General features: G+C 63.2%; 50 protein-coding genes (2 of these 50 only partly in view). 27 read left to right on the top strand and 23 right to left on the bottom strand.

The genetic code is table 11. The features are described 5' to 3' along the window. Positions 1 to 1,299: the 5' portion of a carboxypeptidase M32 gene (locus tag R3E49_RS05870; protein WP_371294184.1), read on the bottom strand. The gene continues 201 nt to the left of window position 1, outside the view; the window shows 1,299 of its 1,500 coding nt (coding positions 1-1,299); it begins with the start codon at positions 1,297 to 1,299; its stop codon lies beyond the left edge, outside the window. Positions 1,300 to 1,392: 93 nt separating this feature from the next. Between R3E49_RS05870 and R3E49_RS05865 the strand changes: the two genes are divergently transcribed. Genes R3E49_RS05865 through R3E49_RS05830 form a run of 8 tightly spaced genes read left to right on the top strand, consistent with a single transcriptional unit; the run spans position 1,393 to position 12,319 of the window. Further along, positions 1,393 to 3,198: a long-chain-acyl-CoA synthetase gene (locus tag R3E49_RS05865; protein WP_371294183.1), complete on the top strand. Its 1,806-nt coding sequence runs from the start codon at positions 1,393 to 1,395 to the stop codon at positions 3,196 to 3,198. A 36-nt stretch (positions 3,199 to 3,234) separates the two neighbouring features. Further along, a complete protein-coding gene (locus R3E49_RS05860; protein WP_371294182.1) occupies positions 3,235 to 4,878 on the top strand; it encodes a peptide ABC transporter substrate-binding protein in 1,644 nt (547 codons plus the stop codon). A gap of 3 nt (positions 4,879 to 4,881) precedes the next feature. Then, positions 4,882 to 5,814, top strand: a complete 933-nt coding sequence (locus R3E49_RS05855; RefSeq protein WP_290738629.1) for an ABC transporter permease — start codon at positions 4,882 to 4,884, stop codon at positions 5,812 to 5,814. Next, on the top strand, positions 5,815 to 6,702 hold the full coding sequence (locus R3E49_RS05850; protein ID WP_290738631.1) for an ABC transporter permease: 888 nt from the start codon (positions 5,815 to 5,817) through the stop codon (positions 6,700 to 6,702). 6 nt (positions 6,703 to 6,708) lie between these two features. Continuing rightward, positions 6,709 to 8,295: an ABC transporter ATP-binding protein gene (locus R3E49_RS05845; RefSeq protein WP_371294181.1), complete on the top strand. Its 1,587-nt coding sequence runs from the start codon at positions 6,709 to 6,711 to the stop codon at positions 8,293 to 8,295. Positions 8,296 to 8,337: 42 nt separating this feature from the next. Next, the gene (locus R3E49_RS05840) at positions 8,338 to 9,708 is read left to right on the top strand and encodes an MFS transporter (protein ID WP_371294180.1); all 1,371 of its coding nucleotides are present in this window, start codon (positions 8,338 to 8,340) and stop codon (positions 9,706 to 9,708) included. 32 nt (positions 9,709 to 9,740) lie between these two features. Further along, positions 9,741 to 10,565 carry a DUF6502 family protein gene (locus tag R3E49_RS05835; protein WP_371294179.1) on the top strand — a complete coding sequence of 275 codons (825 nt, stop codon included), beginning with the start codon at positions 9,741 to 9,743 and terminating at the stop codon, positions 10,563 to 10,565. Further along, complete coding sequence (locus R3E49_RS05830) at positions 10,562 to 12,319, top strand: DUF5666 domain-containing protein (protein WP_371294178.1); 1,758 nt, start codon at positions 10,562 to 10,564, stop codon at positions 12,317 to 12,319. Before R3E49_RS05835 ends, R3E49_RS05830 begins: the two co-directional genes overlap by 4 nt. Before the next feature lie 49 nt (positions 12,320 to 12,368). Here the strand turns inward: R3E49_RS05830 and R3E49_RS05825 are convergent, their stop codons facing one another. The 11 genes from R3E49_RS05825 to msrB form a co-directional block, all read right to left on the bottom strand. Continuing rightward, complete coding sequence (locus R3E49_RS05825; RefSeq protein ID WP_371294177.1) at positions 12,369 to 12,806, bottom strand: SufE family protein; 438 nt, start codon at positions 12,804 to 12,806, stop codon at positions 12,369 to 12,371. A 12-nt stretch (positions 12,807 to 12,818) separates the two neighbouring features. After that, positions 12,819 to 13,361 (bottom strand): putative Fe-S cluster assembly protein SufT, encoded by a 543-nt coding sequence (gene sufT, locus R3E49_RS05820; RefSeq protein ID WP_371294176.1) that lies wholly within the window; start codon positions 13,359 to 13,361, stop codon positions 12,819 to 12,821. 14 nt (positions 13,362 to 13,375) lie between these two features. Further along, complete coding sequence (locus R3E49_RS05815; RefSeq protein WP_371294175.1) at positions 13,376 to 13,732, bottom strand: HesB/IscA family protein; 357 nt, start codon at positions 13,730 to 13,732, stop codon at positions 13,376 to 13,378. A 10-nt stretch (positions 13,733 to 13,742) separates the two neighbouring features. Next, the gene (locus tag R3E49_RS05810) at positions 13,743 to 14,990 is read right to left on the bottom strand and encodes an aminotransferase class V-fold PLP-dependent enzyme (protein WP_371294174.1); all 1,248 of its coding nucleotides are present in this window, start codon (positions 14,988 to 14,990) and stop codon (positions 13,743 to 13,745) included. Further along, positions 14,987 to 16,291, bottom strand: a complete 1,305-nt coding sequence (sufD, locus tag R3E49_RS05805) for a Fe-S cluster assembly protein SufD (RefSeq protein WP_371294173.1) — start codon at positions 16,289 to 16,291, stop codon at positions 14,987 to 14,989. Before sufD ends, R3E49_RS05810 begins: the two co-directional genes overlap by 4 nt. After that, positions 16,291 to 17,037: a Fe-S cluster assembly ATPase SufC gene (gene sufC / locus R3E49_RS05800; protein WP_371294172.1), complete on the bottom strand. Its 747-nt coding sequence runs from the start codon at positions 17,035 to 17,037 to the stop codon at positions 16,291 to 16,293. The genes sufD and sufC overlap by 1 nt, the downstream gene beginning before the upstream one ends. Before the next feature lie 50 nt (positions 17,038 to 17,087). Continuing rightward, entirely contained in the window at positions 17,088 to 18,527 is a 1,440-nt protein-coding gene (gene sufB, locus R3E49_RS05795; RefSeq protein ID WP_371294171.1) for a Fe-S cluster assembly protein SufB, read from the bottom strand. Between the two features lie 155 nt (positions 18,528 to 18,682). After that, complete coding sequence (locus R3E49_RS05790) at positions 18,683 to 20,104, bottom strand: sulfotransferase (RefSeq protein ID WP_371294170.1); 1,422 nt, start codon at positions 20,102 to 20,104, stop codon at positions 18,683 to 18,685. Positions 20,105 to 20,189: 85 nt separating this feature from the next. Then, positions 20,190 to 20,645 (bottom strand): acyl-CoA thioesterase, encoded by a 456-nt coding sequence (locus R3E49_RS05785; RefSeq protein ID WP_371294169.1) that lies wholly within the window; start codon positions 20,643 to 20,645, stop codon positions 20,190 to 20,192. Further along, complete coding sequence (locus R3E49_RS05780) at positions 20,642 to 21,331, bottom strand: type II secretion system protein GspG (RefSeq protein ID WP_371294168.1); 690 nt, start codon at positions 21,329 to 21,331, stop codon at positions 20,642 to 20,644. The genes R3E49_RS05785 and R3E49_RS05780 overlap by 4 nt, the downstream gene beginning before the upstream one ends. Beyond that, positions 21,328 to 21,792 (bottom strand): peptide-methionine (R)-S-oxide reductase MsrB, encoded by a 465-nt coding sequence (msrB, locus tag R3E49_RS05775; RefSeq protein WP_371294167.1) that lies wholly within the window; start codon positions 21,790 to 21,792, stop codon positions 21,328 to 21,330. The genes R3E49_RS05780 and msrB overlap by 4 nt, the downstream gene beginning before the upstream one ends. Positions 21,793 to 22,002: 210 nt before the next feature. Between msrB and R3E49_RS05770 the strand changes: the two genes are divergently transcribed. The 8 genes from R3E49_RS05770 (at position 22,003) to R3E49_RS05735 (ending at position 31,173) form a co-directional block, all read left to right on the top strand. Beyond that, positions 22,003 to 22,659 (top strand): RimK/LysX family protein, encoded by a 657-nt coding sequence (locus R3E49_RS05770; RefSeq protein ID WP_371294166.1) that lies wholly within the window; start codon positions 22,003 to 22,005, stop codon positions 22,657 to 22,659. Continuing rightward, the gene (locus R3E49_RS05765; protein WP_371294165.1) at positions 22,656 to 24,179 is read left to right on the top strand and encodes an inactive transglutaminase family protein; all 1,524 of its coding nucleotides are present in this window, start codon (positions 22,656 to 22,658) and stop codon (positions 24,177 to 24,179) included. The genes R3E49_RS05770 and R3E49_RS05765 overlap by 4 nt, the downstream gene beginning before the upstream one ends. Before the next feature lie 8 nt (positions 24,180 to 24,187). Further along, positions 24,188 to 25,147, top strand: a complete 960-nt coding sequence (locus R3E49_RS05760) for an alpha-L-glutamate ligase-like protein (protein WP_371294164.1) — start codon at positions 24,188 to 24,190, stop codon at positions 25,145 to 25,147. A gap of 25 nt (positions 25,148 to 25,172) precedes the next feature. Then, complete coding sequence (locus R3E49_RS05755) at positions 25,173 to 26,528, top strand: DEAD/DEAH box helicase (RefSeq protein WP_371294163.1); 1,356 nt, start codon at positions 25,173 to 25,175, stop codon at positions 26,526 to 26,528. A gap of 94 nt (positions 26,529 to 26,622) precedes the next feature. Next, positions 26,623 to 28,350 (top strand): alkaline phosphatase, encoded by a 1,728-nt coding sequence (locus R3E49_RS05750; protein ID WP_371294162.1) that lies wholly within the window; start codon positions 26,623 to 26,625, stop codon positions 28,348 to 28,350. A gap of 76 nt (positions 28,351 to 28,426) precedes the next feature. Next, positions 28,427 to 28,795 carry a hypothetical protein gene (locus tag R3E49_RS05745; RefSeq protein WP_371294161.1) on the top strand — a complete coding sequence of 123 codons (369 nt, stop codon included), beginning with the start codon at positions 28,427 to 28,429 and terminating at the stop codon, positions 28,793 to 28,795. Beyond that, a complete protein-coding gene (locus R3E49_RS05740; protein ID WP_371294160.1) occupies positions 28,788 to 29,393 on the top strand; it encodes a hypothetical protein in 606 nt (201 codons plus the stop codon). Before R3E49_RS05745 ends, R3E49_RS05740 begins: the two co-directional genes overlap by 8 nt. Before the next feature lie 106 nt (positions 29,394 to 29,499). Continuing rightward, a complete protein-coding gene (locus R3E49_RS05735) occupies positions 29,500 to 31,173 on the top strand; it encodes an AMP-binding protein (protein ID WP_371294159.1) in 1,674 nt (557 codons plus the stop codon). A 28-nt stretch (positions 31,174 to 31,201) separates the two neighbouring features. On the opposite strand, the gene R3E49_RS05730 is transcribed toward R3E49_RS05735, so the two are convergent. Both R3E49_RS05730 and folE read right to left on the bottom strand, forming a co-directional pair. Next, positions 31,202 to 32,515 (bottom strand): MFS transporter, encoded by a 1,314-nt coding sequence (locus R3E49_RS05730; protein ID WP_371294158.1) that lies wholly within the window; start codon positions 32,513 to 32,515, stop codon positions 31,202 to 31,204. Between the two features lie 136 nt (positions 32,516 to 32,651). After that, on the bottom strand, positions 32,652 to 33,329 hold the full coding sequence (gene folE, locus R3E49_RS05725; RefSeq protein ID WP_371294157.1) for a GTP cyclohydrolase I FolE: 678 nt from the start codon (positions 33,327 to 33,329) through the stop codon (positions 32,652 to 32,654). Between the two features lie 144 nt (positions 33,330 to 33,473). On the opposite strand from folE, the gene R3E49_RS05720 reads away from it, so the two are divergent. From R3E49_RS05720 to R3E49_RS05705, 4 genes are all read left to right on the top strand, one after another. Next, on the top strand, positions 33,474 to 34,493 hold the full coding sequence (locus R3E49_RS05720) for a type I glyceraldehyde-3-phosphate dehydrogenase (protein ID WP_371294156.1): 1,020 nt from the start codon (positions 33,474 to 33,476) through the stop codon (positions 34,491 to 34,493). Then, the gene (gap, locus tag R3E49_RS05715; RefSeq protein WP_371294155.1) at positions 34,490 to 35,491 is read left to right on the top strand and encodes a type I glyceraldehyde-3-phosphate dehydrogenase; all 1,002 of its coding nucleotides are present in this window, start codon (positions 34,490 to 34,492) and stop codon (positions 35,489 to 35,491) included. Before R3E49_RS05720 ends, gap begins: the two co-directional genes overlap by 4 nt. Beyond that, positions 35,485 to 38,139 carry a phosphoenolpyruvate carboxylase gene (ppc, locus tag R3E49_RS05710; RefSeq protein ID WP_371294154.1) on the top strand — a complete coding sequence of 885 codons (2,655 nt, stop codon included), beginning with the start codon at positions 35,485 to 35,487 and terminating at the stop codon, positions 38,137 to 38,139. The genes gap and ppc overlap by 7 nt, the downstream gene beginning before the upstream one ends. A gap of 86 nt (positions 38,140 to 38,225) precedes the next feature. Next, positions 38,226 to 38,801, top strand: a complete 576-nt coding sequence (locus R3E49_RS05705) for a YSC84-related protein (RefSeq protein WP_371294153.1) — start codon at positions 38,226 to 38,228, stop codon at positions 38,799 to 38,801. Here the strand turns inward: R3E49_RS05705 and R3E49_RS05700 are convergent. From R3E49_RS05700 to R3E49_RS05675, 6 genes are all read right to left on the bottom strand, one after another. After that, on the bottom strand, positions 38,794 to 39,498 hold the full coding sequence (locus R3E49_RS05700; RefSeq protein ID WP_371294152.1) for a lactate utilization protein C: 705 nt from the start codon (positions 39,496 to 39,498) through the stop codon (positions 38,794 to 38,796). The genes R3E49_RS05705 and R3E49_RS05700 overlap by 8 nt on opposite strands. After that, on the bottom strand, positions 39,491 to 40,921 hold the full coding sequence (locus R3E49_RS05695) for a lactate utilization protein B (protein ID WP_371294151.1): 1,431 nt from the start codon (positions 40,919 to 40,921) through the stop codon (positions 39,491 to 39,493). The genes R3E49_RS05700 and R3E49_RS05695 overlap by 8 nt, the downstream gene beginning before the upstream one ends. Beyond that, entirely contained in the window at positions 40,918 to 41,709 is a 792-nt protein-coding gene (locus R3E49_RS05690; protein WP_371294150.1) for a (Fe-S)-binding protein, read from the bottom strand. Before R3E49_RS05690 ends, R3E49_RS05695 begins: the two co-directional genes overlap by 4 nt. Before the next feature lie 106 nt (positions 41,710 to 41,815). Next, on the bottom strand, positions 41,816 to 43,675 hold the full coding sequence (locus R3E49_RS05685; protein ID WP_371294149.1) for a hypothetical protein: 1,860 nt from the start codon (positions 43,673 to 43,675) through the stop codon (positions 41,816 to 41,818). 81 nt (positions 43,676 to 43,756) lie between these two features. Further along, positions 43,757 to 44,989 (bottom strand): trans-acting enoyl reductase family protein, encoded by a 1,233-nt coding sequence (locus R3E49_RS05680; RefSeq protein WP_371294148.1) that lies wholly within the window; start codon positions 44,987 to 44,989, stop codon positions 43,757 to 43,759. Between the two features lie 22 nt (positions 44,990 to 45,011). Next, positions 45,012 to 46,559: a peptide MFS transporter gene (locus R3E49_RS05675; RefSeq protein WP_371294147.1), complete on the bottom strand. Its 1,548-nt coding sequence runs from the start codon at positions 46,557 to 46,559 to the stop codon at positions 45,012 to 45,014. 180 nt (positions 46,560 to 46,739) lie between these two features. On the opposite strand from R3E49_RS05675, the gene R3E49_RS05670 reads away from it, so the two are divergent. Further along, positions 46,740 to 48,398: a M28 family metallopeptidase gene (locus R3E49_RS05670; protein ID WP_371294146.1), complete on the top strand. Its 1,659-nt coding sequence runs from the start codon at positions 46,740 to 46,742 to the stop codon at positions 48,396 to 48,398. Position 48,399: 1 nt separating this feature from the next. Here the strand turns inward: R3E49_RS05670 and R3E49_RS05665 are convergent, their stop codons facing one another. The 3 genes from R3E49_RS05665 to R3E49_RS05655 all read right to left on the bottom strand — a co-directional run bounded on the left by R3E49_RS05665 (position 48,400) and on the right by R3E49_RS05655 (position 51,340). After that, entirely contained in the window at positions 48,400 to 49,476 is a 1,077-nt protein-coding gene (locus R3E49_RS05665; protein WP_371294145.1) for a cytochrome-c peroxidase, read from the bottom strand. Between the two features lie 94 nt (positions 49,477 to 49,570). Beyond that, a complete protein-coding gene (locus R3E49_RS05660) occupies positions 49,571 to 50,329 on the bottom strand; it encodes an SDR family oxidoreductase (RefSeq protein WP_371294144.1) in 759 nt (252 codons plus the stop codon). A gap of 30 nt (positions 50,330 to 50,359) precedes the next feature. Further along, complete coding sequence (locus tag R3E49_RS05655) at positions 50,360 to 51,340, bottom strand: tRNA dihydrouridine synthase (protein WP_371294143.1); 981 nt, start codon at positions 51,338 to 51,340, stop codon at positions 50,360 to 50,362. A 146-nt stretch (positions 51,341 to 51,486) separates the two neighbouring features. Between R3E49_RS05655 and R3E49_RS05650 the strand changes: the two genes are divergently transcribed. The 6 genes from R3E49_RS05650 to R3E49_RS05625 form a co-directional block, all read left to right on the top strand. Then, positions 51,487 to 51,762, top strand: coding sequence for an OadG family protein (locus R3E49_RS05650; RefSeq protein WP_371294142.1), 276 nt, complete (start codon positions 51,487 to 51,489; stop codon positions 51,760 to 51,762). 23 nt (positions 51,763 to 51,785) lie between these two features. Next, on the top strand, positions 51,786 to 53,624 hold the full coding sequence (gene oadA, locus R3E49_RS05645; protein ID WP_371294141.1) for a sodium-extruding oxaloacetate decarboxylase subunit alpha: 1,839 nt from the start codon (positions 51,786 to 51,788) through the stop codon (positions 53,622 to 53,624). A gap of 5 nt (positions 53,625 to 53,629) precedes the next feature. Further along, entirely contained in the window at positions 53,630 to 54,934 is a 1,305-nt protein-coding gene (locus tag R3E49_RS05640; protein ID WP_371294140.1) for a sodium ion-translocating decarboxylase subunit beta, read from the top strand. 106 nt (positions 54,935 to 55,040) lie between these two features. Continuing rightward, positions 55,041 to 55,988 carry an acetyl-CoA carboxylase carboxyl transferase subunit alpha gene (accA, locus tag R3E49_RS05635; RefSeq protein WP_371294139.1) on the top strand — a complete coding sequence of 316 codons (948 nt, stop codon included), beginning with the start codon at positions 55,041 to 55,043 and terminating at the stop codon, positions 55,986 to 55,988. Between the two features lie 20 nt (positions 55,989 to 56,008). Next, entirely contained in the window at positions 56,009 to 57,367 is a 1,359-nt protein-coding gene (gene tilS / locus R3E49_RS05630) for a tRNA lysidine(34) synthetase TilS (protein ID WP_371294138.1), read from the top strand. 122 nt (positions 57,368 to 57,489) lie between these two features. After that, a protein-coding gene (locus R3E49_RS05625) for a CTP synthase (protein WP_371294137.1) crosses the window boundary here: on the top strand, positions 57,490 to 57,671 show its start. 1,447 nt of this gene lie beyond the right edge of the window; 182 of the gene's 1,629 nt are visible here — the first part of the coding sequence; the start codon lies at positions 57,490 to 57,492; its stop codon lies off the right edge, out of view.

The following is a 57,671-nucleotide window of genomic DNA, read 5'->3' as shown; positions in this document are numbered from 1 at the left end:
TGCGGCAAACAGTTGTGCTGCACTCATCGCCCCCAGCGTGTAGGTAGGAAAATAGCCAAACAGGCCGGCCGGCCAGTGAACATCTTGCAGGCACCCATCCCTGTAGTTACCGGCGGTGGACAGTCCCAGGTAGGCCTGCATGCGTGTGTCCCATGCATCCGGTATGCCGGCGACATCCAGCGTGCCCTCAATCAGGTCGCGCTCGATCTCATAGCGCAGAATCACGTGCAGCGGGTAGCTCACTTCGTCCGCGTACACGCGGATGTAACCGCGGTTTACCCGTGTGAACAGCCGGTACAGATTGTCCTCCTGCCACGCTGTGCTACCTGTGCTGGCCGTCGAAAAACAGCGCTGCAGGTGGGGTGTGAGAAAGTGCAGGAATTCCCGGCTGCGACAAGCCTGCATCTCCATCAGCAGCGACTGACTTTCGTGCATGGCGGTGCTGAGGGCCTGCCCCACGGGTTGGGATCGCCATTGCGCCGGCAGCCCCTGTTCGTACAAAGCGTGCCCCGTCTCGTGGATGACGCCCATCAAGGCCTGGGTAAAGCCCTCGGTTTCGTAACGCGTGGTGATACGCACATCACTGGGCACGCCGCCACAGAAGGGGTGATGGCTGACATCGAGCCGCCCGTGTTCAAAGTCGAAGCCCAGCGTGCGCATCATCTCAAGGCCGAGCGCGCGCTGTTCCTCGACCGGGAAGGGGCCTTCTGGCGGCACAGCGGGATGCTGCGCCTGTTCTTCTATCACGGCGTCCAGCAGGCCGGGCAGGAAGGCTTTCAGTTCGGCAAACAGTGGGTCCAGCTGTGCGCAGGTCATACCGGGTTCGTAGCTGTCCAGCAGGCTGTCGTAGAGGGACATGCCGTTCACGGCTGAGCGCGCGGCGGCCTCCTCTCGGGCCAGCGCGACAACCTCTTCCAACAGCGGCGCCATGGCTTGCCAGTTATTTTCTGTTCGATGAACACGCCAGGCCTGCTCACAGCGGCTGTTGGCGAGTGCCCGCCGTTCCACGAGGCTTTCCGGGACACAGGTGGCATCGCGGTAGCTGCGGTGCATTTCCCGCAGGTTCGCGGCCTGCCAGGGTGCCAGTGTTTCGGTCTCGGCAGCTGCAAGCCATTCGCCCAATTGTGGGTCAGTGAGCATCTGGTGTGTGATGCCATCCAGCGTCGCCAGCGCCTGTCCGCGCGCGTCGCCGCCACCGGTCGGCATCATGGCGGCTTCATCCCACTGCGCAATCGCGCCCACGTGGTAAAGATCATTGAGTCGAGCAAAGTGTTTGTGCTGCATGTCGTAGGGTGTCATGACGGTAGTCCCGTGGTTGTCGCAGGCGGTTTTGGTTTCAATTTTTCCGGTTCAAGGTATCATACTGCGTGCGTAACAGCGTGGAGCCCTGTAGTGATAAAAAAAGACGTGTTGACCACTCTCGCCGAACTTCCCAATTTGATCAAGGTGAAGAAATTGTTGCGTCCCCGCCCCGGCGACACGCGCGATTGTCTGGGTGCCCGTGTTGCGGCCAATGCGGCGCGCATTCCGCGACGCTCGGCCTTTGTCTGTGAGGGCCAGGCGCTGGACTGGCAGCAATTCAACGCGGAAGCGAATCGCTATGCCGCGGTGTTTCGCGCCCAGGGCCTGAAGCGGGGCGATGCGGTGAGCGTGCTCATGGAGAATCGCATCGCGTTCATGGTGGTGGTTGTCGCGCTCAACAAACTGGGCGTCATTGCCTCCCTGATCAACACCAGCCTGACGGGGCGCCCACTGACCCATTGCGCGGAGATCACCAACGCCAGCAAGTTCCTGTTTGGGGAGGAGTGCATGGACGCGGTCAGCGATGTGCGCGATACGCTCTCGCTGGCTGATGGCGACTACCTGTTCGTGCCGGACGCGGGTTCACGCGCCGCGCCACCCTGGGCGCTGGACATGGCGGCTGCGGCTGCAGAGGCGGACGCGGAGAATCCGGTGGAAACGGCGGATATCGTGATTGACGACACCGCGTTCTACATTTTCACCTCCGGCACCACCGGCCTGCCCAAGGCTGCCGTGCTGTCCAACCGGCGCTATCTCCTGACCGCCAGCGTTGTCCAGGTGGGCGGCCTGCAGCTCACTGAAGATGACCGCTTGTACCTGTGTCTGCCGCTGTTTCACGGTACCGGGTTGATGGTGGGCGCGGGCGCTGCATTTCTGGCTGGGGCCAGCATGTTTGTCCGGCGCAAGTTCTCTGCCAGTCAGTTTCTGCCTGAGGTTCGTCAGTATCGCACTACGGCCTTCGTGTACATCGGTGAGTTGTGCCGCTACCTGCTTCACGTGCCGGCACAGGCGGATGATGCGGACAGCCCGCTGCGTGCCGTGGTGGGCAACGGCCTGCGGCCGGATATCTGGCACAACTTCAAGCGGCGCTTCGGGATTCAGCGGGTGGCTGAGTTCTACGGCTCCAGTGAAGGCAACGTGGGCTTTTTCAACCTGTTGAACAAGGATTGCACGGTCGGCACCTCGGCGTTGCCAACGGCGCTGATCAAATACGACGTGGACCGCGACGAGGTGGTGCGCAATGCCGCGGGTCGCTGCCAGCCGGTGGCCGCGGGTGAGCCGGGCCTGCTGTTGGGAAAAATCACCCCGCATACCCGGTTTGAGGGCTACACCAGTGCCGAGGCCACGGAAAAGAAGATACTGCGCGATGTGCTGCAACCGGGGGATGCCTGGTTCAACACAGGTGACCTCATGCGGACGGTGGATGTAGGTTTCGCCCTCGGCTTGCCGCACTACCAGTTCGTGGACCGTATCGGGGATACCTTCCGCTGGAAAGGGGAGAACGTCTCGACCAACGAGGTAGGGGAAATTCTCAATCTGCACCCCCAGGTCGCGTTGAGCAATGTGTATGGGGTTCAGGTCCCCGGCACTGACGGCCGCGCCGGCATGGCGTCGTTGCGCCTGGAGGAGGGTGTGGAGAACCTGGACCTGGACAGTTTCTCTACACATGTGCACGGGGAACTCCCGCACTTTGCGCGGCCGCTGTTCCTGCGCATTCAGCGTGAAATCGATACTACTGGCACCTTCAAACTGCTCAAGGGTGAATTGCGCAAGCAGGGTTATGACCCGGCGCTGGTCGCCGACACGCTGTGTGTGCTGAAACCGGGGTCATCGCGCTACGAGCCACTGGACGCCGCTTTCCACGCGCAGATCGTCCAGGGTACGGCCGGTTACTGATGGCGTTCACCGCGTAAACAGGCTATGTTCGCCTCTATGCAAACCTGTGCCCGTATCGTTACCTGCTGCCTGCTGGCCGCGCTTCTGCTTGCCTGCAGTGCCGGGGAGTCCAACGTGGCTCAGGGTAACCGCGACGGGATCCTCCACTTTGGTAATGGCTCTGAACCCCAGGGTCTGGATCCCCATGTGGTGACCGGCGTGCCCGAGAGCAAGATCATCGACGCGCTCTTTGAGGGGCTCACCCGAAAAAACCCCTGGACACTGGAACCCGAGCCCGGCGCGGCCGCGAGTTGGGAGTTCAGTGAGGATCGCCGGGTCATCACATTCCATATGCAGCCCGAGGGCCGCTGGTCAAACGGCGACCCGGTCACTGCGCACGATTTTGTCTGGTCCTGGCGGCGCGCGCTGGACCCGGCGATGGGCAACCTGTACGCCTACATGCTGTACCCGGTGAAAAATGCCGAGGCCTACGCGACCGGCAAGATTGACGACCCGGAGCTGCTCGGCGTACGCGCGCTGGATGACATGACCCTGGAGGTGACGCTCAACGCGCCAACGCCGTATTTTCTGCAGCTCATGGACCACTATTCGAGCTTTGCCGTGCACCGCGAGACGGTCGAACGCTTTGGCAAGGCGACAGACCGCTTTACCCGTTGGACCCGCGTCGGCAACATCGTGAGCAATGGCCCGTTCCAGCTCAAGGGCTGGGAGCTCAACCGGCGCATTGTTGTGGAGCGCAATCCGCAGTACTGGGACAATGACACGGTGCGGCTGAACGGCATTGTGTTCTACCCGACGGAGAACGCTGTCAGCGAGGAACGCATGTTCCGCGTCAACCAGTTGCACTACACGGGCGATGTGCCGCTGAACAAGATTCCCGCCTACCGCAGCCTGCCCAACACCCCGTTTGTCGAAGCGCCCTATCTGGGCACCTATTTTTACCTGCTGAATACCGAGCGACCGCCGCTGGATGACGTGCGGGTGCGCAAGGCCCTGTCGCTGGCGGTTGATCGCGAGGCGATAACCCGCAACGTGTTGTACGGCAGCAACAACCCGGCGTACGCCATCACGCCCCCGGGCACACTGGGCTACCAGCCACCGCAGTTGTTCACCTACGATCCGACGGAGGCGCGCCGTCTGCTCGCCGAAGCCGGGTACCCGGACGGTGACGGCTGGCCCGGTCTGGAGCTCATCTACAACACCAGCGAAAGTCACCGCAAGATCGCCGTAGCCCTGCAGCAGATGTGGAAGGATGTGCTCAACATCAAGGTCACGCTCTCCAACCAGGAGTGGAAGGTCTACCTCGATTCAGTGTCCGAAATGAATTTCCAGGTGGCGCGGCGCGGCTGGATTGGTGATTACGTGGATCCCAACAACTTTCTCGACCTGTACATCACCGAGGGTGGCAACAACAACACGGGCTTTGCGGACCCGGTCTACGACGACCTGATTCTGCAGCGCGCGCCGCGCGCCGCCACCCAGGAGGAGCGCTTCGCACTGTTCCATGAAGCGGAGACGCGCCTCATGGAGCAGATGCCGATCATTCCCATCTACACCTACGCCAGCAAACACCTGGTGCACCCGTCGGTAAAAGGGCTGCCTGCCAACCTGATGGATTTCATCAACGTAAAGTACATTTATCTCGAGGATGTACCGCTGACCGAGTTCAAACTGGAGTAGCCTATGTGGCGGTTTGTGGTGGGGCGCCTGTTGCAGGCAATACCCGTGATTCTTGCGGTAATCACCGTCACGTTTTTTCTGGTACGTATCGCACCCGGCGGCCCCTTCGACAGTGAAAAAGCGGTCATACCCGAAGTGAAGGCGGCGCTGGAGGCGCAGTACCGGCTCGACCTCCCTCTTGGCCAGCAGTATCTGGCCTACCTCGGGGATCTCGCCCAAGGTGAGCTGGGCCCCTCCTTCAAATACCCGGGGCGCAGTGTGAATGAACTGATTGCGGCGGGACTGCCGGCGACAGCCGAACTTGGCGCGTATGCCTTGCTGGTTGCAGTTGTGCTGGGTGGGCTGGCGGGTGTGGTTGCTTCGCTGAAGCCGAATAGCGCCCAGGACTACATACCCATGTCTGTCGCCATGATCGGCATCTGCATGCCGACGTTCCTGCTCGGGCCGCTGCTGGTGCTGTTATTTGGCATCCACCTGGAATGGTTGCCGGTGGCGGGTTGGGGTGATATCCCGGGCGACAAGATTCTGCCAAGTCTCACGCTGGGGGCCGCCTACGCGGCCTATATCGCGCGGCTGAGCCGCGCGGGCATGCTGGAGGTGATGTCACAGGACTATATTCGCACGGCACGCGCCAAGGGGTTGCCCGAGTGGCAGGTGGTGACACGTCATGCGCTGCGCGGTGGCCTGATTCCCGTCGTCGCCTTTCTCGGCCCCGCCTTCGCCGGCTTGCTGGCCGGATCGTTTGTGGTGGAGACCATATTCCAGATTCCCGGGCTGGGCCGCTTCTACGTGCAGGCCGCGTTCAACCGTGACTACACCATGATTCTTGGTACCACGGTGTTTCTGTCGACGCTGATCGTATTGTTTAATCTGCTGTCTGACATTCTCGCTGCGTGGCTGAACCCCCGCTTGCGTGCGCAGTACGGGGAGGCCTGAATGACGGCGGCGAACCTCACCAGCGTGGCACAGGCAGAGCAGGGCACGTCCCTGTGGAAGGATGCCTGGCGCAGGTTGCGCAAGAACCGGCTGGCATTATTCGGGCTTGCCGTGCTCACGGCATTCATCCTGATCGCGCTGTTAACACCGTGGCTGGCACCCTATGCCTACGATGCGCAGAACCTGGATCTCGGAGCCTCCCCGCCCTCGGCGGAGCACTGGCTGGGAACCGATATCTTCGGCCGTGACCTGCTGACCCAGATCATGTACGGCGGGCGTATTTCCCTGGCCGTGGGTTTCGTCGCCACCGCTGTCGCGCTGGTCATCGGCGTCACCTGGGGCGCGGTCGCCGGTTATGTGGGCGGGCGCGTGGATGCGGTCATGATGCGTCTGGTGGACATCCTGTACGCATTGCCTTTCATGATTTTCATCGTGTTGTTGATGGTGGTCTTCGGTCGCAACCTGCTCTTGCTGTTTCTGGCCATCGGTGCGGTGGAGTGGTTGACCATGGCGCGCATCATGCGCGGCCAGGTGCAGTCATTGCGGCAGCAGGAGTTTGTGGAGGCTGCGGTATCCCTGGGGCTGTCGCCCGCCACCATTGTGCGCCGCCACCTGGTACCGAATGCGCTGGGGCCGATTATCGTCTACACCACCCTGACGATACCCAGCGTCATGCTGCTGGAAGCCTTCCTCAGCTTTCTCGGGCTTGGTGTGCAACCGCCAGCGACTTCCTGGGGCCTGCTGATATCCTACGGCGCCGAGACCATGGAGGAGTACCCCTGGTTGCTGATTTTCCCGGGTGCCGCGCTGACGCTCACCCTGTTTGCTTTGAACTTCCTTGGCGACGGCCTGCGTGATGCGCTGGACGTGCGCGGCTCTGGAGACTGATCGCTTATGCCTTTGCTCAGTGTCCGCGACCTGCAGGTGGATTTCACGACCCGCAACGGGCGTATCACGGCGGTCAACCGCATTGGCTTTGATGTTGAGGCCGGCAAGATCACCGCCATTATTGGCGAGTCGGGTTCGGGCAAGTCCGTGGCCTGTTACAGCCTGCTGGGTCTTCTGCCAGTGCCCCCCGCCAGTATCGAAAGCGGCAGCGCCCTGTTTGACGGGCGCGATCTGCTGCAGTTGAGTGAGCGGGAATTGCGGCAGATCCGTGGCCGCGATATCGCGATGATCTTTCAGGACCCGATGACCTGCCTCAACCCCTACATGACCGTGGGCAACCAGTTGATGGAGCCGTTGCTGTATCACCGTAAGGTGACGCGGCAGCAGGCGCGCACGCGAGCGCTGGAACTGCTGGCGGAGGTGGGCCTGCGCGACCCCGAGTCGACGATAGACCAGTACCCCCACCAGTTCTCCGGGGGCATGCGCCAGCGGGTGATGATCGCCATGGCGCTGATCAATGAACCCAAACTGCTGATAGCCGACGAGCCCACCACCGCACTGGATGTCACCATACAGGCGCAGATCCTTGGGCTGATAGCCGAGTTGCAGCGCAAGCGCGACATCGGCGTTATCTTCATCAGCCACGACCTGTCGGTGGTCGCCGACATCGCCGATGAAATCGTGGTGATGGAAAAGGGCCACGTGGTGGAGCGGGGCGACCGCCAGGCGATTTTTGAGGCCGCTGAGCATCCCTACACACAGAAACTGCTGGCGGCGATTCCCGCGGGTAGCAAGGCACCCGGCGAGGTGCCCCGTGACGATCTGATCCAGGTGCGCAACCTGTGCACCTGGTTTTCCCAGTGGCGCGGGGCGGAGCCGTTACGTGCCGTCGATGATGTCAGCTTCACCATACAGCGCGGTGAGGTGCTGGGTCTGGTCGGGGAGTCGGGCAGCGGCAAGTCCACCATCGGCCGCTCGCTGCTGCGGCTGGTGCCGGTGACTCGCGGTGAAGTGCTGTTTGACGGCACCGATGTGACCAGCCTGCAGGGTACCGCCCTGAAACAGATGCGGCGGCGCATGCAGATGATATTCCAGGACCCGTATGCGTCTCTAAACCCGCGCATGTCGGTTTATGACACCCTGGCCGAACCCTTGCTCCTGCACGGTATTGAATCACGCAAGACGGTGGAGCAGGGTGTCCTGCGCCTGATGGATGATGTTGGCCTGGCGCGCGCTTTTGTGCGCAAGTACCCGCACGAGTTTTCTGGCGGACAGCGGCAGCGCATCGCGATCGGTCGAGCGCTGGCAACCCGCCCCGAGTTCGTGGTGGCCGATGAGCCGGTGTCTGCGCTGGATGTGACTATACAGGCGCAGATCCTTGAACTCATGCTGGAGCTGGGTCGTGAGTACGGCCTGACCATGCTGTTTGTTTCGCACGACCTTGCGGTGGTGCGCCACATCGCCGACCGCATACTCGTGCTGTACAAGGGGCGTGTGGTAGAGCAGGGTACCGGTGATGCCCTGTTCAATAGTCCGCGGGAGGAATACACCCGTCAGCTGCTGCAGGCGATTCCCGGGCGTGGACTGCTGTAAGCGTTACATCATCTGGCTGCCCTGCGACGGGTCACCCGCACTGTGACGGCGCCGCAGCCGACGGGCGAGGGCGCCGCAGCCGACTATCCGGCCGCGGGCACCGCCAACTACGCCCTCATGCTGCTGTTGCTGGCCTATATCCTGTCCTTCATTGATCGCAATGTCATGGCTGTGCTGATCGGGCCGATTCGCGCCGATTTCGCCATCAGTGATTTCCAGTACAGTCTGCTGCACGGTTTTGCGTTTTCCATGTTCTATATCGTCATGGGCCTGCCGATTGCACGACTCGCCGATCGTCACAGCCGCAAGTGGATCATCACCTCGGGCCTGGTCGCGTGGAGCGTGATGACCTGCCTCTGCGGTGCTGCACGCAGCTTTGGTGGCCTGTTCCTGGCGCGAGTGGGGGTGGGTGTCGGCGAAGCCACCCTGTCGCCTTCCGCCTATTCCATGCTGGGGGATCTCTTTCCCCGGGAAAAACTGGCGCGTGCCCTCGCGGTCTACAGCCTGGGGATCACCCTGGGAGGGGGGCTCGCCTACGTCGTCGGCGGCGCAGTCTACGCGTGGTTTGCGCAAAGTGGGCCGGTGACCCTGCCGCTGCTGGGCGAGATGCGCCCCTGGCAGATGACCTTTATCGCGGTGGGCGCACCGGGCCTGTTGCTCGCCGTGTTGCTGGGCTTTCTCCCGGAACCGGCGCGCCGCGGTGGGGCTGTCGCCGTTGCAGGCTCGGCGGTGGTGGAGCCCTCTACACCGGAGCTGGGTGCCATCTTCCGCCACCTGCGGGCGCACGCGCGGGGCTATCTTGCGCCCATCGGGGCTGCGTCCGTGCTCAGCATCCTCGGCTACGGCACCATGGCGTGGTATCCGGAATTCCTGATGCGCAGCTTCGCCATGCCCCGGGCCGAAGCGGGCAGCCAGTTTGGCCTGATGTTTCTGATTGCGGGGAGCCTGGGCGCGTTGGCGGGGGGATGGTCCGTGGAGCCGCTGCGGCGCCGGGGTTACGCAGACGCACCATTGCGCATTGTGCTGCTGGTCGCTGCACTGTGGATGGTGCCGGCGATCGCGGGGCCGTTGAGCACCACTCCCGAGCAGGCAATCTGGTGGGCGGCACCTATCGTGTTTTTCCTCAATGCGCACTTTGGCGTCGGCGTGGCTGCCGTCCAGTTCATGACGCCCAATCGCATGCGGGCACAGGTATCGGCGCTGATGCTGTTCTTCACCAATCTGTTCGGGCTCGCCTTTGGTCCCAGTGCGGTGGCGATGCTCACCGACTTTCTGTTCGGGAATGATCTCGACCTGCGCTATGCCCTGGCACTGTTGCCGGTGCTGGTTGGTCCGCTGGCGATAGCGCTGGTGCTGCAGGGCCTGTCCGGGTATCGGCAGGCGATTTCAGAAGAAATGCAAAAACAGGCTTGACCTTATCCATATTTGGGAATAAATTCCCAAATATGGATATGCCAATACATGACATTCTGGCGGCGGCGGTACTGCGTATCTTGCGCCCCCTTGCCCGCGTGCTGCTCTCACACGGCATGGCCTACGGCGCCTTTGCCGAGTTGGCCAGGCGTGCCTTTGCCGATGAGGGCTTTGCGCTCGCCGCCCGCAGCGGCAAACGCGCAACGGTCTCCAGTGTGTCGGCCCTCACGGGTATGACCCGCAAGGAAATCAGCCGGCTGCGTGAAGACGATGCGCCCGTCAGTGCGGGAGCGAGCCAGCGCTATAACCGGGCAATCCGGGTGATCAGCGGCTGGGTCAACGACGCCGATTTTCACGATGCCGCCGGTCAGCCCGCGGCGTTGCCGCTGGAGGGTGCCGAGGCGAGCTTCGCCGAGCTCACACGCCGTTACAGCGGTGACGTTCCGGCGGCGGCCATGCTCGCTATTCTGGAAGCCAGTGCAAACGTCCAGGTCCACGAGGGCAGGGCACTTCTTGTTGAACGTGCCTACATTCCGATGGCGACATCGCTGGAAAAACTCAACATCCTCGGCAGGGATGTGGGTGAACTGGTCTTCACCATTGGCCACAACCTGGAAGCCCCTCCTGCAGACCGCTTTTTCCAGCGCAAGGTGTCCAACGCCTCCATCGGCGGCGCGGCGGCCGCGGAGTTTCGTGCGCTGTCCAACCGCAAGTCCCAGGCACTGCTCGAAGAGTACAACGCCTGGCTGAACCAGCACCAAGTTGACGACACGGCAGAAGAGGGGGCAGAGTCACCCCGCTATGTCGCTGTTGGCATCTACTACATTGAACTCCCTGAACAGGAGCAGTTGCCATGAAACACACCTTCATACCGCGTCCCCTCGTCACGTCCAGTGCTTTGGCCCTGGTGCTCTCTGCCTGCGGTGGAGGTGGCGGTGGCGATCTCCTCAGTGCATCCGTCAGTGTCCCACCCACATCGGGTGGTGGCATAGGTGGCTCCGGGTCGAGCACAACCAGTAGTGGGTCGATTGATGGCTTCGGCAGCATCTTTGTCAATGGTGTGCGCTTCGAGACCGACGACGCTGAAGTCATCGTCAATGGCGAAGTGCGCGATGATGATGCCCTGCGCCTGGGGATGGTGGTGCTGGTGACCGGGGAAGTGGATGACAGCGGCACCAACGGCACTGCGGAGCGCGTGATTTATGACAATGAACTGAAGGGCCCGATATCCGGCATTGAAGTCTCTGCCGACGGCGATGCAAAACTGCTGACCATTCTTGGCATCAACGTGATCGTTGAGCGCCTGGGTACCGTGTTTGATGACGTCACGTTCGATACGCTGGCGCTTGACGATGTCGTAGAAGTTTCCGGATTCACTGGCCGCGGCGAGAGTCTGCGGGCAACCCGGGTTGAGCGGGAAGGGCGGTTCGTTGCCGGTCAATCCCAGGTGGAGCTGCGCGGCCGCGTCACGGCGCTCACCGAAAACCAGTTCATGCTCGGTGATGTGACCGTGGATGCCAGTGAGGCCGCTCTGGAAGACTTTGGCGGCGCCACATTGAGCGAAGGACAGTTGGTGGAAGTGCGCGGCACACTCGCCGAAGGCGTGCTCACTGCTGTGCGCATCGAGTTGGATGAAGGCGTCAGCAACCGCTTCGCGGAGGGTGCGGCGGTGCAGGTGCAGGGTGCCATCACGGGATACCAGAGCCCCGCCAGCTTCCGTGTGGGAGGCGTTGACGTCGACGCCAGCGCCGCGACCCTGCAACCCGCGGGTCTGGTGCTGGGCAATGGCGCAGTGGTGCAGATAAACGGGGTCTGGGAGCAGGGCAGGCTGGTGGCAAGCCGTATCGAGTCACGCCGTGGACGCATCAAGGTGGAGGGCCCGCTGGGTGCGGTTGACGTTGACGCCGGCACCCTCACCCTGCAGCTGGTACCCGGCTCGATTGCCGTGACCCTGTCGCAGAGCACCCGGCTGGACGACGACTCGGATCGTGCCAGTATCCTGCGTATCGGCGACCTCGTGCCGGGTGATTACCTGGAGGTGGAGGCTTATCTCGATGGTGACCGGCTGGTAGCGACAACGGTGGAGCGGGATGATGATGAGAACGAGCAGTCGCTGCAGGGGCCGGTAGACAGCTTTGTGGCGGGCGAGAGCATCACCATTCTGGGCCTGACCTACAGCACCTCAGGTGCCGAGTTTGAAGGCAGGGATGACGTCGATATTGATGCCGACCTGTTCTTCGCCAATGTGCAGCCCGGTGATCTGGTCAAGGTCAGCGATGACCCCGTCGCCGATGGGATCGCCGATGAAGTGGAGTTTGAAGACCTGGTGGCCCTGGCGGGTGAGCGAGAGTTCGCCTGCTTCGGTGATGATGACTCTGAGGATGGCGATGCCACAGATGACTCCAGTGAAGGCTGTGACGATTTCCTGGACGACGACCCCCTCACCTCCGGTGATGACGACAGCGACGAGGATGACCTGACGGACGATGACGACCTGACGGACGACGATGATGTCACGGAAGACGATGATGATCCCGATGAGTCTGAAGACGATGACCTCACGCCTGAGGATGAGCTAGAGGAAGACGATCTCACCGAAGAGGACGACTAAGGCGGTACGGTCTGCGCGAGCGCCCGTTTGCAGGGCGCTTGCGTCGATCTCAACCTGCGCCGGCGATCTGGCGGATCCGGGCGACCATTGCCCGCAGCCCATTGCCACGCGTGGGAGACAGGTGACGCAACAGGTCAAGTTGTTCGAAATACGCGTCGATATCGAACGCCCGCACTTCCTCGGGCGTCTTGTTGTTGTAGGCCGCGAGCACGACGCCGAGCAGGCCCTTGACGATAAACGCGTCACTGTCCACTGACAGCTGCAGGCGACCCTGCTGCAACTGTGCATCGATCCACACCTGGCTCTGACAGCCACGGATCTTGCGTTCCTCGGTGCGCAGTTCCGGCGGCATGTCCGGGAGTTCGCGGCCCAGGTCGATGATGTATTTGTAGCGGTCCTCCCAGTCATCAAAGAACGCGAGGGTGTCTATGATGTCGTCGCTGGTGATGCTGTGGCCAAACGGATTGTCGGGCGCCGGGTCTGGCACGATGAAGTCTCCCTAGTAGAACATGCCGGTTTCGAGCTGGGCTTCCTCTGACATCATGTCGCGGCTCCAGGGGGGATCGAAAACCAGATCCACGTCGACTTCTTTGACATGCGGCACCTGTGACACGCGGTACTTGACGTCCCCCACCAGCACCGGGCCCATACCGCAGCCGGGCGCTGTCAGGGTCATGCTGATTGCGACACGGCCACTGGCCTGGTCGATCTCGACGCTGTAGATCAGTCCCAGGTTGACCAGGTCGACCGGGACCTCCGGGTCATATACGGTACCCAGTGCCTCCCACACCTGCGTCTCGTCTATGCGGCCGTCTGCCGGCGGGGTAAAGTCCAGCCGCTGTGGTGTCAGCCCCAGCGCGTCGGCATCGGTACCGTCGACACGCACCATATTGCCGTTGTGAATGACAGTGTAATTGCCACCCAGCGCTTGAGTCAGCGTCACGAAGGTGTGCGCCGGGATGGTCACCGGATCGCCAACGGGTACCAGCCTGCCCGGGCAGTCACGCTGGGTGGTCAACAGTGTTCTTTCCTGGGCGCTCATGCAGACTCCGCGGATCAGCTGATGCTGAAGCTTTCGCCGCAGCCGCAGGCAGCAGTGACGTTGGGGTTGTGGAACTTGATGGTGCGGTTCAGGCCTTCCTTTTCGAAATCCAGCCGGGTGCCCTGCAAAACGGGCAGGGAGGCGCGGTCCACGAAAATCGCCAGCTCCGCATCCGGGTGCAGGGCGAGGTCGCCCTCCTGACCGCTGTCCACTTCGTCCATGACGTACATGAAGCCGGTGCAGCCACTCTCCCGAACGCTGATGCGCAGCGCCCGCTTGCCCGACTGACTCAGCTGTTTCTTCAGGTAGGCAGCCGCCGCCGGCGTAACCTGCAGGGCATCGGTGTTCACGTCAAACGTTTCAACGCTCATAAATAACCTTCTAGCCAAAGAGCCGTTTTGCCTTGTGGATACCGGCGAACAGTCGCTCGACATCATCCGCGGTATTGTACAGTGAATAGGACGCGCGTACCGTGCCCGGCAGCTGATAGTGGGCCATCAGCGGCTGCGTGCAGTGGTGGCCGGTGCGCACGGCGATCCCCTGTTCATCCAGCAGCATCCCGAGGTCGGAGGGATGCACGCCCTCGAGTACGAAGCTGAAGATGCCAACAGCGTGTGCTGGGCAGCCGATGCGGCGCAGGCCGTCGACTTGCGCGGCGAGTGTGACGGATTGTTGCAGCAGGCTCTCCTCGTGCGCTGCAGCGGCTTCGATGTCAATGCCTGCGAGATAATCGATGGCGGCGGCCAGACCAATCGCACCGGCAATATTGGGCGTGCCCGCCTCGAACTTGAAAGGCAGTGTGTTCCAGGTGCTGCCGCTGAAACTGACGGTTTCGATCATCTCGCCGCCACCGAGAAAGGGCGGCATGTCTTCCAGCAGGGCCTCCCGACCCCAAAGGACGCCGATGCCGGTAGGGCCAAACAGCTTGTGCGCCGAGAAGACGTAAAAGTCGCAGCCGATGGACTGCACGTCGACCGCCATGTGGGCAATCGCCTGGGCGCCATCCACCAGGATCTTCGCCCCGGCGGCGTGCGCCATGCGGCTGATCTCCGCCACGGGGTTGATGGTGCCCAATGCATTGGAGACGTGGTTGATCGCAACCAGTTTCACGCGCTCATCCAGCAGGCCTGCGAGTGCCTGGAGGTCGATATCGCCGGCCTCGGTGATGGGGATGGGCACTACCTCGGCGCCGGTGGCGGCGGCTACCAGCTGCCAGGGTACGATGTTCGAGTGGTGTTCGAGGTAGGAAACGAGGATACGGTCACCGCCGCGCAGCTGGCTGCGACCCCAACTGTAGGCGACCAGGTTGATCGCCTCGGTGGCGCCTCGTGTCCAGATGACCTGGTGGCTGCCGGGGCTGTTGATAAATCGGGCCACCGTTTCGCGCGCGCCTTCGAAGGCCACTGTGGCCCGGTCGCTCAGGGTGTGTACACCGCGGTGTACATTGGCGTTGTCGTGGCGGTAGTAATTGCCGATCGCCTCGATCACCGCTTCCGGTTTTTGCGTGGTTGCGGCGTTGTCGAGGTAGACCAGTGGAGCGCCATTGACAGACTGCTGCAGGATCGGAAAATCCTGGCGCAATGCCTCGGGATTGAATTTTACGGGCGTGACCGTAGCAGGAGAGCTCACAGGATATGCCTCGTCAGGCGTGAATCCCGCGCAAAGCGACGGGCCAGCAGGGGCTTCAGGAAGGCATGCAGTTCGGCCTGTGCCACTGCCTCCACCAGTTCGTTGATAAAGCCGTAGCTGAGCATCACCTCGGCCTCATCGCGCGGCACGCCCCGCGTGCGCAGATAGTGCAGTGTTAACGGATCCAACTGAGCCACAGTAGCGCCGTGGGCGCACTGTACGTCATCGGCGTAGATTTCCAGCTCCGGCTTGGTGTTGATCTCCGCCTTGTTGCTGGTAAGCAGGTTTTTGTTACTCAACTCCGCGCGGGTTTTCTGCGCCTGTGGATGAATGTGAATGCGCCCGTTGAACACAGCGCTGGCTTCATCAGCGATAATGCCACGGAAGCGCTCCTGGCTGGTGCAGTGGGGCACGGCGTGTTCGATGCAGGTGTGGTAATCCACGGTTTCGGTGCCCCGCGGCAGGTACAGGCCGTCCAGGGAACAATGCGCCCCAGGCCCTTGCTGATCGACGACCAGATCAATACGTTTCAGCGCGCTGCCCAGTGCCAGATGGAAACCGTTCAGCAGGCTGTCCGCATCCTGGCGGGCGTGCACACCGCCGATATGTACCACGTCGCCCTGCTCAAGATGCAGACGGTAGTGATTCAGCTGCGCCCCGCGGCCGATCAGCAACTCGGTCAGTCCGTTGGTGAAGGCGGTGCCGCCGGTGGCAGTGTTGGCGAAGGACTCGACAAGCGTGGCGCCACTGTTTTCCCCAAGGCAGACCAGCAGGCGCTGGGTCACACTGATGGACTCGTTCTGCCCCGTGGTCAGCCAGGCAATATGCACGGGAGTCTCGATGTGGGTGTTTGCCGGCACGTCCATGAATACGCCATCGGTCAGTGTGGCGTCATTCAACGGTGCAAACACGTGACGCCCGGGGAGGATGGCGCTGCCCAGTGCTGCGGCAATGCGCTCGGCCTGATCGCTGGTGGCATCGGCAAAGCGCACCAGTCTTAAACCGGCAGGGAGTTCTGTGGTGGACAGGTCTGACCGATAGTGGCCGTCGGTGAACACCAGCGTGGGCCCCGTCAGTTTCGGCAGCGGCACGTCTCCAAGCGGCGAGCCGGCGGCCTGTGTGGGCGCTGCGCTAAAGGTTTTCTGCAGCGCCTGTAGGCTGGTGTACTTCCACGCCTCGGTCTTGCGCGTGGGCAATGATGTCTTGCTCCAGGCTTCACGACCCTGCGCCTGCAGTGGCTCCAGCCAGGGTGGCGCTGAGCGCGCGGCAGCCGCCAGCGCCTGCTGCATGAAGTCATTCATCAGGCGACATCCTCCAGCCAGGCGTAGCCACGCTCCTCGAGTTCCAGCGCCAGTGAATGATCGCCGGACTTCACGATACGACCGCCAGAGAGCACGTGCACCCGATCCGGCTTGATGAAATTGAGCAGGCGCTGGTAATGCGTCACCAGAATAAAGCTGCGGTCCGCGCTGCGCATGGCGTTGATGCCATCGGCGACCACCTGCAGCGCGTCGATATCCAGTCCGCTGTCGGTTTCGTCCATGATGCAGAGCTTTGGCGCCAGCAGCATCATCTGCATCAGTTCGTTGCGTTTCTTCTCGCCGCCGGAAAAGCCCTCGTTGACGCCGCGCTTGAGGAATGCCTGGTCCAGGTTCACGGCCTTGCAGGCCTCGCGGGCCTGCTTCATGAAAGACACACTGTCCAGCGCCGGCACGTTGCGGTGTTCACGCACGGCATCGACGGAGGCCTTGAGAAATTCCATGTTGCTGACGCCCGGAATCTCCACCGGGTACTGGTAGGCGAGGAACAGTCCGAGGTGCGCGCGCTCCTCAGTGTCGAGTGTTAACAGATCCTGGCCCAGCAGCTGTGCGCTGCCCGCCGTGACCGTGTAGCCGGGGCGACCCGCCAGCACGTGACCCAGCGTGCTCTTGCCCGAACCGTTGGGCCCCATGATCGCATGGACCTCGCCCGCGCCGACGGTGAGGTCGAGGCCCTTCAGAATGGCTTTGTTCTCTACACTGGCGTGCAGGTTGTCGATCTTCAACATGGTCTTCTTGCTCCGAAGTGCGGCAGCGGCGCCGCACACTAGTCATGGGTTTAACCGACAGAACCTTCGAGGCTCACTTCCAGCAGCTTGCCTGCTTCCATGGCAAACTCCATGGGCAGTTCCCTGAAGACTTCCTTGCAGAAGCCATTGACGATCATGGAGACCGCTTTCTCTGCGTCGAGGCCGCGCTGCTGGCACAGGTACAGCTGGTCATCGCTCACCTTGGAGGTCGTTGCCTCGTGTTCAACCACAGCCGAGGGGTTGCGGCTTTCGATGTAGGGGAAGGTGTGCGCCGCGCAACGATCACCAATTAGCAGTGAGTCGCACTGGGTGTAGTTGCGCGCACCCTCCGCCCGCGGGCTCATGCGCACCAGGCCGCGATAGGCGTTGGAACTCTTGCCCGCCGATATGCCTTTGGAGATGATGGTTGAGCGCGTATTTTTGCCGAGGTGAATCATCTTGGTGCCGGTGTCAGCCTGTTGCGCATTGTTGGTCAGGGCAACCGAGTAAAATTCGCCGACGCTGTTGTCACCGCGCAGTATGCAACTCGGGTACTTCCAGGTGATGGCCGAACCGGTTTCCACCTGCGTCCAGGAGATCTTCGAGTCCCGGTGCGCCACGCCGCGTTTGGTCACGAAGTTGTAGATGCCGCCTTTGCCGTCGGCGTCCCCCGGGTACCAGTTCTGCACCGTGGAGTATTTGATCTCCGCGCCATCCAGCGCCACCAGTTCAACCACGGCGGCATGCAGCTGGTTCTCGTCGCGCATGGGAGCGGTGCAACCCTCAAGGTAGCTGACGTGACTACCTTCGTCGGCAACGATCAGCGTGCGCTCAAACTGGCCGGTGTTGGCTTCATTGATGCGGAAGTAGGTGGACAGTTCCATGGGGCAGCGCACACCCTTGGGGATGTAGACGAAGGAACCATCGCTGAACACCGCGCTGTTGAGCGCCGCGTAAAAGTTGTCCTTGCGCGGCACCACACTGCCCAGGTACTTCTTGATCAGCTCGGGGTAGTCGTGAACCGCCTCCGAGATGGAACAGAATATGACGCCTGCCTCCCAGAGCTTTTCGCGGAAGGTCGTTGTGACGGAGACCGAGTCGAACACCGCATCGACGGCGACGCCGGCGAGGGCGGCTTGCTCGTGCAGCGGTATGCCCAGCTTGTTGTAGGTCTCGATGAGCTGGGGGTCGACTTCGTCCAGGCTCTGGGGGCGGTCCTTCATCGCCTTCGGCGAGGAAAAATACGAGATTTCGTTGAACTTGACCGGTGGGTAGTTCACGTGTGCCCAAGACGGCTCAGCCATCTTCAGCCAGTCGCGATAGGCTTCAAGTCGCCATTCAAGCAACCACTCAGGCTCGTTCTTGCGACCGGAAATGAAGCGGATGGTGTCTTCGTTCAGGCCCGGCGGCAAAGTGTCTGACTCGATGTCGGTGGTGAAGCCCGCCGCATATTCCTTGCGTATGGCGTGTTCGATGTGTTCCTGCGACATAATCAGTGACCTGTGCTGGCGGGCGTGACAGTGGTGGCTCGTGGTTCCGTGTATTTTCGCACGCGCTGCACCCCGATGGCGACACGCTCAACCAGGATGCCGGTGAATACCCGAGTATTTTAGTCGACTATTGCCTCGTGTGCAACGCGCGCCCGTCACGCCCTGCTGCGCTTGCGACGACGCTCCCGGTAGCTCCGGGGTTCCGGCGGGCTGCTCAGGCGCGGTCGGGCGAGTTCGTCTGTGTAGGCCTGCATCATTGGCGCCAGTTGATGCCGAAAGCGGTGCGCAAATCCGACCAGCGCGGGACTGATCTCCCCGACGGAGTCCAGCGAACGGCTTGGGAAAATGCGCCAGGTCCGGGCTGTTCCCGGGGCCTGCTGCTCGGCTCTGCCTGTATCGTCGAGCGCCAGCAGCGTCGTCAGCGCTTTGCGCACCACGTCGGGCTCACGTACCAGGGTCTCGTACTGCACCTGCAACAGTGGGTTCGGCAGGGCCGCCTGCCAGTGGTCGATGAGCTTCTCCGCCAACGCCATGGCGCGGCCTATGGTAGCGAGTTGATAGCTGTAGCGGTGGCCGCTTCGGAAATTCTTGAAGAACAGCGCCAGGCCCAGATCGAGTGGAGCCCGCCTGCACAGGACTACGGGTACTTCCGGGTGCAACAGCCCCAGCCAGCCCAGCCGGCTCAGGTTCGCGGGTGACGTGTCGGTGAGGTAGCGCGCCCCAGCGCCCTCCAGGGGAGGGCAGAGTTGCAGGAGCGGGGACTCGGCCTGTGCCACGAGTCTCTTGGCCTGGGTGTGCAGGTTACCCTCTGCCGGTAAAGACGCCGCCAGTTTGCGCACCAGTGCGAGTTCGCCACCGGCGACGACGCCCGGATGTTGTGCGAGCAGCGTTTCGACGAGACTCTTGCCCGAGCGTGGCAGCCCCGCCACCACCAGCAGGGGGCAGTGCGGTGCGGCTTGCCTGCGGGGATACCGGCTGAAAAACGGCCGATCCATACCTGCGGCGCTGGGGGATACCTGGTACTCACGCGTGCCTTTCAGGTCGGCCGCGGCAAACCGGTTTGCCTGCTCGTAAAAGGCGAAGCCCGGATTGTCGAGGCCGGATTCGGTATAGATCTGCCCCAGCAGGAACAGGGCTCGTGCTCGGGCAGCGTGACTGCGCTCGGTGTCCAGCGCCAGTTTCAGCAGGGTGGCGACTTCCGGGCTGTCCAGCGGAATGGCACGGAAATTGAGCAGCCCGCGGTATGCATCGGTCAAGGTGGCGTCCGCAGCCATTGCCTGCGCGAAGCAGTCACAGGCTTCCTCGCCGCGATTCTGCCGGCTCAGCAGGTGCCCGAGCTGGACCAGCAGGCGCGGTGCGCCGCTGCAGAGTTCCAGACCGGTGCGGTAGCAGGCCTCTGCCTCCGCCAGTCGACCCAGCCCCTGCAGTGACTGTCCCTGCAGGCTCCAAAGCTCGGCGATATTGCTGTTCTGCTCGAGCAGCATAGCCGACTCGCGCAGGCTGCGGGCGAAGTCTTTGCTCTGCACCTGCTCGCGTATCACGCTCAGGGCAGTTTTGTAATCCGGCCGCTGGGGCATGAGCCGATGTCCTGCTACGACGCCTTGACGCACACCGGTGTGGCGAGCGTCCACCCTGCGATGGTTGCGCAGGGTGTTCCTGTGGTCAACTGGTTTGCGCCGGCTGCCCGGCACCGAGTTCGGGTTGGCGGGCAAGGATGGCGTCGCGAAACCGGGCGGGGATGGCGATGGATTTGCGGGTCTGCTTGTCCGTGAATACCTGGGTGAGACTGCCGCGGGCGAGGGGCCGACCGCTGTGCTTCTCGTGCAGCGTGAATGCGAGTTCGGCACTGCTGCGACCCAGGCGGGTATAACCCACCCGCACGGACACGGTCTCATACGCACGGCATTCGCCGAGATAGTCGCAGTTGATATTCACGGTGAAGATGAAGCAGGGTGCGGTTTGCGGGTTCATGGCACCCAGGCCGAGCTCTTCCATGTAGAAGCCGGCAACCTCATCGGCGTAGACCAGGTAGTTTGCGAAGTACAGGTGCCCCTGGGCATCGGTATCACTGAACCGTACAAGGATGTCGCTGCCGTAGGTGAGTGGGTTGTCGGTCACGGGCCGGACATCTTCAGCAGGTGCTGCAGGTAGTGCAGTTCATTCAGGGATACATCCGCATTTTCGCCCTCGCCGCCGGGCGCATCGTCGGCGCCAAGGGTGAGCAGTGAGGGTGGCTGGCGTGAGCCCGCAAACTCGGGCGCGCTGTAGCGGTAGGGCCGTTGCCAGGGGTCGAGGGGGATTGTGTCCAGATAGCCGCCTTCCCTGAACCGACCTGCGCGGCGCAGGCTGCCGATAGGCCGAAGCAGGCTCTCCAGTCCCGGGTCGGTTTGTGGATAGGTGGCGACGTCGTTGTAGTAGTCGTCCAGCGCAGCCTGCAGCCGACCCAGGTCCTCGGCGATCTTGCGCAGCGCATTGCCGGCTGTTGGGCGCGTCTGGATGCCGGTCAGCGCGTACAGGGCGGCAGCGGGGTCTTCGCTGCAGAACACGGTGATGTCCTGGGCTGTCGGCAAGACGTCAGCCTGACCGGCCCGGAAAATGAACGGTTTGAAGCCCGGCGTGTCGCCATAGCGCTGGATAGACCGGTAGTCTCCGCAGACAACGGCCCCGGGATAGTTTGCGAGCCCGCGAAATTCGATGGTCTCGACAGCGGGCAGGGCCGCCGTGACGGCCTCCTGCGCGCGCTGTCCCTGACTGCTGCAGGCCGTCAATCCCGCGAGGCTGAACATCAGCAGCAGTCGCTTCATGCCGGGGCATCCCCGGCATCTTCAAGCTTGTGCAGGGCGACTGCGTTCATGCAGTAGCGCAGCCCGCTGGGCGGCGGCCCATCCGGGAATACGTGTCCGAGGTGCGCTCCACAGGTGTTGCAGGTCGTCTCAATGCGCGAGCGACCGAAGCTGTGGTCGTTGTGGTAGGCGATGACGTTGGACTTTACCGGCTGGGTAAAGGAGGGCCAGCCGCTCCCGGATTCAAATTTCTGCTCACCATCAAACAGCAGCGTGCCACAGCAGACGCAGGCGTAGTTGCCGGGCTCGAAGCGCGAGCACATGTCATTGCTGAACGCGCGTTCAGTGCCGGCCTGACGGGTGACATGATACTGTTCAGGGGTCAGCAGCGCGGCCCATTCCGCATCACTGCGCTGCAGGGTCGTGTCAGGCTCCGGATTGCCTTCGTTGGCGAGACGGCAGATTTCGTTCCAGGTGATCATGACGGCATCCTCTCTGTGATCGGTGGGTCCACCCGCGTCGGCGAGCCCGCTCGGCGCACAGTAGGGGCAAGCCGGGGCAAGATCAAGAGGGACATAGTGCTGCGCGGGTATGTAAAAACTGCGCTTTCCGTGCGGGTGCTTTGCTGCGCGGCGCTACAGTATACTGTCGCCAAAGGCGGCCTCCGACGATGGCCGCGATAAGGGGATTTCATGGTTTTGCGATTCAAAGTCACAGCGCTGGTGATGTGCGGGTTTCTGGCGGGTTGCCAGGCGTTACCCGAACAGGCTAACCAGGCACCCATCTGCCCGGAAGCCCCGGTTGTCATGTGCCCGATCTGCCCACTGCAGGAGTGCCCCGAACCTCGGGTACTGGAGAAAATCGTGTTGCGTCCCGCAGCTCCGGTGCCGGTGCCCGCGCGTCCGTCGACAGCGGGGGAGCTTGAACTGCCGATTATCGGGGTGCTGGAGTTTGTTCGCGTGGAACCTTCGGGCCTGACCCTGGAGGCGGTGATCGACACGGCGAGTGAGCACACCATCATAGCGGCGCGGGATGTACGGCTACTGGAAAAGGATGGCAAGCGTTACGTGAGCTATGTGCTGGTCGATCCCGCCAGTGATGAGCAGCACGCGCTGGAAGCACCCTTGTTGCGGCGCACCTCGGCGGTCGATGCCTACGGCAACAGCAGCCGCAATTATATCGTCAGCATGTGGCTCACCCTGGGCGACAACCGGGCCCGGGTTGAAGTCAATCTGTCCGAGAATACCGAGATGCCCTACCCGGTTGTGGTGGGGCGCAACCTGCTGACTGACGTGGCGATTGTCGATGTCAGCCGGCGTCACACCCTGGAGCACCCGGCAGCCCCATGATTGCATCCCGCGCAAAGGTCGGCATTGTCGCCGGCGCACTGATTGTTTTTGGTATCGCTGTAGCAGCGTACAAAGTGGTGGGGCTCGACCTGCCCTTGTGGCCGGGCGAGTCGCGAGAGGTCTGGACCATCGAGACCAAGGTCAGTTTCAAGCCGGCAAGTGGTCCGGTCGAAGTGGACCTCGCGCTGCCCTCCGGGCTCGGCGGCTGGGTAACGCTGGAAGAGCATTTCGCCTCCTCCGGCTTCGGCTTCTCTGTGTTCGAGGAGGCGGATGGACGTGTGGCACGCTGGTCGCGCCAACTGCTGGAGCACCCGACAACGTTGTACTTCAAGCAACAGGTCTACCGTGCGCGGCGTGCCGAGTTGCCCGATATGCCGGTGGAAACACCTGATCCACCCCTTCTCGAAGCCGACCAGCAGGCGGCGATGGAGCGCTTCGTGGCAGACCTGCGGGAGCGCTCCAGTAGCCCGGCCACGTTCACCGCCCTGATGATCCAGGAGCTGCGCCGTGCAGAGCCCAGCCAGGACGCTGAGTTCCTGCTGGGGACCTACAGCGATGCGCCGCTGCGCGTCATGCTGGATGTGCTGGCCTATGTTGATATTCCCGCCTATCCCGTGCGCGGCATTGCCCTGCAGGACGGTCGCCGGCGGCAGACATTGAGCACGCTGCTGCAGGTCTACGATGGCAGTGACTGGGAAGTCTTTGACCCGGAAAGCGGGCAAGCCGGCCTGCCCGACGATTTTTTCGTCTGGCGCCAGGGCAATGGCGCGGCGCTCCGCGTGTTGGGCGGCCGCGACTCCAGACTTGAGTTCGCGCTGGTACGCAACAGCCTGTCGGCGAAGACCGTAGTCAGCATGGAAGAGCGCAGTGACGAATTTGCCCTGCTGGACTTTTCCATCTACGCCTTGCCCGTTGAGCAGCAGGGGATCTTCAAGGGTATTCTGCTGTTGCCGGTTGCGGCCTTTGTCGTGGTCATGATGCGGGTACTGGTGGGCATCAAAACCTCAGGGACCTTCATGCCGGTGCTGATTGCGCTGGCCTTCCTGCAAACCACGCTGTGGGTGGGGTTGGCGATATTCCTGGTGCTGGTCAGTGTCGGGCTGTGGATACGGTCCTGGCTCAGCCATCTCAACCTGCTGCTGGTGGCCCGCGTCTCTGCGGTGGTGATTGTGGTGGTGCTGCTGATGGCCGCGCTGTCCCTGATCAGTTATAAACTCGGCGTTGACCAGGCACTGACAGTCACCTTCTTTCCCACCATCATTCTGTCCTGGACCATCGAACGTATGTCGATCCTGTGGGAGGAAGAGGGTGGACGTGAGGTCATGATGCAGGGCGGTGGCAGTCTTCTGGTGGCCGTGCTCGCCTACCTCACCATGTCGGTGCCGGTGGTAGAACATCTGACGTTCAATTTCCCCGAGCTGCTGATCAGTCTTCTCGGCGTGATCCTGCTGATCGGCAAATACACCGGCTACCGGCTTTCCGAGCTGTACCGGTTCCGCGACATGGCGAAGATGCAATGATTCGGCTGGTGAAACCCTCTGTCCTGCGGGAGCGGGGCATCCTCGGCATGAACAAGCGCAATCTCACGTTCATCGGCGCCAATAATCCCCGGCGCAACTACCAGATTGTCGACAACAAGCTGCTGACCAAGAAGGCCGCCCTGGAGCGCAATATTGTCGTGCCTGAACTCTACGGCGTGATTGAGCACCAGTTCCAGATCAACCGCATGCTGGAGCTGCTGCAGGGCCGTGACGCGTTTGTGATCAAGCCGGTGCAGGGCAGTGGCGGCAAGGGCATCCTGGTGATCACGTCGCGCGACGGTGAGCATTTCGTCAAGTCCAGCGGTGGTGTGCTGGATGAGCGCGATCTGCGCCGCCATACCTCCAATATTCTCGCCGGTCTGCACAGCCTGGGCGGGCGCAACGATGCCGCGATGATCGAGGCGCTGATCGATTTCAACCCGCTGCTTGCGGAATACAGCTACGAGGGGGTGCCGGATATTCGTGTGATCGTCTTTCGGGGGGTGCCGGTGATGGCGATGATGCGCTGTGCCACCCACGCCTCGGACGGCAAGGCGAACCTGCACCAGGGCGCAGTGGGGGTGGGCCTCGATATCGGTGAGGGCTTCAGCGTTGCGGCCGTGCAGCGCGGCAGCCTGGTAACCCACCATCCGGATACAGGCGCCTGCTTCAAGTCGCTGCGGCTTCCCGACTGGGATGCCATTCTGGACCTCGCCGCGAGCTGCGCTGAAATGACCGGGCTGGGCTATCTGGGTGCAGACATCGTGCTGGACCGCCAGCGAGGCCCGATGCTGCTGGAGCTGAACGCGCGGCCGGGCCTGGCGATTCAGGTGGCCAATCAGGAGGGTCTGATTCACCGTCTGGGTGTTGCGGCGGAAATCGCGCGCACCGCGGTGGATCACGATGACCGAATCCGGCAGGCCAAGCTGCGTTTTCATCGGCCGCAGGCGGTGTTGCAGGCATCCTGAGCCGTGTAAACCGGAGTCGCTGCTGATGACCTTTGACACATTGGGGCTGTCGCCCAGCCTGCTTCGCGCCGTTGCCGAGCAGGGCTATCAAACACCTTCTCCCATCCAGGCCCGGGCGATACCGCTGATTCTTGCGGGCAGGGACGTCATGGCCGCTGCCCAGACCGGAACCGGTAAGACCGCCGCATTCACGCTGCCGTTGCTGCAGCGCCTTGCGGGCGGCCCGCGGGCGCAGCCAAACCGTTGCCGTGCCCTGGTGCTCACGCCCACCCGTGAGCTGGCCGCGCAGGTGCAGGAGAGTGTTCGCGATTACGGGAGACATGATGGCGTTCGCTCTGCGGTGGTATTCGGCGGTGTGAACATCAACCCACAGATTGCGCAGCTGCGCCGCGGCGTCGATGTGCTGGTCGCCACGCCGGGCCGGCTGCTCGATTTGCACGGACAGGGGTTCGTGGATTTCCGCGATCTGGAGGTGCTGGTTCTGGATGAGGCCGACCGCATGCTGGATATGGGCTTCATCCACGATATCCGCCGCATCGTCACGCTGCTGCCCACCCGCCGCCAGACCCTGATGTTCTCGGCGACGTTCTCCGGGCCGATCACGCAATTGGCGCAGGGGTATCTGCGGCAACCGGTCCGTGTAGAAGTCAGTCTGCCCAATGCCACCGCCGAGACGGTGCAGCAGTGGGTATACCCGGTAGACAAGAAGCGCAAACCGGAACTGCTGAGCCATCTGGTCGCAGTGCACGGCTGGGATCAGGTGCTGGTGTTCACCCGCACCAAGCACGGGGCCAACAAACTCAGCCAGCAGCTGGAACAGAACGGTATCCGTTCAGTCGCCATTCACGGGAATAAAAGCCAGAACGCACGCACCCGCGCCCTGGCCGATTTCAAGCAGGGGCGTGTACAGGCCCTGGTCGCAACGGATATCGCCGCGCGGGGGCTGGATATCGAGCAGCTGCCCCAGGTGGTGAATTTCGATCTGCCGAATGTCGCGGAAGACTACGTGCACCGAATCGGTCGCACAGGGCGCGCGGGTGCCGCCGGGCAGGCCTATTCACTGGTCAGCGCTGACGAGGCTGATTACCTCTATGACATCGAGCGCCTGATTTGCAAAACCCTGCCGCGGGAAGAGATTGAAGGCTTTGAACCCCAGCACGCGGTGCCCCGGGGGCGGTCCGCAAAGGGAGGCCCGGCAAAGGGGCGCCCGGCCGCATCGGCCCGTGGACGGCAAAAACCACCCAGCGGGCCGTCAGCGGCACGCGACGGCGCGCCCGCGCAGGCACGTCGCCGAACTCGCGCGGGTACCGGGGGCCGCGGCGCGCAGGCCCGTCGCAAGGACAATGGCCGTACGCCGTCGCGCGGCGGTCGTGGCCGTTGACGGGCCCTCTGGCGCGCTTGCGCCGGTAACACGATTGCTGTAATTCTGTGTGCTCTACCGGCCGCGAGTCGCGGCGTTGCTTACGGAGCACACCATGACCGATCATCCTCATTTGCGCCGCCGTACTCTGGTGAAGGGCATTGCGGCTGCTTCTCTTTTGCCGCTGCTGGGCGGTAATCTCGCTGGCTGTTCGGACAGCAGCGATGCCCTGCCGTTGCCTGAGGGCGTCGCTGCCGATTTCAATCACGGTATAGCCTCCGGCGACCCCCTGACGGATCGCGTGATTATCTGGACTCGCGTGACCCCGCGTGAGCCCGGATTTGTCACCGTCGACTGGGAAGTTGCGAGCGATGAGGGCTTTGCCAATCTTGTCGCCAGCGGTCGCGGGAATACCGACGAAACTGTGGATTTTACGCTCAAGGCGGACGTTACCGGGCTGGCGGCGGGTACCACGTATTTCTATCGCTTCCGCGTGCGTGAGGTGCTTTCCAGTGTGGGTCGCACCCGCACCGCACCGGCAGGCGCGACTGCGTCGGCGGCGTTTGCCGTGGTGTCCTGCTCCAACTACCCCGCGGGCTACTTCAACGTATACCGCGAGGTGGCTGCACAGCCGGTCGATGCCGTGCTGCACCTCGGTGACTATATCTACGAGTACGCACCAGGTGGCTACGCCAGCGCCAATGCCGAAGCCCTGGGGCGCGTGGTACAGCCCGCTGGCGAGTTGTTCAGCCTGGTGGATTACCGGACTCGCTACGCGCAGTACCGCACTGACCCCGACCTGCAGGCAGCACACAGCGCGCACCCCTTCATCGTTGTCTGGGACGATCACGAGATTGCCAATGATGCCTGGCGGGAGGGTGCGGAGAATCATGATCCGGCGACGGAGGGCGAGTATTCAGAGAGGCGCGCCGCCGCGATACAGGCCTGGTACGAATGGCTACCGGTACGCCCCCCTGCGAGTGAGCAGGAAATCATCTACCGGCGATTGCCCTACGGCGATCTGCTGGACCTGATTATGCTGGACACACGTGTGATTGGCCGTGACCGGCAGTATGTCTACCCGGACTTTGTCAGTGGTGGTCGCATTGACGTCGAGGCAACGCGGGCTGCCAGCAATGCGTCCGATCGCACGCTTCTCGGTGCAGAGCAACTGGCCTGGCTGGAGACGCAGCTGATCGAATCCACAGCCCGCTGGCAAGTGCTTGGCCAGCAGGTGTTGATGGCGCGCTACCTGTTGCCGGCCCCCATCCTCGAAGCGCTGGAGCCCAGCATCAGCGGTGGCGATGCGCTGGCAGCCGGCACCGCCGCGGTGCTCGCCGCAGTGACGGCGAAGAACAAGGCACCAGAGGAGCGCACGCCGGAAGAACAGGCGCTGCTGGACTCGGCGGTTCCCTACAATCTCGACGCCTGGGACGGGTATGCTTTCGAGCGTGACCGCGTGCTGGAAGTGGCACGCCAGATGAACAGTCGGCTGGTCGCGTTGGCGGGAGATACGCACAACGCCTGGGCGTCACAGCTCTTCGCCAGCACGGGTGAGGTGGTGGGCGTGGAACTGGCAACCGCAAGTGTCAGCTCGCCGGGGCTGGAGGACGTGCTGGGCCGCGATGTGGCCGGGCTGTTTTCGCCCCTCATTGCGACGCTGGTCGATGATCTCGTGTACGCCAACCTGATCGACCGCGGTTATCTGGTCACCCGCTTTACGCCGGAGTCACTCACCGCTGAGTGGCGCTATGTGTCCACGATCGACTCCCGTGAGTACAGCGAAAAGACGGCTGCCTTCCGGCAGGAGGTGGTGCAGCGCAGTGACCTTCTGCTGGGCTGAGGTCGACAGGGGCGAGCGGGCAGTCCGTTCGCCGTTTCCGGGCGTATAATCGCCCAATACAAGCCGTGCGAGATCAATGATGACACCTGTAGCCCGCTGTTTAGTGCCCTTCCTGTTGTTGCTGGTCGCGGGCTGTGCCCAATACGAAAACCGCCGGGGCGTAGAGGCCGGCTGGACCGACGCCTATATGCACACGCTCCAGCCGGGCGTGACCACGCGGGCCGAGGTAATGGCCGCGCTTGGACCACCGTCCCAGGTCATCGCGCTTGAAGGTGAGTCGATTCTCTATTACCTGTTCGAGCGCTCCGACGGCGAGGGTATCGTGCTGGTGCTGTATAACCGCATGCAGATCGATACGCAGTATGATCGCGCGATCTTTTTCTTCGACGAAAACGGCCTGCTGACTGATGCGGCAAGTCGCATTGCGGCAGCCGACAATGGCTGATGCGCGGCGCGTGTCGCTGCTGGCACTCGCGCTGTTGCTCGGCGGCTGCACGCAGTGGCACTACAACCTCGGCGAGAGCCTCCCCCCCGGGGCCGCGGCGCTGGCCAATACGCCCGTCACGGACCTAAGTACCGGCGATATTCTCTCGAGGCTCGGGCCGCCATTGCGCGTGTCCGCCATACCCGGGGGCTACGTGCTCGGCTGGGAATCCTGGCAGGTGACGGAGAACGTGCTGGGCGTCAGCCTCGGTGCGCTGGGTGTGGATTTCCTGTCCCTCGATGTCGGCCGGGCCAGCACCCGCAATGAAGCCTTGTTGCTGACCTTCAGCGAGCAACACCGCCTGGTGGGTGGCAGCTGGCATGGTCGCGACGACAGCGTGGGCGGCGGGCGTTCGGTACAGCCGCTGGTCGGGCTGCTGCCGGTCGTGGATGTGGACGACATTACCGCGCGGCTGCCCCAGCACGATTGGGGCCGCGGGGCACTGGAGCGGCTGCCCGTTGGCCTGAACCGGGCCCAGCGTCCCGATATGGGGCAGGCCGGTGTCGCACAGCGGGGAACGCCGACCGGCACAGGGCAGCAGACCCTGGAACTGCGCTGAGGACGAATTTGCGTGGCAAGCCACGCGGGGTTTTGTACACTGGATCGGACGGGTGCTCCGGCCCCGTTTACCGGCATCTCGAATTACAATAAGAGAGGACAATACCATGCAGGCTGACACACTCGATAAACTGCTGGCCCACTGGGCTGCGGAAACGCCGGATAGAGTCTGGTTGAAGGACCTGCTGCCAGAGGGGTCCCGGGATGTGACCTGGAAGGAAGCCCACGCCACTGTCAATGCTATGGCCGCCATGCTGGAGCATCACTTCGGCCACGGCGAGCGTATCGGGCTGTTATCGCGCAACTGTGCGCACTGGTTTATGGCGGATCTGGCGATTATCCAGTCCGGCAATGTCACGGTGAGCATGTTCACCACGCTGCCCGCATCCACGGCCCAGTACATTCTGGATTTCACCGAAACCAAAGCGCTGATCGTTGGCGAAACCTCGAACTGGAACGCGGTGAGGGGGGTACTTCCGGCGGGCATCACGCTGATCACACTCCCCGGAGTAGAGCTGGAGGAGCCGCACCTGAGGTGGGAAGATCTGCTGGCGGAATGGCGGGGTCAGCTGCCGAAGTACCGCTGCCAGCCCGATGATGTGATTTCGCTGGTGTTCACATCGGGCACTACCGGCCTGCCCAAGGGCGTCATCCAGACGCACCGCAGTAACCTCGTGCCCATCACGCGCTTCCGGTCTACGTTTGGGACGCGAGACGAGGCCCGCTATTTTTCCTATCTGCCACTGTCCCACATTGCCGAGCGACAGATTGTCGAGTTTTCTTCCCTGACCTGTTGCGGCGAAGTCAGTTTTAACCAGGGTCTGGAGACGCTGGCAGCAGACCTGCAGCGCACGCGGCCGCACATGTTCTTTGGTCCGCCCCGTGTCTGGGAGCAGTTGAAGCAGGCAGTGATCGCCAAGTTCGGCGGCAACGAGGTGCTGGAGCAGGCCTTGAGCCAGGACAGCGCGGGCATTGGGCAGCTGGTGCTGGAGGGTCTTGGCCTTGATCAGGTGGAGTACTGCCTGGTGGCCGCCGCGCCGACGCCGCCGTCGCTGATCGAATGGTGGGAGCGCCTGGGGCTGATTCTGATGGAGGGTTTCGGCCAGACTGAGGCCATGGGAGTGATCGTCAGCGGCCACGATTCACGGCGTGTTGGCTCTATCGGCAAGCCCATTGGGGAGGTTGAGTACCGGATCACCGATGAGGGTGAGCTGGTGGTGCGCGCCGACGGTTGCACGCCGGGTTACTACAAACAACCGGACAAGACGGCGGAGCTGATCCGGGACGGATGGCTGCACACCGGCGACAAGGCCCGGGTTGATGAAGATGGCTTTATTTACCTGACGGGCCGCGTCAAAGAGTATTTCAAAACCATTCAGGGCAAGTTTGTCGCGCCGCCGCCCATTGAAGGCGAATTTGCCAAGAATCCGCACACGGAACAGCACTGCCTGCTCGGTCGCGGCTTTTCCAAGACCGTGATGGTGGCCGTGCTGAATGAGGCGGCCCGCCAGCTGGCGGAGGCGTCACGCGAGCAGGCGGAGGCGGAGATTGCACAGGCAATACACGAGGCGGTGCAGAGCATCAATGAAGCGGTGGAAAAGCACGCGCGTATTGGCGCAGTGATCCTCTCCCGACAGGAGTGGACCATCGACAACGAGGTGCTGACGCCAACGCTGAAAATACGTCGTGAGAAGGTAGAAGAGCGCTACGGTGAGCTTGCCGAGGGCCTCGCGCGCAGCGCAGCTGAAGAGCGCCAAGTGATCCTGCACTGGGCGGACTGAACGTTTCAGCCTCGCGGGCGGCACACAGCTAGCGAGTGGACTGCTGTGCGTCCGCCTCTGGCTCAGTCTGGAACTCATCGTGGCCCTGCGTGTCCGTGGGTAACAGGTCACCCACGGCGTCCTCCGGTCCCCGCGGGTCAAGCCCAAAACCGGTCGGCGCCGCCTCGGTAGCGGCGGCGGAGAAGGGCACCTGGTCTTTCGCGGCGACCACCTGGCCCTTGTCCCGCGTTTGAATGGCAAGGTACACGGTAAACACCGCACACAGCGCACCGAAAGACCAGAAAAGCGCCGTGGCATCGTACAGGCTCATCAACTGCCCGAGCAGAATGGGGGCAGAGGCCGCACCCAGGGCATTCAGCAGCAATACCGATGTACCGATCTCCACAAACTCTTCAGCCGACGAATTGTCAGCCGCCGTTGCGAGAGAAATTGCATAGAGCGGCATGGTCATTGCTCCGAATACAAACACCGCAGCCAGATGCGCGCTGTGCTGTACGGTGAGCGCAACCGCGGCGGAGGCGGCGATCGCCCCCAGACTCAGGAAGACGAGCACGTAACGCCGGTCGATGCGGTCGGACAGCCAGCCGATGGGATACTGGAACAGCGCACCCCCAGCGATGCCCGCGGTGATAAACCAGGTGACATCAGCCATGCTGTCGCCATAGCGCCGGGCAAACACGGCGCCGAGTGCCCAGAAACTGCCCACCACCAACCCGGACAGCAAGGTTCCTGCGAACGCAGCGCGGGAGCGGCGATAGAGCAGATTAAAGCGAATGCGTGTGGATTCGATGGGTGCCGGCGCCAGACGGCTGGTGAGGCCCACCGGGACTATGGCCAGCGCCATGAAGATGGCAGCGAGGATAAATGGCGTCGCGCTGTCGACGGGGCCGACGTTGATCAGTACCTGGCCCAGGGCCATCGCCGCAAGAATGATGAAGGTGTAGATGGCCAGCACCTGGCCCCGCGACTCTGCGCTGGTCTGGTCGTTGAGCCAGCTTTCGATCACTGTGTACAGGCCGCAGATCATGGCGCCGGTGAGGAAGCGGAGCAGCAGCCAGGGCAGCCAGCCATCCAGCGTCTCCAGGGCGAGGATGGCGCTCATCATGATAGCCGTGAGTACCGCGAAGCTGCGGATATGGCCGACTTTGGCGATGATTCGCGGAATCAGCAGGCAGCCGGCGACGAAACCCAAAAAGTAGGCCGATGCACTGACACCGATCAGGAGGTCTGACAGTCCGATGCGGCTGGCGCGCAGCGGCAGCAGCGTCAACTGCATCCCCTGGCCGACCAGCAGCAGCGCTGTCGACAGCAGCAATGAGGTGAGGGTTAGCAGTGTTCTCATGGGAGGCCCGGTGTCGATGCATGGTGCTGTGGTAGAGAGGGCAGGGTACACGCTTTGCCGCAGACGAAAAACCGCAATCCGGGATAAAAAAAAGCCCGGCAGTGCCGGGCGAAAAAAGCCGAATTCCCAGGGGGGATCAGTTCAGGAATTCGGCCCGGGTGCTCGGGTCGGATTTGAACGCGCCACCCAGCGACGTGGTGCGAGTTCTGGAGTTGCTGTCCATCACGCCGCGCGACTTGACGCAGTAATGCACAGCATCGATAGTGACGGCAACGTCGTCAGTATCCAGCAGCGTCTGCAAGGCGACGAGAATCTGTTGGGTCAGGCGTTCCTGCACTTGCGGGCGCTGGGCGAAGAAGCGCACGATGCGGTTGATTTTGGAGAGACCGATCACTTTGTCCTTGGGTATGTAGGCAACGCGGGCGCGGCCGTCGATTGTGACAAAGTGATGCTCGCAGGTGCTGACGACATCAATGTCATCCACCTGCACCATCTCTTCGACCTGCATTTTGTTGGCGATGACGGAAATTTTCGGAAAGCGTGAGTAATCGAGCCCTGAAAAGATTTCATCCACGTACATTTTCGCGATACGGTGTGGGGTCTCAGCCAGGCTGTCGTCATTCAGGTCAAGGCCCAGCGTGCGGGTGATATCGGTAAAGGACTGTACGATGCGGCGATACTTTTCGTCACGCGAGAGCCCGTTTTGTATCATCGGGGTTTCCAGGCCGCGTTCCAACAGAGCATTGCGCACGATGGCTGCCTCTGCTGACATCTTGCTTGGGAAGGGAATGTTTCCAGCCAGTGCAGTTTCCATGTCGCATCTCCAGTACGTTTGGGGTAGTTACGGCGGGCTGTACCGGATGGATTACCGGTCCGTGATCGAAGCCGGAGCGCTGTCGTACATTTTGTGGACAAAACCTGGTCAGAAATCTGGCGCAACGCCAGGAGGAGGGGGACTATGACACACGCACGACCCATCAAGGTGGGGCTGATGGGCTTTGGCCAGATCGGCCGCCAGGTCTACGACCTTGCCGCCCGCGGCACTGATGTCGAGATCGTGGCCATAGCCGACATTGGTGATCCGGCCATCCTGCACTATCTGCTCTGCTCGGAGATGAAGGCGGCAAGCTACCGGCTTGACGGCAATTTTCTCCACAACAGCCGCTTCCGTACCCGCCTGTTACGCACCGATACGCCCGCCGAAATGCCCTGGGACATGTTCGGGGTGGACATCGTGATTGACGCTACCGGCAAGTTCCGCCAGCGTGACGCCATGCTCCAGCACCTACAGGCGGGTGCGCCGCGAGTGCTGTTGCGCACCCTGCCCAGCGATCACATTGATCGCCTCGTCATGCCGGGGATCAACAGCGACAGCATTCAGGCAGCCGATCGTATGATATCCGCAGGCTCGGCCACCACGACGGCGCTGTGCCTCCTGTTGCATGCGTTGTCCGGGGAGTTTGACATCGAGTGCGGCAGCATGACCACGGTCCACGCCTACACCTCCGACCAGGTATTGCAGGACTATGCGGGCAGCGACTTCCGTCGCAGCCGCTCCGCTGCAGAGAACATCATTCCCAACCAGCACGAGGCAGGGGCGTGGCTGGGGCACGTGCTGCCCGCGCTCGCCGGCAAAGTGCTGACCTCCGCCCTGAATGTGCCGATCCATCAGGGCTGCCTGCTTGACGTCAACCTGGTCTTCGCCGACACGGCGGTAACGGCTGACGCCGTCAACGACTGCATGCGTCGCCACGCGGGGGATTACGCGGACATTGTGACCGTCGTGGAGGACCCGGTGGTGTCCTCGGACGTCATTGGCAATCCCCACTCGCTGGTATTCGATGCCTGCGGCACCATCAAGGCCGGCAAGCACACCATCAAGGCCCTGGGCTGGTATGAGACCCTGGGCCACGCAGCACGCCTGCTTGATGTGGCGCGTCTGTATGCGGCACTGGACCACACTGAGGAGGCGGCATGATACGTGTAGCAATCAATGGCTTTGGCCGGATAGGCCGCTCGGTATTCCGCATTCTGGAGAACGACCCCGATATACAGGTCGTGGTAATCAACGACCTGTTTGACCATGCGGCCCTGCGCTATCTGCTGAACTACGACACCGTCATGGGTCCGTTTGGCAAGTCGCTCGCGCTGGAAGGTGACGAGTTGGTCACCCCGGGTGGACGCTGCAAGCTGATCAGCGAGCGCGATCCAGCAGCCCTGCCCTGGGGAGAGATGGGCATCGATGCTGTGGTGGAGGCGACAGGCGCCTTTCGCAAGCGAAGCCAGCTCGAGGGGCATCTGCGGGCGGGCGCGGGTCGGGTGGTGCTCACTGTGCCGGCGTCTGACCCGATCGATTACACAGTGGTATTGGGTGTCAACGATGATGGCTTGCGGCCGGAGCATCGCATTGTCTCCAATGCCAGTTGCACGACGAACTGTCTCGCGCCCATGGCAAGCGTATTGGATAGCGCCTTCGGGATCGAAGAGGGCGTGATCAACACGGTGCATGCCTACACCAACGACCAGCGACTCGCCGATGTGCCGCACTCGGACTGGCGGCGCAGTCGGGCGGCCGCGGAGAACACCATCCCCACCTCAACCGGGGCGGCGAGAGCGGTGGGTGAGGTGCTGCCGCAGCTCAAGGGGCGCCTGCACGGCATCGCCTCGCGGGTACCGGTTCCCGACGGTTCAGTGGTCGATCTGTTCGTCACACTGGCTCGCCCGGTTACGGTGGATGCGGTGCACGAGGCGGTGCGCACGGCCGCCGCCTCCCCAGCCCTGCAAGGTATCCTCGCCTTCAGTGAACGACCGATTGTTTCGACGGATATCATTGGCAATGCCCACTCGTCCATCTACGACGCGGGCTTCACGGCGGTTGTCAACGAGCGCTATCTGCGCGTGCTTAACTGGTATGACAATGAATGGGGCTACTCGGCCCGCGTGTGTGATCTGTTGCGGAGGTTCAGCCAGTGGTAGCCACCCGGGAAGCTGGCAGCGGTGAGCGTTCCGATTACAGTGAGTTGCGCAGCAACGTGAGCTTTCTCGGCCATCTGCTGGGCGACACGATCGCCGCGGCGAACGGCCCCGAGTTTCTGGACCTCGTGGAGAAAATCCGCCGCCTGTCGAAGTCGGCGCGGGCCGGCGGCGAGGATGCCGCTCACGCCGAGCTGCTGGCGGTGCTGCGCGCGCTGGACAACCAGCAGCTGGTGCCGGTAGCGCGGGCATTCAGCCAGTTCCTCAATCTCGCCAATATTGCCGACCAGCACCACACCGTGTCACGGCAGATGGACCCCCTGTTCTCAGCGTCCCGCAACCTCAGCGGCAATTTCGAAGCCCTGCTGGAGGAGGGCGTTCCGGCTGAGTCTATCGTCAACGCCGTCGCGGCCCTGCGCATCGACCTGGTGCTCACCGCTCACCCCACAGAAATCATGCGGCGCACCCTGATCCACAAGCAGACCGAGATCGGTCGCTGCCTGTCACAACTGGAACTGGGCGGCCTCACCCGGCGTGAACAGGAACAGCTGCACACCCGCCTGCGTGAGCTGATTGCCCAGATCTGGTACGGAGATGATTTCCGCACCGAGCGGCCGTCCCCGGTCGATGAGGCGAAGTGGGGCTTCGCTGTGGTCGAGGACTCCCTGTGGCGTGCGGTGCCGGAGTACATGCGCCGGCTTGATGCGGCGCTGCAGGAATGCTGCGGCAGCAGGCTCCCCCTGGAGGCGGCTCCGGTGACGTTTGGTTCCTGGATGGGCAGCGACCGGGACGGCAATCCCAACGTCACCGCCGAAGTGACCTCTGAAGTGCTCTGGCTGAGCCGCTGGCAGGCGATCCAGCTCTACCTGCAGGACGTGACGCGATTGGTGGAGGAGCTGTCCATGACTGTCTGCGTTCCGGCTCTCGCTGAGGCGGCCGATGGTTCCCACGAGCCCTACCGCGCCGTTCTGCGGCGCTTGCGCGAGCGGCTGAAAAGCGACCTGCAGACGATCGAGGCAGCTCTGGCCGGCGCGTCTCCCGACAGTGCGTCACTGTTGACCCGGGAGGATCTGTGGCAGCCGCTCTCCCTCTGTTACCACTCTCTGCAGGCCTGTGGAATGCAGGTGATCGCGGACGGTGCCCTGCTGGATCTGCTGCGCAGAGTACGCTGTTTCGGGGTGCATCTGCTGCGCCACGACATCCGCCAGGACAGTGCACGGCATACGGAAGCGCTCTCCGAGCTGACCACCTGGCTGGGGTTGGGTGACTACGCCGCCTGGGACGAGGATGCGCGCTGCGCTTTTCTGCGCCAGGAGCTCGCCAGCAGGCGCCCGCTGGTGCCGCCCCGCTGGACACCCAGCGAGGCGGTGGCCGAAGTACTGGCCACCTTTGCGGTGGTGGCCCGTCAGCCCCGTGAGGCGCTGGGGGCCTACGTGATCTCCATGGCCCGTCAGGCCTCCGATGTGCTGGCGGTGCACCTGCTGCTGCGCGAGGCCGGCTGCCCCTTCGACCTGCCGGTGGTGCCGCTGTTTGAGACCCTCGATGACCTGTCCCGGGCTCGCGAGGTGGTCACGGCCCTGCTTGCGGATCCCTGGTATCGCGGGCACATCCAGGGGCAGCTGATGGTGATGATTGGCTACTCGGACTCGGCGAAGGATGCCGGTGTACTGGCGGCGGCCTGGGCGCAATACCGGGCGCAGGAAGAGCTGCTGGCGGTGTGCGCCGCCAGTGATGTGCGCCTCACGTTGTTTCACGGCCGCGGCGGTACGATCGGGCGGGGCGGCGCGCCGGCACAGGCGGCACTGCTGTCTCAGCCCCCAGGGTCACTGGAACAGGGCCTGCGGGTGACCGAGCAGGGCGAAATGATTCGCACCAAGCTGGGCTGGACCTCGCTTGCGGTGAAAACCCTGGCGCTCTACACCAGCGCAATCTGTCGCGCCAACCTGCAAACCCCACCGACGCCGCGCCAGGAGTGGCGTGATCTCATGGAGGAATTGGCTGCCGGCTCCTGCACCGAGTATCGGCGGGTGATTCGGGAGGAGCCGGATTTCATTGCCTACTTCCGCTATGCAACGCCTGAGCAGGAACTCGCTGGCCTGCCCCTCGGCTCACGGCCGGCACGGCGGCGCGGCGGCGGTGGTATCGAAAGCCTGCGCGCGATTCCCTGGATTTTTGCCTGGTCCCAGAACCGCCTGATGTTGCCGGCGTGGCTGGGTGCTGGCGCCGCCCTCAGACAGGCGCTGGATGCCGGTCACGCGGGGCGCTTGCGTGAGATGGCGGCTGGCTGGCCCTTTTTTGCCACGCGCCTCTCGATGCTGGAAATGGTCTACGCCAAGGCCGATGCCGGGTTGTCGGCGCACTACGACGCCTGTCTGGTACCGCAGGAACTGCACTGGCTGGGGCAGTCGCTGCGATCCGCCTTGCAGCGTGATGCAGATACGGTTCTGGAAATCAGCGGCGGCGAAACCCTGCTTGCGGATTCGCCCTGGATTCGCGAATCCATTCAGTTGCGCAACATCTACACCGACCCCCTCAATGTGTTGCAGGCGGAATTGCTGCAGCGTCAGCGGCGTGAACCCCAGGGGGTGCTTGAACAGGCGATCATGGTCACCTTCGCCGGTATCGCGGCGGGTATGCGCAATACCGGATAGTGGCCCTCTGCGTGCATGCGCTACGGAAATTTGGCAATCAGTGCTATGGTTCAGGCTGGTTCCCAACAAGAAATGTGAGGCAGTCCATGAATAAGACCAACGTAGTGTCCGCCCTGTACCTTCTGCTTGCGCTGGCGCTCTCGCCTCTGGCCAGGGCCGACAATTACGCCGAGGCACTGGCGTCATTTCGCAGTGCCGGCGAAAGTGCCGCCTACTTTGATGCAGCCTACGGCTACGCCCTGTTTCCGACCATCGGCAAGGGGGGTATTGGTATCGGTGGCGCACACGGCAAGGGGCAGGTCTACCGGCAGGGTGAAATGATCGGTGAAGCGACCATGACCCAGCTCACGGTGGGCTTCCAGCTGGGTGGACAGGCCTTCAGCCAGATCATTTTCTTTGAGAACGCCACGGCTCTGGAGCAGTTCACCAGCGGTAACTTCGAATTCGGTGCACAGGCCACGGCGGTAGCCATTACCGCAGGGGTGTCAGCGGAAGCGAGCACCGGTGGCGGTGTCAGCGCCGGTGTCAGTGGCGGTCGCAATGATGCCTCCACTGCCAGCCTCGGCTATCGCAAGGGTATGGCGGTGTTTACCATTGCCAAAGGCGGTTTGATGTACGAGGCCACGCTGGGTGGGCAGAAGTTCAACTTCACGCCTAACTAGGCGCCCGCACACCTTCACTGGCTTGCGCCAACACTTCCGCTGGTGTGTCGCCCACAAGGATGACATGCCAGCGTCGGGGGCCGTGTGCGCCCATCACCAGCTGCGCTTCCACGTCGGCAGTGCTCGAAGGGCCGGCGATAAACTGGATGCCGCGTGGCCAGCCGCTTGCCGCCGTGTCATGACGTATTCTCGCCCAGGCATCTTCCAGGGTCGCGACAACGTCTTCCCGGTTGATCAAGACCAGGTGATCTTCAGGTAACAGGTTGTTGCGCCCCGGGTTGGCGCGGCCCGTGTAGGTCACGATGGCGCCGGTCTCGGCAACCCCCAACCTGGCATAGCTCAATGCCGCCGAGTCACCGTTTTCAGCCGCTCCGAATCGCGGCAGTACACCACCATCCCGCCAGGGCATCGCCGCCAGCCGCGGGTCATTACCTGCAACGAGTTTATGGGTGCGAAAGCGTCGGTAGAGATAGCGCCCTATGGCCTGCACCGCGGCACCGCGATCCCGAGCCAGTTCCACGGTGCCCTTGTTGGCCAGCACATTGGCCAGGAACGCGGTGTGCACGTCAGCGTGCGTTGTTCGCGCGGGCTCCGCGTGGCCAAGTGCAGCGAGCGCGAGCGCTATCTGCTCGGGCTCCACGGCGGTTTCCTGTTCGCGTAGTCGGGCGAACAGCTCAGCCCTGACGGATTCAGCCACGTTTGCCTCCCCTGTGTCGGCGTGCCGCATACTGACGCATAAAGGTGCCTCCGCCTTCCGGTGCCGGGACGTCGCGCTGGCCGGTCCAGCCGCCCGCAAAGGGCAGGCGGCGAAACGCGCCCCGGCGTTTGCCCAGCAGGCCGAGCACGCTTATAGTCCAGCCGGTGAGACTGCGGTAGAGGCCTGGATGGCGCAGCAACCACGCGTGCAACCGCAGCCCGTTGCGCCAGCGGGCCGGTTTCAACTGCTGCACGCTCTCGTCCTGCCGCAGGTCGCGTAGCAGGTCCGGCAGCGGAATATTCGCCGGACAGACCTCCGCGCAGCGGCCACAGCTGGTGCAGGCGTTGGGCAGATGGTGCGCCTGCTCCAGTGACGTGAGCAGCGGCGTCAACACCGAACCCATCGGGCCGGGATAGACCCAGCCGTAAGCGTGTCCACCGACGCCAATGTAAATGGGACAGTGGTTGAGGCAGGCGCCACAGCGAATGCAGTCAAGCATTTCACTGTAGTCGCTGGCGAGGATATCGCTGCGCCTGTTGTCCAGCAGGATGATATGGGTTTCCAGAGGGCCATCCACATCGTCCTCTCGGCGCGGGCCCGTGTAAAAGCTGGTATAGCAGGTCTGTGGCTGTCCTGTAGCGGAGCGCACCAGCAGGCGCTGCAGTGCCATGGCATCTTCGGCGCGAGGCAGTACGCGCTCGAAGGTTGTGCAGACGATCAACACCGGCGGCAGGTTGGCGCAGAGATCGCCGTTACCCTCGTTGGTGACCAGCATGCTGGTGCCGTGCTCGGCGATCAGTGCGTTGGCCCCGATAATGCCGACGTCTGCAGCGAGAAACTGCTCGCGCAACACTCCCCGCGCTTCTTCAACGACTTCGCTTACCGTCTCGAGGTCGCGGTCTCCCAGCTTGTGTTTGTCGAGGAACAGCTGGCGGATTTCCGCCAGCGATTTGTGCAGTGCCGGTCCGACGATGTGACTGGGCGTCTCGCCCGCCTGCTGGATGATGTACTCACCCAGGTCAGTTTCCAGCACGTCCAGCCCTGCCTTGAGCAGGAGTTCGTTGAGGCCGGTTTCCTCTGTGACCATCGATTTGCCTTTGGCCACGCGTCGGGCGTTGTGCGCCTGGCAGATCGAGAGCACCTTGCTGTTGAGTTGCTCTGCGTTGGCGACAAAGTGCACCTGGTTGCCGTGCTGTACGGCTGCCTCCTCAAACTGCTCCAGATAATGACTGAGATGAGTCATGGTGTGACGCCGCACCCGTTTCATGTGTGCGCGCAGGGCGTCGAAATCGCCATAGGCACTGGCGGCTGCGTCCCGCGCCAGGGGCAGGAACTGACCGATGAGCGAGCGCCGCTGTGCTTTGTCTTCCTCCAACAGGGCAGCACTTGAGGCCTGCAGGAACTCATTGCTGGCGAGCTTCATTCCCGACCCTCTCCGATGCCGGGGCCGCGAGGATCACCGGCGAGCAACTCGGCAACATGCCGGAACTCCAGCTTGAGGCCTCGACGGCGGGCGCGGCCGGAAAGGTGCAGCAGACAGCCCAGATCGCCGGCGGCCACTATAGTCGCCCCGGAAGCGACCGCATTGTCCAGCTTGTCATCGGCCATCTTCGCGGAAATTTCGGGCATGCGCGCGCAGAAGGTGCCGCCAAAACCGCAGCAGACCTGGTTCTGGCTCAGCTCACTCACCTGCACACCACATTGCTCCTGTAGTAGCTGCCGCGGTTGCTGGTGCACACCGAGCTCGCGCAGACCGGCGCAGCTGTCGTGGTAGGTGACGGCACTCTCCAGTGGCTTGTGCCGCGGCGCGGGCAGCCGCGCCACTTCAGTCAGGAAACGCGTCAGCTCCCAGGTTTTTGCGGACAGCGCCAGGGCGCGCTGGTGCCACTCCCCCTCAAACAGCGCCGGGTAGTGGTGGCTGAGCATGCCTGCGCAGGAGCCGGAGGGTACGACGACGTAGTCAAAAGGCTCGAAGGCTTCGATGACGGCACGTGCAACCGGCACCGCCGCATCGACTTCACCGCTGTTGTAGGCAGGTTGGCCACAGCAGGTTTGCTGCTCTGGCACGGTGACGCGGCAGCCCGCGCGTTCCAGCAGTCGTATTGCCGAGAAGCCGACCGATGGGCGCATCAGATCCGCGAGGCAGGTGACCATCAAGGCGACGTCCCGTCTCTGCCGGCTGCGCTTGCGTTTCGGGTGTGGCTTGTCCATTCGGGGCGCGTGCTCCTTGTCGCCTTGGGCGGCGGTCGTTCCGGGCGTTGGCGAACGCCGAGTATAACGAATTTGTGCTTATGGCGCCGCGCGGGATATCGGTTGATCAGGCCAGAAGCATCAGCATGCCCGCCGTCAACAACAGTACCAGAGCGGCGCTGACCGCCAGCGCCAGCGGCTGCCGGGACTCCAGCATCGTGATCAGCACCGCAGTCATGTCACTGCGGCTGCTGCCAGAGAGTAGCGACTCGACCGCTCCCCAGCGCGTAGTATCGAATGCCGGTCGATGGCGGCTGCCGATGTCGACCTGCACCCCCTCGATGCGCAGGAAGCGGGGGTGTCGCTGAATCTGCATGCCGTTGCCCGCATGGTAGACGCCGCGGTGATCAACGAGTACAAGCAGGGGCCCTAGCAGGCCGATGTACCCACGGGTCCGCGCGCGGCGTAGCGTGCCGCGTTGCGCTGCGTCCATGGGTTTCAACCACTCTACCTCGTTGATGCGCGGCCCGAGCAGCGGCGCATGGCGGCCGCGCTCAGCAGCAAATACCCGCTGTCGGCCGTACTGCCAGAGGCCAAAACAGGCCGCCAGTGCGCTGAGCACCAGCAACAGGCCCCGCCCGCTGTGCAGCGCCGTGACTCGCAGCTGCAACGCCCGGCCGCGCTGTGCCGCTCGCTCGGTCAGCGCCTGAGACTGCAGCACCTTACCTGCGGCGCCATCGGCAGCGAATCGCAGCAGCGCGTTGTCGCCGGCGCGCAAAAGCAGCATGCGGTCCCCCCAGGGCACCAGCGTCATCGACGCAGCCGCCGAGGGCGGGAGGACGGGGGGTAGTGCGTTCCACTGGCTGTCGAAGCGGAACACGCCGCGCTGGCCGCTGCCGGCGTTCTCCAGTACCACCCACCAGAAAGAGCCTGCGCGGGCGAAATCCTGAACCCTGTCGAGCTCTGCTGCCAGCGCGGCTTCCGGCAACAGCAGAAGTTCATCCAATTGCTGGGCGAATGCGCTGGGCTCGTAGCGGAACACGCTCAGCGCGGGGCCGGCGGCGCTACTGCTGAGCAGGAGTCCGTCGTGAATACGCAAGGTCGGGTTTGCCGGCAGCGACGCCTTTCCTTCGGCGATGGTATTGCCGACGCCATCGACCCGCCAAAGCCTGCCGCCGACGCTGTCGGCGAGCACCAGGTGACGGCTGTTGGGCACGCGTACCATGGCATCCGCCCGCCAGTGGCCCTGGTCACCGGCAAAGGCCCGACACTGTTTGTCCGCGATCGTGCAGCGATACAGGTTGCCGCCCTCGGTGGTTGCAACCCGAACCAGCAAGCGTTCGCTGTTCAGCCAAAGCAGTTTTTCAACGGGTGCAGTGAGACCCAGTTCCGTGGCACTGATAACACCCAGCTGTGCACCTGACCGGTCATGGTGCAGTAGCAGCCTGGACGTTGCCAGCATCAGCTCACCGGATTCACTGGTGGCTGCGGCCTGCAGAGTGGGCAGCGCCGGCGGCGGTGGCAGCAGTTGTTCCAGGGCGTCCAGTGCAAACAGCAGGCAGAGCGTAAGCAATGCGACGGCGAGTGCGACGTGTGCGCGCCGCGCCGCCTGCCGGGCACGCTCTGCTGCGGGGGCGGGTGCCCGATAGGGCTTGAGTGTATAGGGATTGGGGCCCCAGCGCGCATGGCCGGGTGAGGCCGGGGTCCGTATCGGCCGACGGTGACCCGGCGCGGCCGCGGTGGCAGCGTGCGCCTGAGGGACCGCTTCGAGGTGTGCCTGCAGGCCGAGACCGCGCATCCGCACGAACCACGCGGCCGCTGCCTTCTGCTCAAGGCTGCGCCGCAGAGTGACCGTGTCACCGCTGAAGAAGCGCTCGACACGCGCCGGGTCGCGTATCTGGAAAAGTTGGCCAAAGTGCCTGCGCGCGGTGGCGGGGTCCGTGCCGGGTAGAATTTCCCCCGAGAAGGTGAGGTTAAAGCGCTTCACACCAGTATTGGATCCCAGCGGTTGAGGTCTCTCAGGCAATGTTTGGTCTCCAGCCCTGCTACAGGATTCGGGGTGTGCGGGCTAGGCGATGGCCACCTCTTCGAAGGTGAGTCCGGCGCGTGAGATCAGCCGCTCCAGCAGATGTTCGCCCAGCGCAGAGGCGGGTGTCCAGAAACCGCCCGCACAGGTCAGGGGATCCTCCGCGAGGCTTAGCGCAGACTCGGCGAGCATGCGGGCAGTAGAGCCATAGCCCGGGTCGAGCGTGCCGGCGACGCGAACCCGCAGGTCACAGTTGCTGTCCTGCGGGTGCACACCGTGGAAGAACAGCTCGTAGTGACCGGCTTCGCGCTGTGCCCGATCTGGGCCCTCTCCCGGTTTCGGCAGGAACCGCTGCAGCAGTTTACGGCCGGGCGCGGTCGACAGGCCGAGCATCACGCCACCCATGGCGAGGGTGTTGCGCAGAGCCTGCGCGCGCGAGCTGCAGAGCTGTGCCTCGTCAAAACGGAAATCGTCGCCCCAGGGTTTGCCCAGCAGGTAGTGGCTGCGGCGCACAACGCGCCCATTGATGGCGGCCATGATGAAAGGGCAGGTCCAGCGCTGGAAGTCGGGGTCATAGCGCGCCACCGTCTGGTCGCGCTCATCCGGGCCCGTGGTGCCGGCAGGGCAGAGAGAGTAGGGGTCAGCCAACAGGGCCCGCACGCTTTTGTCCCGGCGCGCTTCGTCAAGCACTGTGAGCATGCTGGCCACGGTGCCGCCACTGGCCGTACCGCGGTTGCGGCCGACGCGGGACTTCACGTGGCATGCAGGCACACCGTGCTGCGCAAGCATCTGGCGTTGCAGGAACCAGGTGCCCATGTCCGAGGGTATCGAGTCGAAGCCGCAACTGTGAACAATGCGTGCCCCACTGGCAGCGGCCGCGGCCTGATAGGTCGGTATGACGCGCGCCATCCACTGAACCTCACCCGTGAGGTCACAGTAGTGTGTGCCGCTTTCGGCGCAGCTGGCCACCAGCGCTGTCCCGTAGCGGGCGTAGGGCCCCACGGTACTGCAGATGACCCGGCTGCGGGCAACCATCGCATTCAGGCTCCGCTCATCACCGCTGTCTGCCACAACCAGCGGGATTTCTGCGCCGCCGGTGCAGTCCAGCAGGGACTGTTGTACGGCTCGCAGTTTCGCCTCGCTGCGACCACCCAGTGCCCAGCGCAGGGTTCCGTCGCCGCCGCAGGTGGTGGCAAGGTATTCCGCCACCAGCTGTCCCGTAAAACCCGTCGCTCCCCAGAGAATGATGTCGAACTCGCGTTGCGCGTTTGTCATGGGGTCATGTCCTGTGTAGGCCTCAGTGAATGCCGTGCATCATTTTTCTCAGCAGCGGTGCCAGCAGAAACTGCACCACCGCCACGCCGATGCCAACGTAGAACAGCGTGGTAAACAGCTCCGTGTAAGCCGCCAGCGCCGTTGCCACGTCACCCACACCCGCCTGCAGGTCCAGAGCGGCGAGTTTCGAAAGCTGTGCTGCTACGTGTTGTGAGTAAGCGGTGGCGAGGAACCAGGCGCCCATCATGACACCTACAACGCCGGGCACCGACAGTTTGGTCACTGCCGACAGGCCGACCGGCGACAGGCAGAGCTCGCCGGCAGTGTGCAGCAGATAGGCCAGCACCATCCAGTAACCGATGACCAGGCCGGCCTCATTCGGGGAGGCAGCGCCTACCACCAGGGCACCAAATCCGAGGCCGGCGAACCCGACGCCGAGGCCGAACTTCACCGGCGTAGAGGGTTCAATGCCGCGCCGTCCCATCACAGTCCACAGCCAGGCGAAAACCGGCGCCAGCATGAAAATAAAGAACGAATTGAAAAAGCCGAACTGGGAAGCGGTGAAGTTGATGCCGAAGACAGTGCGATCCATGACACGGTCGGCGTACAGCGTCATCGAGGCGGCGCTTTGCTCGAACAGTGACCAGAACACGACGCTGCAGATGGTCAGCGCAACCAGTACCAGCATGCGGCTGCGCTCTACGGGTTGGCAGCGATACGCGATAAACCAGGCCAGGCCCAGCAGCACAATGACCGCGAGCACGTTGAGTAACACACCCACCGCGCCGTGGAACTGCAGCATCTGCCAGGCCGCAACGACGCCGCTGCCCGCGCCCAGGTAGATGGCCCACTCCTTGTTCACGCCGGGCAGAACACGTTCCTGGAGACGTTCAGGCACCGGTGGTTCGGCATAACCCCGCAGGTGTTTCTGACCGTGCAGGAAAGTCACCAGACCGAACAGCATACCGATACCGGCGACGCCGAATCCGTAGCCCCAGCCATAGGTTACGCCCAGATAACCACACACGAGCGTCGCCGTGAGTGCGCCGAGGTTGATGCCCATGTAAAAAATGGTAAAACCGGCGTCCCGGCGCGGATCATCAATGGCGTAGAGGCGGCCGACAAGGGTCGAAATGTTCGGCTTGAGGAAACCCACACCGACCACAATCAGGGCCAGGGAAAAGTAAAAGACCTGCAGCGCCCGGTCGTCGCGAACGACCGTTTCACCCACCAGCCGTGCCTGTTCGCCCTCAAAGGCCATACCTAGATGGCCGAGCACCAGTAACAGGCCTCCGAAGACCACCGATTTGCGCATGCCCAGGTAGCGGTCGGCCAGCAGCCCGCCGATCACTGGCATGGCATAGACCAGCGCCGCATAGCCCCCAAGTACTTCAAGGCCGTTGGCATCCGAGAACAGATGATACTTGGTGAGGTAGAGCAGCAGGAGATATTTCATGCCGTAGAACGAGAAGCGCTCCCACAGCTCGGTGGCGAAACAGACGTACAGCCCGCGGGGGTGCCCGAAAAAGGCGGTGTCATCTGCGGAGGTGGGCGTCACTGTTATTGTCATTCCACGGGTTCCTGCTGGCGAGAGGCATTGGCTTGCGTGTGTGACAGGAGAATACCACTCCTGTTGGTGGTTTGCGCAGCCCCTCGAGCGCAGTCGGTGGTGCCGATGCGACTACCTTAGTGCATGCTCTGCGCAAAGCGACTATGCTTTCCGCTTTCTGTGTCAATTCCCGGAGCTTTCATGACATCACCACTCGCTTCCGTGGCCGCCGTGTGTGGCTTGAGCGCCTGTCTTGCCTGGTCGTACAGCGCTGCAGCGCTCACCGTCGATGAGCAGGTTCAGAAGGACCTGCACTTCCATATCGCTGAGCTGGCACAGGATGCCTATGCCGGGCGAGAGCCCGGTACACCCGGCGAGGAGATGACCATCGACTGGCTGGTCGAGCACTTTGCCGCGCTCGGGGCAATGCCGGGCAACGGTGACAGCTGGCTGCAGGAGGTCGCCATCACGGCAGTGACCACAGATCCTGCAGCGGTACTGGCGATACGCGGTGACGATTTCAACGCCGACTGGTCCTATGGCGAGCAGATGATGGTGGCCACGCAGCAGCAGGTGGCCACCACCGGTATCGAAAACTCCGAGCTGGTGTTTGTTGGCTACGGTATCAATGCGCCAGAGCGTGGCTGGAACGATTACGCCGATATTGATGTGCGGGGAAAAACGGTGGTCATACTGATCAATGACCCGGGCTTCGCAACCCAGGACCCGACCCTGTTCAACGGCAATGCCATGACCTACTACGGCCGCTGGGACTATAAATACGCAGAGGCGGCGCGGCAGGGCGCTGCGGCCGCCCTGATCGTGCATGAAACCGATGCCGCCGCCTACCCCTGGGAGGTGGTGCGCAACAGCTGGTCGGGCGCCAAGATCGGCCTTACCGCGGAAAATCGTCACCGCGACAAGCTGGCAGTGGAGGGCTGGATTCCCCTGGAGCAGGCGCAGGCATTGTTCGCCGCGGCGGGTCGCGACTATGTGCAAGACAAGGCTGCTGCAGCCAGGGTTGGCTTCCGGGCGCTGCCCTTGCCCGCGTTGACCGCCTCGGTCACGCTGAACAATACCCTCGCCGATCGCATGTCCCATAATGTTGCGGCATTGATTCCGGGTTCCAGCCACCCCGACGAGGTGATTATCTACACCGCGCACTGGGATCATCTGGGTGTGCGGCCCGCCGATGACGGTGACAATATCTACAACGGCGCCAGTGACAACGCGTCGGGTGTGGCGGGGCTGCTCGCGCTGGCGCGGCAGTTCCGCCAGGAGGGGGCCCGGCCCGAGCGCTCCCTGCTGTTCCTCGCGGTGACGGCAGAAGAGTCGGGACTCCTGGGTTCAAAGTATTACGCGCAGAATCCCCTGTTCCCACCTGAGAAAACCGTTGCCAACTTCAATATGGACAACATCGCCGCCGGGAATCTCGGGCGTACCCGTGATGTGGCGGTGGTGGGGTATGGCAACAGCGAGTTGGAGGATTACCTGCTACGCGCCGCCCAGCGACAGGGTCGGGTTGTGGTGCAGGAGCCCTATCCGGAAAAGGGTTCCTACTACCGCTCCGATCATTTCTCACTCGCGCAGGTGGGTATTCCGGCACTCTATCTCACCAATGCCACAGACAGCGTCGAGCACGGCAAGGCCTGGGGCGATGCCCGTTTGCGCGATTACGTTGCCAATCACTACCACAAGCCTTCCGACGAGTATGACCCCGCCTGGGATCTGAGCGGTGCCGCCCAGGAAGTCCTGCTGCTGCTGGAGATGGGTCGGGAACTGGCCTCCAACCGCGATTTCCCCGAGTGGCGCGATGGGGTGGAGTTCAAGGCGGCGCGCGAGGCCTCGCTGGCGGAGTAGGTCAGTGTCCGCCGCCGGCTTGCCACAGCAGGTCGGGTTTCGGCGTTTCTGCGGTGCTGGGCGGTAGCAGCGGGTAGCTGACTCGGGGCGGTTCGCCGCTCAGCGACTCCAGGAAGGCCGTTATCTGACGGATCTCCTGCGCGTTCAGCTCCGCCCCCAGTTGCGAGCGACCCATGATCGCCACGGCTTCCTCCAGGCTCCAGACCGCGCCGGAGTGAAAGTAGGGGGCGGTCAGCGCAACGTTGCGCAGCGGTGCCGCGCGGAAGACATATTCATCCGATGCGGTGCGGGTGACGGCGAAGCGCCCCTTGTCGCCCACCGGCAGAATGTCGGCGCCGGGTTTCGCAATGAGACCGAAGGGGAAATAGTGCTGTCCGCCGAAGTTCACCCCGGTGTGGCAGGCAGCACAGCCCTTGTCCATAAACAGCGCCAGGCCGTTTTTCTGCTCATCGCTCAGTGCCGCATCGTCGCCCAGCAGGTACTGGTCGAACGCCGAGCCGGGCGTGGTCAGCGTGGTTTCGAAGGCCTCGATGGCCAGCGCCATGTTCTCGAAGCTGACCGGGTCCGGTTCGCCGGGAAAGGCCGTGCGGAAGCGATCAACGTAGGCCGGCATGCTGTTCAGCGTGGCGGTGACTCGCTCGGGTGTGCTGCTCATCTCGACGCTCGCCTGCACCGGGCCCTTGGCCTGTTCTGCAAGGTCGGCAGCGCGGCCGTCCCAGAACTGGGCGGCGTTGAAGACCGCATTGAATACGGTGGGCGAGTTACGTGGCCCACGCTGCCAGCCATGCCCAATGGATGTGGGTAGATAGTCGTGGCCGCCGAACCCCACATTGTGGCAGGTGTTGCAGCTGATCAGGTGACTCGCTGAAAGTCTCGGCTCGAAGAACAGCATCTTGCCCAATTCAGCCTGATCTTCGTTCACCGACCGGGTGGCCGGGTCCCCGGCTACGGGAATCGGATTGAACAGATCATTGGCGCGATCGCGCAGGGGTTCCGCACCGGCACAGGGAATCAGCATGAGCGCGGCGAGCAGGAGTCCAGTCGCAGGGACTGCCCGGTAGGTGGATACAGGCGGCATGGTCGTTCCTCACTGTGTTCTGTATGAGAACCATAGTGGGGGCACCTGCGGGCGCGGGCAAGTGTATCGCCACCCGAGCTTGATGCAGATCAAATCAGCGGCGCGTGATCGTAAATGGAGACCACGACTGACTCACGGGCATCAGTTCCAGTGCGTTGACATTGAGGTGCGGCGGGAGTGATGCCAGCCAGAACACAGTCTCGGCAATGTCCTCCGGTTGTATCGGGTCGGCGCCCGCGTACAACGCGTCATAGGCAGCCTGGTCGCCGCCGGTGCGCACCAGTGTGAATTCGCTCTCCGAGAGCCCCGGTGCCAGGCAGCTGACGCGCACGCCGCTGCCCTGCAGGTCGCTGCGCAACGCCAGTGAGAACTGTTCCACGAAGGCCTTGCTGCCGCAATACACATTGCCACCGGGGTAGGGCCAGTGACCGGCGACAGAGCCGATATTGATGATGCTGGTGCCTCTGCCGCGTGCTACCAGTCGTGGCAGCAGGGCATGAGTTACCGTAGTCAGCCCCTTGATGTTGGTGTCGATCATCCGGTGCCACTGCTCCAGATCGCAGTCCTGGGCCGGCGCAGTGCCCAACGCAAGCCCCGCATTGTTGACCAGGACATGCACATCGCTGAAGGGCTCGGGCAGCGCCGCCACCGCCGCCTGCACCGCAGGGGTCTCCCGAACATCGAGGCACACGCTGTGCACGGCACACCGCGTTTCGAGTTCAGCCTGCAGTGCGTCCAGGCGCTCTAGACGGCGGCCGCAGAGAACAAGGTTCCAGCCTGCCTCGGCGAAGCGACGCGCACAGGCGCGGCCAAAGCCGGAGGTGGCGCCGGTGATGAAAGCGGTGTTGGACATACGTTAAACCTGCTCCTGAAGGAGGCCGCCTCAGGCGGCGACGGCACGCGCCTGGACGCGGGCTGGCGTGTGGTTGCGGATGACGGTGCAGATCGTCTGCGGGTCGTTCAGCCGTTTGATATCGGCAAACAGTGCCGCCGCCTGCGGGTAATAGTGACGAAGGTAACCCAGCCATTGCTTGACCGGCCCCGCAGCGTGCCGTTCCGCGCACTCCAGGCGCTTCTGCTGAGCGAAGCCCTGCAGCAGTTCGGCGATATCCAGCCAGTCCAGTGCCGGGGTGTCGACGCCATTGGCGGCGGCACGCACCAGACGAGGCAGATCGGGTCGACAGAGCACGCCCCGACCCAGCATGAGGTCCTCGCAGCGGCTCGCCGCGCGCGCGCGATGGCTGTCGTCCGGGCTCCAGATTTCGCCGTTGGCGATGACCGGGAAATCCACCAGTTCAACCGCCCGTGCAATCTCGTCCCACCAGGCGGGCGGTTTGTAACCATCGCTGCGGGTGCGCGCGTGAATGGCGAGTTCGTCCACCCCCGCATCGGCCAGCGCGCGAACATTATCGAGAAACGGCGACCGGTCTTCGAAGCCCAGCCGAATCTTGGCCGTGACCGGGATGTTGGCGGGTACCGCCCGGCGCACGGCCGCTGCAATGGAGCCCACGCGCAGCGGTTCCCGCAGTAGCACGGCGCCGCCGTCAGAGCGGTTGACGGTTTTTGCCGGGCAGCCGAAGTTGATGTCGATACCCGGAGCGCCGAGTTCCGCGGCCCGTACCGCGTTGTCTGCCATCGGCTGCGCCTGTCCACCCAGCAACTGCAGGAAAACCGGTACTCCTGCCGGAGTCCTGCCGCCCTGGCGCAGTTCCGGGCAGAGGCGATGGAAGACCCGGGGCGGCAGCAGGCGGTCGCTGACCCGCACGAATTCAGTGACGCAGCGGTCAAGTCCACCGATTTGCGTCAGCAGGGCGCGCATGCCGGCGTCGATAACGCCTTCCATGGGGGCGAGAATCAGTCGCACATCAAGTCTCCGGTTAACGGGGTAGTATAGCGCTGCCGCCACCGACGGTTAAGCCCGTTCGTGGTGTCGACCCGGCGTATTGCACGTTGGCGCCTCACCGGCAAGATGATTTATGATGCGACCGTCATTGAACGCTGGAAGCGAGTGTGCGCGAAGACGAGCTTTTTATGCAGGGTGTGGAGTTGATGCTGTTCGGTGTCAGCGCCGTGGTGATTTTTCTCTCCTTGCTGGTTGTGGTCATCGGGCTCGCATCGCGCGTGATTCTACGTTTTTTTCCGCAACCCGCACCGTCAGTGCCCGACCGGCAGGGCCAAACTGTGTCCGGCCCGGTGGCGTCTGACGCACAGCCACTGGATGCAGAGCGGATTGCGGTCATCACTGCCGCTGTGCATCAACACCGCCAACGCCGCCGCACCGGCTGAGGCTTTCCCAGGAGAGACACCGCATGGCTGAGAATAAACGCCCTTTGGGCATCACCGACGTGGTTCTGCGCGATGGCAACCAGTCACTGCTGGCGACGCGGGTACGCCTGGAGGACATGTTGCCGGTCGCAGCGGAGATGGACACCGTCGGTTTCTGGTCTGTGGAAACCTGGGGTGGGGCGACGTTCGATGCCTGTATCCGTTACCTGGGAGAGGATCCCTGGGAGCGCATTCGCGAATTCAAAAAAGCCATGCCCAACACGCGCCAGCAAATGCTGCTGCGTGGCCAGAACATTCTCGGCTACAGGCACTACGCCGATGACGTCGTGGAGCGCTTCGTGGAGCGGGCCGCCGTCAACGGTGTGGATGTGTTCCGCGTGTTCGACGCCATGAATGACATGCGCAACATCGAGGTGGCGCTGAAGGCGGTCAAGGCTGTCGAACGCCATGCCCAGGGCACCATTTCCTACACGCTGAGCCCTGTGCACACGCTGGAGGCCTGGGTCGACCAGGGCAAGCGCATCGAGGATATGGGCGCCGACTCCATTGCCATCAAGGACATGGCGGGGCTGTTGCGCCCCTACACCGGCTACGAACTGGTGCGCCGGCTCAAGCAAAGCTGCGCGATACCCATTCACATGCAGTGTCACGCCACCACCGGGCTGTCGACTGCGACCATATTGAAATGCGTGGAGGCGGGCATCGACAACGTGGATACCTCGATCTCGTCGATGTCGATGACCTACGGGCACTCGCCCACCGAGTCGGTTGTCGCGATACTGCAGGGTACCGAGCGGGATACCGGCCTCGACCTGGAAAAGCTGGCGGACATCGCCAACTACTTTCGCGGCGTGCGCAAGAAGTACGCCGCTTTTGAGGGGTCGCTGCGCGGCGTGGATGCGCGCATTCTCGTGGCCCAGGTTCCGGGTGGCATGCTGACCAACATGGAAAACCAGCTGCGGGAACAGGGCGCGCTGGATCGCATGGACGAAGTGCTGGAGGAGATACCCAAAGTGCGCGAGGACCTGGGCTTCATTCCGCTGGTCACGCCCACCTCGCAGATTGTGGGCACCCAGGCCGTGCTCAATGTCCTCACCGGCGAGCGCTACAAGTCCATATCGCGCGAAACGGCCGGTGTGCTCAAGGGCGAATACGGCGCCACCCCGGCAGCGGTCAACGCTGCACTGCAGCAGCGGGTTCTTGAGGGCAAGGAGGTGATCACCTGCCGTCCTGCGGATCTGCTGGAGCCGGAACTGGATGCATTGTCTGCCGAGTTGCGCGCCCTGGCGGAGGAGAAGGGCATCACCCTCGCGAGCGGCGAGCAGGCCGTTGACGACGTTCTGACCTATGCCCTGTTTCCCCAGATTGGCCTGCGCTTCCTCGAACACCGCGGCGATCCTGCGGCCTTCGAACCCGCGCCGGGCACAGCGCCCCCGGCGCAGGGGGAAGAGCCGTCACCCAGGGAGAAGGGAAAAGAGCCATCAGCCTCTGGTGCCGCTGCGGCAGACGCGGGCGTGTACACGGTGCGTGTCAATGGGCAATCCTACGTGGTAGAAGTCAGTGCCGGTGGCGAGCTGGAGCGTGTGCGTGAATCAGCGACGCCGGCATCCGCCGGCCGGCCTGCGGCCGAACCAGCCGCCGCGTCAGGCAGCGCCCCGGTGCCGGCGCCGTTGGCCGGTAACATCTTCAAGGTGAGTGTGCAGGTGGGTGACCGGGTCACCGCGGGTCAGGTCATCGTGCTGCTGGAGGCCATGAAGATGGAGACCGAAGTGCGTGCACCGCAGGACGGCACGGTCGCGAGTGTTGACGTCAAGGCCGGCGATGTCGTTGCGGTTGGCGACACACTGATCACCCTGGCCTGACGCCGATGGAGAACCTGTTGCGTCTGTGGGACTCCACCGGACTGGCTCATTTCCAGGTGGGTCAGGTGGTGATGATAGGCATTGGCTTGCTCTTGCTGTTCCTGGCCATTCGCAAGCAGTTCGAGCCGCTGTTGCTGGTACCGATCGGCTTTGGCGGTGTGCTCGCCAATATCCCCGGCGCCGGCCTCGCGTATTCCGCGGCGGAAAATGCGCTGCACAGCACGGACCCGGTTGTGCTCGCGGAGATGGCGCGGCTGTTGGGGCAATCGGCAGCCGTCGACGCAGAATCACTGCTGCGCGCGCTTGGTCTCGCCGCGCCTGCGCTGCAACTCGCAGCCCAGAGCGCGGCAGAAGCTGCGGGTTTCAGTGATGGCATGTTGTACACATTTTACCGCGTGGCGATTGCCAGTGGCGTAGCGCCCCTGGTGATTTTCATGGGGGTGGGTGCGATGACCGATTTCGGTCCGCTGCTGGCCAATCCACGCACGCTCTTTCTGGGCGCTGCCGCGCAATTCGGTATTTTCGCGACCGTGCTCGGGGCCGTCGGCCTGAGTACCCTGGGAGTGATGGATTTCACGCTTGCGGACGCCGCCGCCATCGGCATTATCGGCGGCGCTGATGGTCCCACGGCGATCTACGTCGCCAGCCTGCTGGCACCGGATCTGCTCGGACCGATCGCTGTGGCAGCCTATTCCTACATGGCACTGGTACCCCTGATCCAGCCGCCGATCATGCGCGCGCTCACCACCCAGGCGGAGCGCGAAATCGTCATGACACAGCTGCGCCAGGTATCACAGCGGGAGAAAATCGTGTTTCCCCTCATGCTGCTCATTCTGGTTGCGCTTCTGCTGCCGGCGGCGGCGCCGCTGCTCGGCATGTTCTGTTTCGGCAACCTGATGAAAGAGTGTGGTGTGGTGAAGCGCCTGAGCGATGCTGCGCAGAACGCGCTGATCAACATCACGACCATCTTCCTCGGTCTGTCGGTGGGGTCCAAACTGGTCGCTGACAAGTTTCTGGATATCGAGACCCTGGGCATCATGTTGCTCGGCGTGCTCGCGTTCGCCATTGGTACGGCCTCCGGCGTGCTGATCGCGAAGCTGATGAACCGGTTTGGCAGTCATCCCCTCAATCCGCTGATCGGTTCCGCCGGCGTTTCTGCGGTGCCGATGGCGGCCCGGGTCAGCAACCGCCTGGGTCTGGAGGCCAACCCCAGCAACTATCTGCTGATGCATGCGATGGGTCCCAACGTCGCCGGTGTCATCGGCTCGGCCGTGGCGGCGGGCGTGATGATCAGCCTGGTTGGCGGCTAGGCTGTGTCGGCTGGCCTGCCGTTGCCACGGCGGCAGCCCGAGAATTGGTGCGCGCAGGATTAATTTTGTACACTGCGCGCTTGTGAACTGGTGAGTCTGAGAGCGCATGAACCCCAATTACCTTGATTTTGAACAGCCCATCGCCGAGCTTGAGGTCAAGATTGAAGAACTGCAGCTCGTGGGCACCGATGCCGATATCAACATCAGCGAAGAGATTCGCACCCTGCGCGAAAAAAGCGCCAAGCTCACCGAGAAGATCTACGCCAATCTGAGCCCCTGGGATATCGTCAAGGTGGCGCGCCACCCCCGACGCCCGTACACGCTGGATTACATCTCACGCCTGTTTACTGACTTCGACGAACTGCACGGTGATCGTCATTTCGGCGACGATCGCGCCATTGTTGGCGGTACTGCGCGTCTTAACGGTCGCCCGGTCATGGTGATCGGGCAGGAAAAGGGCCGCACGGTCAAAGACAAGGTGCTGCGCAACTTCGGCATGCCCAAGCCCGAGGGGTACCGCAAGGCGCTGCGTCTCATGACCATGGCTGAGCGCTTCAAATTGCCGGTGATCACGCTGATCGACACGCCGGGAGCCTATCCGGGAATCGACTCCGAGGAACGCGGCATCAGTGAAGCGATAGCGCAGAACCTCGCTGTGATGTCGCGGCTTGCCACGCCGATCATCTGTGTGGTGATCGGCGAAGGGAGTTCTGGCGGTGCGCTGGGGATCGGCGTCGGCGATCACCTGGCGATGCTGCAGTATGCGACCTATTTCGTGATCTCTCCCGAGGGTTGTGCCAACATCATCTGGAAAAGCACCGCCAATGCGCCCGAGGCGGCGGCTGCGATGGGTGTCACCTCCAAGGTCCTGCAGGATCTGGGTATTGTCGACGCGACCATTCCTGAGCCTATGGGTGGCGCGCACCGCAATGTCGACCTGATGGCGGAGCGCATACAGGCTCACCTCATCAAGGAACTGGATCGCCTCGAGCAGTCCCCGCTGGAGGATATGCTTGAACGCCGCTACCAACGCCTGATGTCCTACGGCAACTGAGTGCGCTGCAGCCCGGTGTTGTGGCCGCGCCCCTGACCCCGCCTGACGACGACCCACTGGGCGCAGCACTGGCAGCCTGGCGAAGCGCCCGCCGCTGGCTGGTGGCTTTCAGCGGCGGGCTGGATTCCACGGTGTTGCTGCATGCGCTGTGTTCCCGACGCGTCCATGCGTCAACACCGCCGATTATCGCGGTGCATATCAATCACCAGCTCCATGCGGATGCAGGGCGCTGGCAGTCCTGTGCAGAAGCGCTTTGTGCCTCGCTGGGCGTACCACTGGAGGTCCGCACCGTCAGGGTCCGGCGAACCGGGGGCGGTCTCGAGGCCGCGGCCCGCGAGGCACGCTATGCCGCCCTGGAGTCGCTGGTCGGGGAGGGCGATGTCATGTTTTTTGCTCACCACCAGGACGACCAGGTGGAAACGGTCTTGCTGCGCTGGCTGCGCGGCGCCGGTTTGCGTGGACTGCAGGGCATGCCGGCGCAGCGTCCATTGGGCCGAGGACAGTTGGCCAGACCGCTGCTCGAGCAGCCGCGTGGTGCGCTGGAGGCTTATGCCGCAGAGCACGCCCTGAACTGGATTGAAGATCCATCCAATACCGATACCTCGCTGGACCGCAACTACCTGCGGCACGAGATCCTGCCCGCCATCGCACGCCGCTGGCCTGCCTATCGCGGCAGTATCGCGCGTTCGGCGCGACAGTTGGGGGCAGCGGAAAGCGTGCTGGACGGTCTGTTACCGGCGCCACGTCGGCTGGTCAGCGTACTCGGTGATCCCGGGATCGATGTACAGGAGCTGCTGGCACTGCCGGACGCGACCGCCAGCATGGCGCTGCGCGGCTGGCTGGGCGGTCTGGGCTTGCCGCTGCCCCCCGCCGCCAGCCTGGCCGAGTTTCTGCGCCAGCTGCGCGCGGGAGCCGGTGGCCCGCTACTTGCCTGGCAGGAACACAGGCTGTGTCGTTTCGGATCTGGCGTATTTCTGCTGCCCGCTGCCGGAGAGCGCAGTCCGGCGGGTGCACAGCTGATGCCCGGTGGGACACTGACACTGGCGGGGGGCGGGGAGTTGCGGCTGATCCAGGCGGGTGGGCAGTCGGGCTTTCGGCTGGCGCCAGGCGCCGCGCTGACCCTGCAGTGGCGTCGGGGCGGCGAGCGCTGCCGGCTGCCTGGCCGTGCCGGCAACCGCCGCGTGAAGACCCTGCTGCAGGATGCCGGCATCCCCCCGTGGTGGCGCGAGCAGGTCCCGTTGCTCTTCCTTGGGGATGCGCTCGTGGCCGTGGCGGATCTCTGGCTGTGCGACGGCCCCTGGTTTGCCCCCGAGGGTGGAGAGGGCGCCTGGCGGGTCTGCTGGACACGAAATACAGCGGCTGGCGCGATTGAGCTCTGAGGGCCTTTCTGGTAACCTGATTTCCCATCTTTTTGCTGGTCTTGCGGGCCCCGGACGCTGTGTTTTGCCTCCGCCTGCCGGCCCCGTGATGCCCTTGTTCACAGCGTACAGATAGGCTTTGCATGACGCGTTATGTCTTCGTCACCGGTGGTGTGGTTTCTTCCTTGGGCAAGGGGATTGCAGCCGCATCCCTCGCGGCGGTGCTCGAGGCGCGCGGCATCAAGGTCACCCTGCTGAAGCTCGACCCCTATATCAACGTCGACCCAGGCACCATGAGCCCGTTCCAGCACGGCGAGGTGTTCGT

Source organism: Haliea sp. (genome assembly GCF_041395985.1).
Lineage (GTDB): Bacteria > Pseudomonadota > Gammaproteobacteria > Pseudomonadales > Halieaceae > Haliea.
Note: the sequence above shows the minus strand (reverse complement) of the source record. Positions and strands in the feature narration are given on the sequence as shown.

What these genes read in the sequence shown, in the direction of transcription:
- R3E49_RS05750 (WP_371294162.1), top strand. Translation starts at nt 26,623, where the DNA reads ATGACCGATCATCCTCATTTGCGCCGCCGTACTCTGGTGAAGGGCATT.
- folE (WP_371294157.1), bottom strand. Translation starts at nt 33,329, where the DNA reads ATGGAAACTGCACTGGCTGGAAACATTCCCTTCCCAAGCAAGATGTCA.
- R3E49_RS05815 (WP_371294175.1), bottom strand. Translation starts at nt 13,732, where the DNA reads ATGAGCGTTGAAACGTTTGACGTGAACACCGATGCCCTGCAGGTTACG.
- R3E49_RS05640 (WP_371294140.1), top strand. Translation starts at nt 53,630, where the DNA reads ATGGAGAACCTGTTGCGTCTGTGGGACTCCACCGGACTGGCTCATTTC.
- R3E49_RS05835 (WP_371294179.1), top strand. Translation starts at nt 9,741, where the DNA reads ATGGATATGCCAATACATGACATTCTGGCGGCGGCGGTACTGCGTATC.
- R3E49_RS05770 (WP_371294166.1), top strand. Translation starts at nt 22,003, where the DNA reads ATGGTTTTGCGATTCAAAGTCACAGCGCTGGTGATGTGCGGGTTTCTG.
- R3E49_RS05735 (WP_371294159.1), top strand. Translation starts at nt 29,500, where the DNA reads ATGCAGGCTGACACACTCGATAAACTGCTGGCCCACTGGGCTGCGGAA.
- R3E49_RS05860 (WP_371294182.1), top strand. Translation starts at nt 3,235, where the DNA reads ATGCAAACCTGTGCCCGTATCGTTACCTGCTGCCTGCTGGCCGCGCTT.
- R3E49_RS05765 (WP_371294165.1), top strand. Translation starts at nt 22,656, where the DNA reads ATGATTGCATCCCGCGCAAAGGTCGGCATTGTCGCCGGCGCACTGATT.
- R3E49_RS05690 (WP_371294150.1), bottom strand. Translation starts at nt 41,709, where the DNA reads ATGGACAAGCCACACCCGAAACGCAAGCGCAGCCGGCAGAGACGGGAC.
- R3E49_RS05780 (WP_371294168.1), bottom strand. Translation starts at nt 21,331, where the DNA reads ATGAAGCGACTGCTGCTGATGTTCAGCCTCGCGGGATTGACGGCCTGC.
- R3E49_RS05670 (WP_371294146.1), top strand. Translation starts at nt 46,740, where the DNA reads ATGACATCACCACTCGCTTCCGTGGCCGCCGTGTGTGGCTTGAGCGCC.
- R3E49_RS05845 (WP_371294181.1), top strand. Translation starts at nt 6,709, where the DNA reads ATGCCTTTGCTCAGTGTCCGCGACCTGCAGGTGGATTTCACGACCCGC.
- R3E49_RS05675 (WP_371294147.1), bottom strand. Translation starts at nt 46,559, where the DNA reads ATGACAATAACAGTGACGCCCACCTCCGCAGATGACACCGCCTTTTTC.
- R3E49_RS05680 (WP_371294148.1), bottom strand. Translation starts at nt 44,989, where the DNA reads ATGACAAACGCGCAACGCGAGTTCGACATCATTCTCTGGGGAGCGACG.
- R3E49_RS05755 (WP_371294163.1), top strand. Translation starts at nt 25,173, where the DNA reads ATGACCTTTGACACATTGGGGCTGTCGCCCAGCCTGCTTCGCGCCGTT.
- R3E49_RS05850 (WP_290738631.1), top strand. Translation starts at nt 5,815, where the DNA reads ATGACGGCGGCGAACCTCACCAGCGTGGCACAGGCAGAGCAGGGCACG.
- R3E49_RS05740 (WP_371294160.1), top strand. Translation starts at nt 28,788, where the DNA reads ATGGCTGATGCGCGGCGCGTGTCGCTGCTGGCACTCGCGCTGTTGCTC.
- gap (WP_371294155.1), top strand. Translation starts at nt 34,490, where the DNA reads ATGATACGTGTAGCAATCAATGGCTTTGGCCGGATAGGCCGCTCGGTA.
- R3E49_RS05745 (WP_371294161.1), top strand. Translation starts at nt 28,427, where the DNA reads ATGATGACACCTGTAGCCCGCTGTTTAGTGCCCTTCCTGTTGTTGCTG.
- R3E49_RS05665 (WP_371294145.1), bottom strand. Translation starts at nt 49,476, where the DNA reads ATGCCGCCTGTATCCACCTACCGGGCAGTCCCTGCGACTGGACTCCTG.
- R3E49_RS05705 (WP_371294153.1), top strand. Translation starts at nt 38,226, where the DNA reads ATGAATAAGACCAACGTAGTGTCCGCCCTGTACCTTCTGCTTGCGCTG.
- sufB (WP_371294171.1), bottom strand. Translation starts at nt 18,527, where the DNA reads ATGTCGCAGGAACACATCGAACACGCCATACGCAAGGAATATGCGGCG.
- R3E49_RS05720 (WP_371294156.1), top strand. Translation starts at nt 33,474, where the DNA reads ATGACACACGCACGACCCATCAAGGTGGGGCTGATGGGCTTTGGCCAG.
- msrB (WP_371294167.1), bottom strand. Translation starts at nt 21,792, where the DNA reads ATGATCACCTGGAACGAAATCTGCCGTCTCGCCAACGAAGGCAATCCG.
- R3E49_RS05695 (WP_371294151.1), bottom strand. Translation starts at nt 40,921, where the DNA reads ATGAAGCTCGCCAGCAATGAGTTCCTGCAGGCCTCAAGTGCTGCCCTG.
- sufT (WP_371294176.1), bottom strand. Translation starts at nt 13,361, where the DNA reads ATGAGCGCCCAGGAAAGAACACTGTTGACCACCCAGCGTGACTGCCCG.
- accA (WP_371294139.1), top strand. Translation starts at nt 55,041, where the DNA reads ATGAACCCCAATTACCTTGATTTTGAACAGCCCATCGCCGAGCTTGAG.
- R3E49_RS05830 (WP_371294178.1), top strand. Translation starts at nt 10,562, where the DNA reads ATGAAACACACCTTCATACCGCGTCCCCTCGTCACGTCCAGTGCTTTG.
- R3E49_RS05855 (WP_290738629.1), top strand. Translation starts at nt 4,882, where the DNA reads ATGTGGCGGTTTGTGGTGGGGCGCCTGTTGCAGGCAATACCCGTGATT.
- oadA (WP_371294141.1), top strand. Translation starts at nt 51,786, where the DNA reads ATGGCTGAGAATAAACGCCCTTTGGGCATCACCGACGTGGTTCTGCGC.
- R3E49_RS05660 (WP_371294144.1), bottom strand. Translation starts at nt 50,329, where the DNA reads ATGTCCAACACCGCTTTCATCACCGGCGCCACCTCCGGCTTTGGCCGC.
- R3E49_RS05730 (WP_371294158.1), bottom strand. Translation starts at nt 32,515, where the DNA reads ATGAGAACACTGCTAACCCTCACCTCATTGCTGCTGTCGACAGCGCTG.
- R3E49_RS05790 (WP_371294170.1), bottom strand. Translation starts at nt 20,104, where the DNA reads ATGCCCCAGCGGCCGGATTACAAAACTGCCCTGAGCGTGATACGCGAG.
- sufC (WP_371294172.1), bottom strand. Translation starts at nt 17,037, where the DNA reads ATGTTGAAGATCGACAACCTGCACGCCAGTGTAGAGAACAAAGCCATT.
- sufD (WP_371294173.1), bottom strand. Translation starts at nt 16,291, where the DNA reads ATGAATGACTTCATGCAGCAGGCGCTGGCGGCTGCCGCGCGCTCAGCG.